Source organism: Mesorhizobium sp. WSM4850, from assembly GCF_055811735.1.
Map to the genome: position 1 here is coordinate 1 of NZ_JBVVPV010000009.1, position 51,601 is coordinate 51,601.

Consider the following 51,601-nt stretch of genomic DNA (forward strand, 5'->3'; position numbering starts at 1 on the left):
GGATTTTTCCAATGTTTTCCCCGGTGTGGGAATTCCCACAGCCGAGCCTGGTTCGACTGTCATATCCTTGTTGCAACGTCAGGCCCGCCGGCTCGTGCGCAAGCCGGCGAAAGGAAAGGGAACAGTCATGAAATTCTTGGCTCCCGTCACAAAACTTGCTGCGGGGTTTCGCAAATTCGTCGCGCCGCGCTACCGCCCGGAGCTTTATTACATGCGTGGCCCGGGGCCAGCCACCGCCCGCCGTATGGGCACGCGGCGGCAAAACCAATCCATCGACCACTACGCCTAACTTGCCTCGCGGACGGCTGACGCTCTCGCCCGGAGTGCCGTTCGCGCCGTTCCGTACCGGTCAATTCAGATCAATGAAGGTACGATCTGATCATGGTTATAATTCATGCTGCCGCCATTGGTCCATTTCGCAGGTGGTTACGCCTCCGCGCCGAGGGAAAAGCTCTCTTGTCGGCAACGGACCAGTTGAGCCGTTTACCCGATGACGTTCTTGGCGACATCGGCATCTCACGTGACGAAATCATTTGCGCCTTGCGAAGCCGCGCCATCCGTCATGCGGAGGCAGGCGCGGCCGGCACGACGATCGAGCGCACCAGGATCGCTTCGGCCTCGATCCCGAAACGGTTGGCCGCCGGCAGTAGCTACGCCTCGGCCGAGATCCCCTTTGGCTGGTCCACGAGCGCGCGATCGAGCCTTACATCGCGGCTTCGACAAGCAGCGGCGCGCGGACGGGACCTTCGAACGGCACTACACCTGCGACCCCAAGGACTGAATGTTGACCGACGGGAACTGGGGAGGATCTCAAAATGATCATGTCAGTTGTTAAGTCCCTCGCGCTCGCTCACGCTGACATGCCAATCAAACAGCTGAAAGACGTCTATTTGGATTGCGAACGGGGAGGCCGCCGTTGGGGACGGAAGACGTGATGTACTGTTCGATGCGCGAGTTCCGACTAGGCGCGCGATAGCAGTTTGCGCATAATCACCGATGCATGGCCTTCTGCACCGTGCAACGCGGCCACTTCGAACCATGTTTGCGGTAAAAGGCCATTGCCCGGTCGTTTCCCTCGAGCACTTCGAGTGCGATGCTCAGGATGCCGGAATGGGCGGCAAAGACAGCGTGCAATATATTAGCGGCTAGCCCGGTGCCGTACTCGCTTTGATCGATGTGGAGCCGGTCAAGCATGACGTCGCCGGCTTCATTCATCTTGGCCATCGCGTAGCCGGCAATCGAGCCGTCTGGCCGTTCTGCCACGAACGACATTTTGTTGGTGTCTGTCAAGTTCCGCCGCAATCCGCTGCCGTGTGATCTTCATCCGAAATCAGGGCCGCGGTCTCGGCACCCATGATTGGCGAGTACGTCCTGCGCCAAGACTCTCCAATGAGCAGCGATACCGACGGCACGTCCTGCTCAGTCATGGCTCTGATTTGCGTCATCGATAACGTCCCCTGCCGGTCAATTATAGCGTTGCCGGACGGGCCGCTCAAATTCGGAGCGGCGGCCTACCGCCGCTTCATCGCATGGGGGTCACGCCGTTCCCTACATCTACCATCAGGCATGGTCCGCAGGTCGACTCCTACCGATGAGCTAACGTCCGCTCTGGAGAAGCACCGCGAATGTCTGAACATGGCGCAACCAGGACCAATAGCTTCGCGCTGCCGATGTCCCCTTTCGAGTAACAGCGAAATTGCTTCGAATGACCAAGATAGGCGCTAAGCCGACCTTCGAACGGCACGATTGAACACGCGTCCTGCTACCGTCATCTCTAAGCGCTTACCGGGTCGCCCGGCGCCGTCCCTCCACGGCGTCAAGCCGCTCCTGCAGGTGCCCATTGAGCACGATCATCTCCTTGAGTGCCTTCACCGCGTCGCCCTTGTGCTGGGCGATGAACTTTTGGGCGATCGCCTGAAGGGCGGCCTCCTGGCGTCTGTCCAGCGTCACGATGTGGTCCATGGCGATGCCTCCGACAGTTTCTGTTTAAATTGAACAAAACGGGAACAAAAATGTTAAGTGTGAATTGACTTGGCGAGGAATACATTCCTATTTGTCGGTGGTGGGGCGGTTGCTCACAAAGTGGGGAGAGCCGCGATGGGCAGACGAAAAAGCCGGTTTGACAGGCTGTCGGCGAGGCATGCCGAGGCGATCATCAGCGACGCTCTCAGCCTGCGCAGGACGGTGCTTTCGTCGCAACTGCATCTGAAGGCGCATGGCGAGCTGTTTTGGCAGCTTTGCGGGCTTGTCGAAAAATTGCATGAGGTGATGGCCAGCGTAGCGGAGAAGGAGCCCGATTTCCAGATGCCGGATCTTGGCCTGCTTCCGCTTCCCGAGGGCTATTTGACTCGGAAATGAGGCCATGGCCGGGCCGATGGACAGCGTTGGACGTGCCGCGAAGGCCAACATGCTGCTGATCGTCGAGTGCGGCCACTGCTACCATGTCGGGCGTTTTCGGGCCAACGACGTGGCCAAGGTGGTGGGCTGGAACAAGCCGCTGGAGACCATCCGATTCAGATGCAAGCGGTGCAACCGAACGGACACGACGGTGAAGACCCAGTTCGTCGACCAGGACCATCCGCCGAAGGGCTACATCTGGGTGCTGCAACAATTCAAGCTTTAGAACAGCGAACCCTATACCGGCGCCTGTGGGGCCTGCGGCGGAAATTTTATCTGTGTCGCCGGCTTGTCGACGATCACCAGCGCGTCGTCGGGTGCCGTGCGCTGCAGGTGCCTGGCCTGCGACCACGGTGCGGTCAGCCAGGTCTCGGTTTCCTCCTGCGTGGTTAGGATCACGGGCATCGCCTTCTCGTGGATCGGCGCGATCAGGGCGTTGGGCCTGGTGGTCAGAAAACCGTAGAGCTCGAACTCGCCGGGGCCATCCTTGACCTTGCGCACGCCTTGCCAGGGCGTCCACAGGCCGGCGAAGAAGAACAGCGGCCGCGCCTCGTTCAGCGCGAACCAGTAGTTTTTCTGGATACCGGTATCCGGGTCCTTGTCGCCCGGCGTTGGGCTCGGTTCGGCAAAACTGGTCAGCGGCACCACGCAGCGGTTCTCGACGCCGAGATATTGCTGCCAGTGGCCGTATTGCGGGTTGCGGATGTTGGTGGTGCCGTAGTCGGCCTTGCCCTTCACGCGCTCGACCGGCGTCGGCATGCCCCACAGCAGGTTGGCCAGTTCCCGCTCACCGTCCGGCGCGTTGCGCACTACCGGGCCGGGCTGGTTGGGGTAGATGTCGATGGAGGGCTCGAGATTGCCGAGACTGTCGCGCAAGGCGCGGGTCCACTGGCGGATCGCCTCCTGGCTGGTGGTGATGTTGTAGAGGTTGCACATGTCGAGCCCAGGGATGTTCAGGCATCTTGCGGGAAAGGGCAGGTAATTTCCAGCGCTCTCCGGCCGGCTGCTGACACGCTACCCCAGCCCACAGCGCCACGATCACCGCCGCCATCCCGGCGATCGACCGCGGCAGAAGGATACCGCCGCGCGCAGCACGGCGAACCGCGGGCTCCGCCTACGCAACGCACACCGCTCGCGCGCGTTCTACCCATTAGGAGGAGCATGGCGATGTGACAGCTGGTCTCATGCGCTCACAATTGGAGGCTAACCACCATGTCTAAGTTCAAAGATGCCCTTGACCGCGGCAAGGAAGCTCGCCGTGAGCAAGAGGAGAAGGTCGGCAATGAGAAGGCCGAGGGGGTGGACTTCGGCGCGCAAGCAAGGGCCTGGCTAAACGACGTCGTGGTTGCGTCGCTGGAAACGGCCAGGGCTGACGTAGCAGGCGAGGTGGCCGTCGAGATGGACACCGCGCCACGCCGCCAAGCCAAAGCATCAACACCATCTATTCGGTTCAGAATCTACAGGAAGCGGGGAACGGAAAAGGAGGTGGTCGGAAGAACGTTCACGGTCAACGTTCAGCTGAGTGGACAAGTGTCGGTCTCTTCGCCGGGGATTGTGGCAAGAGAAGTGGGAAACATCGGGGATAGGGCTGACGAGCGGTTCTCTAGCTTGCTGGCGGAACTGATCGAGGACGCAGCGAAGGGCACTTAGCCAGCAAGGTGTCGAGGAGGGGCCGGCGATTTCCAGCGTTGTCTGCGGCTGCTGACACGCCGAGCCTGTCAGTAACAGCTTTCCGGACGCCGCAAACAGCCCTCCGTTAACCTTTCGTTAACCATGGCTGGCTAGCGTTTACCTATCAGTAAGGAATCGCTGTCCGTGACCTTCGCCGCCCCCGTCGAGACCAAATCCATTCGCTTTCGCGCCCGCTCCTTCGTCGCCTTCACGCTCACCCCGGAGACGCCGCTTTCGGAGTGGCTGGAAAGCCTCGACCGCTGGATCGGCAATTCTCCCGGCTATTTTGCCGGCCGCCCGGTGGTGCTCAACCTCAACACGTTGAAGCCCGCGGTCAGCCAGATCGAAGCGCTGGTTGCCGAGCTTGGCCTGCGCGGCATCCGCATCTATGCCATCGAGCTCGAAGGCAACACGGTGCTTGAGCCCAGTCTGCCGCCTTTGCTGATCGGCGCCAAAGAGGCCACAGCCGGGCTGCTCATGCAGGCCGACCAAAAGGCTGCCGGCGGGCCGGAAGAGGCGGGCAGGGCGGAAGAAGGCAGGGCGGAACCGGGCAAGCAGTCAGAAGACAGGCAACCAGAAGACAGGCTGCCGGACGCGCCGGCCACGCTGATGGTCAAGACGCCGATTCGCTCGGGCCAGTCGATCTTCCACGCGCATGGCGATGTCATCGTGCTGGGCTCGGTCGCCTCCGGTTCCGAGATCGTCGCTGCCGGCTCGATCCACGTCTACGGCACGTTGCGCGGGCGGGCGTCGGCCGGTGTGCTCGGCCATTCGGCGGCGCGCATCTTCTGCCGCAAAAACGAGGCCGAACTGCTGTCGGTCGACGGCTGGTATTGCACCGCCGAGGAGATGGAGCCGGCCTTGCGTGGAAAAGCGGTGCAGGCGTTTCTGGAAAAAGACACGCTGCGCATCGCGCCGTTCAGCTAATGCAGTCGCCCGAAAGTATGCAGCAGTTTTAGAATTAAAACAAAGACTTAAGCGCATCGCATGAATCAAACGCTTAACAATACAAACAACAATAAGGAGGCATAGATGGGCAAAGTTGTGGTGGTCACCTCGGGCAAGGGGGGCGTCGGCAAGACGACCTCGACGGCCGCCCTTGGCGCCGCCGTCGCGAGAACCGGCAAGAGGGTGGCGCTGGTCGACTTCGACGTGGGTTTGAGGAATCTCGACCTGATCATGGGCGCCGAGCGGCGGGTGGTGTTCGACCTGGTCAACGTCATCCAGGGAACGGCCAAGCTGTCGCAGGCGCTGATCCGCGACAAGCGGGTCGAGACACTGTTCCTGCTGCCGGCCTCGCAGACGCGCGACAAGGATGCGCTGACCGAGGAGGGCGTCGGCGAGGTGATCGAAAAGCTGAGCTCGGTGTTCGACTACGTCTTCTGCGACAGCCCGGCCGGCATCGAGCGCGGCGCGCAGCTTGCCATGCGCTTTGCCGACGAGGCGGTCATCGTCACCAACCCGGAAGTCAGCTCGGTGCGCGATTCCGATCGCATCATCGGCCTGCTCGACGCCAGGACCGTCAAGGCCGAGCGGGGCGAGCAGATCGCCAAGCATGTGCTGGTGACGCGGTACGATGCGGCGCGCGCGGCGCGCGGCGAAATGCTCTCGATCGACGATGTGCTCGAGATACTGTCGACGCCGCTGCTGGGCATCATTCCCGAGAGCCAGGACGTGCTCAAGGCCTCCAACCTCGGGTCGCCGGTGACACTCAGCGATCCGACCAACTCCGCCGCCCGCGCCTATATCGAGGCGGCCAAACGGCTCGAGGGCGAGGACCTGCCGGTCGTCGTGCCGTTCGAGCGCAAGGGCTTTCTCGATCGGCTTTTTGGAAGGAGGGCAGCATGAGCCTGTTAGACCTCTTCAAGCGGCGCGGCAGCGCGCCGGTGGCGCGCGAGCGGCTGCAGGTGCTGCTCGCCTATGAGCGCCGCAACCGCAGCCAGCCCGATCTCGTCTCGGTGTTGCGCGAGGAGATCATGGCCGTCATCGCCAGGCATGTGCAGATCGACCAGGATTATCTGCAGGTCTCGATGGATCGCGGCGAGACGATGTCGACGCTGGAGATCGACATCCAGATCCCCAACAAGAGCGCTAGGCCGCTGGCCATGTCGGCCTGAGCGTTGCGCCTGTAGTAGTTTTTGACGCCGGCGGGACAGCGCCCCCCCTCTGGCCTACCGGCCATCACCCCAATGCCCGGCAGGACAGAGGGGGGGTACTGTCCCGCCGACATCTTCTTATTTATATCAACCATAGGTTGCATTAAATACTTCCCATCCATTTGCCACTTGCGCAACCAACAAAAGGGTGAAAACCTTGGTCCGGGGTAAATGGGCAAGGGTGGTCGTCGCGGCTGTTAGAAGCTCCGGGGCGGTCTTGAAGAGCGATGAATTTTCCACAGTTCCTGGTGGGGATGACCGCCGCGGCATTCGTCGTGGCGCTCTCGACTTTTTTGGCAACGGGTTCAATCTGGAAGGCGCTCGGCTGGACGGTCCTCACCTTGATCGTTCTGCAGCTTGGATATTTTTTGTCCGTCGTCCGGCTGATCTATAGGGCCGAACGAAAGACACACAGTGACCGCGACCCGCGAGTACTGGACCGTCGAGACTGCATGCGGTTTCGAGATTCAGGTCGGCCACCACAAATATAAACATGCCTAGACCATGATGTTCATCAGATAGACAGTATGGTCTAAACCGCTTGAAAGCGGACATGTTCGGTTCTGGGAATGTGCCTTGGACGTTCCGTTACTTTAGTCAACCAGTATATATCTCCGGGTGCATATGCCCGATACTGCGCAGCGCGTCATCCGCTCCAGCTCCGTCGCTCCGATCATTCCGCCGCCAGCTTGTCCTGCGTCCTGGTGTCGAAGTCGCTGGCGTCGTGGCGCTCGTGCAGTTGCATCGCCGGCTCGCCGAAGGCGCGGTTGACCATGCGGCCGCGCTGCACCGCCGGCCGCGCGTCGATCGCGTCGGCCCAGCGCTGCACGTGCTTGTATTCCTGCACCGACAGGAACGCGCCGGCGTCGTTGTACATGCGGCCCTTGGCCAGCCCGCCATACCAGGGCCACACGGCGATGTCGGCAATCGTGTAGGCGTCGCCGCCGAGATATTCGCTTTCAGCCAGCCGCCGGTCGAGCACGTCCATCTGGCGCTTCACCTCCATGGCGAAGCGGTCGATGGCATATTCGAACTTTTCCGGTGCATAGGCGTAGAAATGGCCGAAGCCGCCGCCGAGATAGGGCGCCGAGCCCATTTGCCAAAACAGCCACGACAGGGTTTCTGCGCGCGCCGGCTGCTCGATCGGCAGGAACTCGCCGAACTTCTCGGCCAGATGCAGCAGGATCGAGCCGGATTCGAAGACGCGGATCGGCTTTGGCCCGCTGCGGTCCATCAGCGCCGGGATCTTGGAGTTGGGATTGACCTCGACGAAGCCGCTGCCGAACTGGTCGCCGTCGTTGATCCTGATCAGCCAGGCGTCATATTCGGCGCCTTTGTGGCCGCGCGCCAACAACTCCTCCAGCATGATCGTCACCTTCACGCCGTTTGGTGTCGCCTGCGAGTAAAGCTGCAGCGGATGCTTGCCGACCGGCAACTGCTTGTCATGCGTCGGGCCGGCGATCGGCCGGTTGATGCTGGCGAAGGCGCCGCCATTCTCCTTGTTCCAGGTCCATACTTTCGGCGGTGTGTATTGGTTCATTTCGGAGGCCTTTGATGTGAGCGGAGAGGGTCTTGGGGAGGATCAGCTTGCATAGATACAGGTAGTGCGGGCTCACGGAAGTTCAACTTGTGTTGAACTATTGTCGATATCGGCAGCGCAAGCCTGCGCGATTGCATCCGGCCCTTGCGCCTCGTCACATGCGCCATAGCTATAGAAGATGCCGGCCCTCTGAACGGTCGTCGTGAATATGGCCAGGATTGAGAGCATGACCATCGATACGATTTTGCGGTCCATCGTGACGGTGCGGGCTTCGATCCCGGATGATGCCTTCACCGCGAATGCGCTAGGCACCAGCCGGGAAGGCAGCGGCGTGGTCATTCGCGACAACGGCCTGGTGCTCACCATCGGCTATCTGATCACCGAGGCGGAAGAAGTCTGGCTGACCGACCACAGCGGGCGCGTGATTCCCGCGCACGCGCTCGCCTACGACCAGGAAACGGGCTTCGGCCTGGTGCAGGCGCTGGCCCCGCTCTCCCTGCCCGCAGTGGCTTTCGGCGACGCGGCCAGGGCGATGGCCGGCGACCCGGTGGTGCTCGCCGACGGCATCGGCCAGGCGGTAAGCGCGTACATCGTCACCAAGCAGGAATTCGCCGGCTATTGGGAATATCTGCTGGACGAGGCGATCTTCACCGCGCCGGCTCATCCGTCATGGGGAGGTGCGGCCCTCATCGGGCAGGACGGCAGGCTGCTCGGCATCGGTTCGCTGCGCCTGCAGATGAGCCGCGCCGGCGAGATCGCCGATATCAACATGGTGGTGCCGATCGACCTGCTGCCGCCCATCCTCGACGATCTGCTGACACGCGGCCAGGTTGCCAAGCCACCGCGCCCATGGCTCGGCGCCTTCTCCGCCGAAAGCAATGGCGAGGTCGTGGTGATGAGCGTCGCCGAAGGCAGCCCGGCCGCCGAAGCCGGCCTGCGCCAGGGCGACATCATCTCGGATGTGCGCGACGGCGAAGTCGACGGGCTCGCCGATTTCTACCGCAAGTTGTGGCAGAACCAGGCGGGGGCGGAGATCCCGTTGCGGGTTGTGCGCGACGGCCGCGAAACCTGGCTGCGCGTCAAGTCGGCCGACCGCAACAGCTTTCTCAAGAAACCGCAGCTGCAGTGAAGCTCCTTTCCTTCCCCCCTTGTGGGCCTTGTGGGAGAAGGTGGATCGGCGCGCAGCGCCGAGCCGGAAGGCCGCAGGTTATTACATCACGATTTGAAGGACCGCCATGGGCGCCGGCCTTGCAACAAGGCCACTGTTGCTCCATTCGATCGGAGCCAAGCAGCGACAAAGGAGAACCGATGACGACCACAGAAAGGCAGACCCGCTGATGGCGCCAGTCGAGGTCGACCCCGCCAAGGTCCGCGAATTCAGCGATGCCGAGAGCTTCTACACCTGGCTCGGCAAGCATCACGACACCGAGACAGAAATCTGGATCAAGATCCACAAGGTCGGTTCGGGACTGCCTTCGATCACGCCCAAGGAGGCCATCGACGTCGTGCTGTGCTGGGGCTGGATCGATGCCGTGCGCAAGGGGCTCGACGACAAGAGCTATTTGCAGCGCTACACACCGCGCGGCAGGAAGAGCATCTGGAGCCAGATCAACGTCGACAACGTCGCCCGGCTGATCGAGGCGGGCCGGATGACCGAGCATGGGCTCAAACAGGTCGAGGCGGCGAAGGCCGACGGGCGCTGGGCGCGCGCCTATGCAAGCGGCAAGGACATGAAAATCCCCGCGGATCTGCGGGCCGCAATAGACGCCGAGCCCGAGGCAAAGGCGATGCTGGCAAGGCTCAGCGCGCAGAACCGCTTCGCGCTCGCCTTCCGCATCCACAACATGAAGACCGAGGCTGGCCGCGAGAAGAAGATCGCCGCCTTCGTCGAGATGCTGAAGCGCGGTGAGGCGATCTACCCGCAAGGGAAGAAGTGAGGCTGGCGCCGTCGCGGCTGTGGCTGCCATTGCGGCAAAGTTCCCGCCTCGTGGGTGTCAGGGTGAGAGAAATTGGCCGTCCACCCCAGCCGCTGCGCAGTAACGGATTCTTCTTTGCTTTTGCCTCATAATAGCGGCGACGAGGCAGGCGAAGTCCAGAGCATGGCCGAAAAGAAAAATCGCGACGGAGAGTTCTGGGAGCTGGCGCTCGAACGCGCGCATCTTGGCGTCTGGGATTGGGATCTCAGGAGCGGCGACTGTTTCTACTCGGCGATGTGGTTGCAGATGCTCGGCTATGGCGAGGGTGAGCTTGCCGAGACAAGCGATCTCTGGCTGCAGCTGACGCATCCCGACGATCGCGAGCGGGCGTTGGCCAGCGGCGAACGCCACATTGCCGGCCTGACCGATTCGATCGAGACCGAGCTCAGGCTGAAGCACAAATCCGGTCACTGGGTATGGGTTCTCGATCGCGGCGGAGTGGTCGAACGCGACGCCGAAGGCCGGCCGGTCAGACTGATGGGCGTCCAGACCGACATCACCAAGCAGAAGCAGGCGGAAGCAGAGCTTGAACAGGTCAACGTCCGCTTTCGCCTGGCATTGGCGGCCAGCGGCACCGGCATCTGGCACCACGATCTCGCCACACGCAAAAGCTACTGGGACAAGCGGACGCGGGACATCTACGGGCTTGTCGCCGACACCGACGAAGTGTCGCAAGACCTCTGGCACAGCTATCTGCATCCGGACGACCGGGCCGACGCCGAGCGGGCCCATTTGGCGCCGCTGCAAACGCAAAAGGTCGTCGCCGTGCAATACCGCATCATCAAGCGGGACGGCGAAATCCGACATCTCGAATCGCTGATACGGTTCGCCGACGCCCAGTCGTCGGGCCAGATCCTGGGCACGGTGCGCGACATCACCGAGGCGAAGCAACGCGAGCAGGAACTTGCCCATGCGGCCCGCCATGACGCGCTGACCGGCCTTTTGAACCGCGCCGCTTTCGACCGGCTGCTGGCCAAGCACATCGCAACGGCGCGCCGGCTCGCGGTGTTCTACGTGGATCTCGACTACTTCAAGGCACTGAACGACTTCGCCGGCCACGCCGCCGGCGACCTTGCCCTGAAGAGCGTCGCCGAGCGCATTCTGGGCTGTCTGCCGCCGTCGGTGCACGCCGCGCGCCTCGGCGGCGACGAGTTCGCGCTGCTGGTGCCTGATTGCGACGCAGCGCAAGCCGAGCGTCTCGCCGGCGCCGTTCTCGCGGCGGTTCGCGATGCCGATCTCGGCTTGACGGCGACGTCGCGCAAGCTCGCGGCCAGCATCGGCATCGCCTTTGTCGCCGATGCGAATACCGCAGTGGCCGACGCGCTCGCCTGCGCCGACGACGCCTGCTATGCGGCCAAGGCTGCCGGGCGCAATCGCTTCGCGGTGTTCTCGCCCGAGACGACGTCCGGTTCCAGCGGGCTCAATGCGGCGCGGCTGGCGGCCGACACCGTCGACGCCATGGCGGACGGAAGGCTGAAACTGTTCGGCCAGGAAATCCACCAGCTCGGAAAACCCTGGCAAGAAAGCCGCCATGTCGAGGTCCTGGCGCGGCTCGCCGGCCGCAACGGGCGGCTGATCCCGCCGGGCGAGTTCATCCCGGCGGCGGAGCGGTTCGGCGTCGCCTCGCGGCTCGACCGCTGGATCATCAGGACGGCGCTGTCGCTTCATGGTCCGGCGCTGAAGTCAGGGGCGCTCACGCTCGGCTTCAACCTGTCGGCGCAGACGCTCAGCGACCCGCAGCTTTGGGATTTCGTCGACGCCATCATCGCCGAGACCGGGGCGCCGCATTCCGGCATCGGCTTCGAGATCACCGAAACCGCCGCGGTCACCAATTTCGCAGCTGCCGAGCAGTTCGTCGGCAAGGCGCGCGAGCGGCGCTGCCGCGTCAGCCTCGACGATTTCGGGGCGGGCATGAGCTCGTTCGAATATCTCCGGCGCTTTCCCGTCGACACGATCAAGATCGACGGCTCGTTCATCGAGCATATTGCCGATAGCCGCTTCGACCGCGAGATCGTCTCGGCGATATCCGGCATCGCCAGGAGCCTCGGCTGCTCCGTGGTGGCGGAGAAGATCGAAGCGCAGGATGCGCTCGACATCCTCGCGGATATGGGCATTGCCTTCGGCCAGGGATTTCTGCTGCACCGGCCGGAACCGCTGCAGGCGATCGTGGCGCGGGCGTGCGCGGCCCGGGCGAGCGCGACACAAGCGAGCGTGGCACGGGCGAGCAAGACACGGGCGAGCGCGCCGGCACCAGCCGGACGGCGAGCCTAGCCCGGATCTCTCCGGGCTAACCGGGCGAAAAGTCCGCGAAACCGGTCCGGCGCCGTGATGCGCGACTGGTCAGGACTTTCCCGGCGGGCGATAGCGGACCGACTTCGCCTTGCCAAGCGCTTGCATCGTCTCTTCGACGCTCAGGAGAACGGTGGTCTCGTACGAACTGAGCGCTCCTCCCGCACCAATGGCAAGCATGACCGATGCCATCGAAACGTTGTCGGGCGCTTCCCACAGGTTCCAGCCATCGTGCTCTCCGAAGCCGTACCAGAACCCGTGCAGCTTTCCGCCTACCGATTCGATGTAGGTGCGGGCTGCCTCGCGTCTATCCTCGGGGTTTTCGATCAGGCGCGCCCAGGTCTCGGGCGTATAGCTGAATCGTGAGAGATACATGGGCATGGTTCGCCTCCAGGGCCGCCGATCCCCCAGCGGCTCGGCGTCGAGGGGATCGAGGGAGGGGCTGGCGCCGAGCCTGACCGGCTTGGTTGGTTCACCGGCTGACAAAATATGCGCTCAGGCTAATATAATCGCAACACCTATCCTGCAGGCCGCCGCCGATGCGGGTCAGGCGTTGCGGCTCGCCATATGCGCGTCGAGCTTCTTTCTCGAAGGCCCGTACCGCTTGATGATGGTCGCGGCCTCGCTCGGCGGTATACCATATTTTTTCGCAAACGCCGCTACGTCGTAAGGCTTCTCGCCGGCGGCCGGTTTGCGGTCCTGCTTGCTCCTGGATTTGTCGTCGGCCATGTCGTCCTCCATCATATCTGGTGGTTATAGGGTTCCTTGGTCGGCCCGACCATCCATGCCAGTTTGGAAAGGGGAGGCACGCCGGTCTGACCGGTTGCCCGGCGGGGCGATGCTGGTTCCCGCTCATGGGCTCGAACCACGATTCACGCCTTCAAAGGGCGCTGTCCTACCATTAGACGAAGCGGGAATAGAGGAAGTGACGCTATCTAGCACTTTCTCATCCGCGCATGAAGCTGCTTCATGTCATCATCGGCTCGAGCATGAGACACGCCCTTTCGGCGGGGCCTTGCAGGGACGGGAGCAATCGCCGTGACTAGAACCGACCTCTCCGACATCTACCGAGACTACATTGCCTGCCTGAACAAGCAGGACTGGCCGAAGCTGGGGCAGTTCGTTGATGATGAAGTGGTCCACAACGGTCGGCGGCTCGGTCTATCAGATTATCGCAAAATGCTGGAGAGAGACTTTGCTGAAATTCCGGACCTTTATTTCAACGTCCAGATGCTGATTTCCGATCCGCCCTACATAGCGAGCCGGCTCGGGTTCGACTGCGCGCCGAAAGAAAGCTTCCTCGGCCTCCCTGTAAATGGGAGGAGAGTTTCCTTTGCCGAGAATGTTATCTATGAATTTGGGGACAAAAAGATTGTAGAAGTATGGTCTGTCATAGACAAGGCTGCCATCGAAGCTCAGCTTTAGCGCAGGAATGCTCGGCCGTCGTTCCACGTTCCGATATGAACCACGATATGAACAATGGCAACTGCCTGTCTACCGCCTGTCAAGGACCCGGCCTTGACGCCTGAACACGCTGCCCCAGATTACGCGGCGGAGTTTTCAGATATGCGATACGACTGGCAGGGGCGCAAATTCCTGGAACGGCATTTCGGCATTGTTATCGCAATTGGCCTGGCTGCAGGGCTGTCGGCCCTGGCAGCGCTGGGCTACACGCCTTAAGTCGCGGATACCGCGCCCAAACCCCTAAGGTAAGCGAAAAATAGCGGTGCGACGCGACCAGACCGGGGCAAGACCGTTGCCGGCCCGCTATGCTATCGATTCTGCTGGGCATGCCCCACGGCATTGGCGAAAGAAATGTCATCCTTGATCTCGCGCATCGCCATCGAGGTGATCGTGCGGCGCACGCCCGGCAGGCGGCTGAGCTCGACGCGCAGCATCCTGTCCAGCGCCATCATGTCGACGGCCACGATCTGCAGGAGATAGTCGGCCTCGCCTGTCGTGGCGTGGCAGCGCCGGATCAGCGGATGCGCCTGGACGGCGGCCTCGAAGGCTTCGGAGAGTTCGAAATCGATCGACACCTGGATGAAAGCTTCGATGCCGAAGCCGAGCTTGGCCGGGTCGACCCGCGTCGAGTAGCCGCGGATGATGCCGGCGTCCTCCAGCGCCTTGACCCGCTTCCAGCACGGCGTCTTGCTTAAGCCGACCTCGTCGGCGAGCACTGCGAAGGAGGTGCGCGCATCGCGTTCCAGCGCCGCGACGATCTTCCGGTCGACCGCATCCAGCATCACACGTTCTCCAAACCTTCGCGATGCACGAACATTCGTCCTCCATTTTCTGGCATTTGGATAACACAAAGGAACAATGTTCAAGTGAAAAGCGACTAAACTGCGGGCTCGGACCGAACAGGGAGCCCTATGGGCCGGGCAAAGGAGCAGCTGCCATGCACAAGCCGGATTATTACGCCCGTATCGAAGCGCCCGAGATGCGCGACTATGGGGTCTACCTCAGCTGCGACAAGCTACTCGCCTGCCAGAAGCCGCTGGCCGAGATGGTCAATGCCGACGAGCTGCAGTTCCAGATCGTCCACCAGGTCGAGGAGCTGTGGATGAAGCTCATCGCCTACACGCTGGTCGATGTCGTCGACTTCCTCGAGCAGCAGAACACCCATCGCATCGTCACGCTGATGGGGCGGGTGCATCGGCTGATGCGCCTGATGACGGCGCAGCTCGACCTGCTCGAAACCATGTCGCCCAAGGAATACCAGGAGATTCGGCTGCAGCTCGGCAACGGCAGCGGCCAGGAATCGCCGGGCTTCAGGCTCTTGCTGCGCATGCCGCCGGACCTGTGGCGGGCGTTCAAGGCGTCCTATCTCGATGGTCGCGGGCTCTCGGTCGAGGATGTCTACGATGTCAGCTATGATCACGGCGACAGCTATGTCGTCGCCGAGGCGCTGATCGAATTCGACGAGCTGTTCCAGAAATTCCGCGCCAATCATCTTTATCTCATCCACCGCTCGATCGGGCTCGGCTCGAAATCGCTCAAGGGCCGGCCGGTCGAACTGCTGCAGGCCGGCGCCCTGCATCGCTTCTTCCCGGAGCTGTGGGACATACGCTGCGACATGACCGACCGCTGGAGCGGCCAGTATGGGACTGTGCGGGCACCGATCAGCCACCACGCGGCCGAGTAGATCCAGGCTTGGGTTCCTCGCCCCGCGCGAAGCGGGGGGAGAGGTGGCCGCGAAGCGGCCGGAGAGGGGCCTTTTCTTTGCAGGCGCTGTCCCCCTCTCCGTCGCGGCTTCGCCGCGCCACCTCTCCCCCACTTCGGTGGGGGAGAGGAACCCAGTCCTGCAGCGGCCTGGCTGCTTGCGCTGTCTCAGCCAGTATTCTCGGGGGATGATGTCGGGTTTGCGGCTGGTGCAACGTCCTTGGGGCGAAATCGGTCGCAACCCTGGAGGACGGCATGTCATCGGAAACCACCCAATCACCGGCTCAACCACCGTGGCAGACCGCGGCAATCCTGACTGGCCGCTTGATCTTCGCAGCCGTCTTCCTCATGGCGGTGACCTTCAAATTCATCGACATGGGCGCCACCGCGGGCTACATCGCCGCCGCCGGATTTCCGTTCCCGCTGTTTCTGGCCTGGTGCGCGGCCGTGCTCGAAGTCGTCCTCGTGCTGTGCTTCCTGACCGGCGCCTTGTTCTCGCAGGCCGCTCTTGTCGCCGGAGCCTATGTGCTGTTCCTCGCCTTTGCCTTCCACGGGCCGTCGCACTGGGCCGGAAACCAGGCCGAGTTCGGCTTTTTCGTCGATCATTTTACTTTCCTGGCCGGGCTGCTGTTTGCCGCCGTGCATGGGCCGGGCCGTGTGCTGACCTGGAAGCCTGCATCGGCCAGCTGATCGTAGCTCGGCTGGCAAGCGGCGGTCCGACCGGACGGGGGCGATCGCGACGTCACATCTGGTCGTTGTAGGGTTCCTTCATCTGGCCGACCATGCGCGCCAGTTTGGAGAAGGACGGCATGTCCGCCTCCGGCTGACACTGGTTCGCCAGTTCCAGCAGCCGGATCGGGAAGTTGACGGCATCGCGGCTCGAGGCCGACATGCCTTCTGAGCGCTCCTCGCTGGTCTCGCTGGCTTCGGCCTTGCGCAAGGCGATGTCTATCTCTTCGACCGTCAGCACGCCCTTGCGGACAAGGACCTGATTGATCGATGCGACGGCCATCAGCAGGCCCTCGAGTTGCAGATTGGCGACATTCATGGCTTTGCTCCCATTGGCAAATTGCAAACGCGCGAGCGCCGGTTCCGATCCGGACAGCTGCAGCATAGCGCGGCGCGCAGCCGAATTTTAGGCCGGCCCGCGAGATTTCGCTTGCTTTGTGACGGCAGCTATGCTAGGAATATAGTCATGGTGCTGATTTGCGCCAACGACCCGCCCACCGAGGCGGGTTTTTTTAATTCAAGCCTTCTCACAAGTTCGTGCCTGTGTTGCCGATATCAAATGTCGGCGGGACAGCGCCCCCCTCTGTCCTGCCGGACATCTCCCCCACTTGGGGGCGATCGGATGTCACCTCGGCTTTCGCCAATCACCAGCATCGCGGTAGGCCATGGCCGAGAATCCTTTCGACGACGAACCGGCTGATGTGGCCGAACCCAAGCCTTCCGGCCGGCTGAAGCGAGCGAAAAAAACGCTGGCCGATGGTTTTCTGGAAACCATCCGCGCCGATTTCCGGGCGCATGGCGCCGGTGTCATCGCCGAGGTTCGTACCGAAAAGCCCGATCAGTATCTGAAGATCGTGCTGTCGGTGCTGCCCAAGGATCTGCATCTCAACATCAACAGTCTGGAAGCACTGAGCGATGACGAAATCAGGCAGCGCATCCGCGGCCTCGAAGCCGTCCTGCGGCCGTTTCTCGAAAAGTCCGGCGTCGCAGGACCGTGCCTCGCAAAGCCGGGCTGCGACGGCGAAGACCGAGTATCTGAGCCTGCTCAGGGAATTGGACCGGAGGCGGCGCACTAACCAGCTTGCCGCCTACCGGCCTTATCCGCGACAGGCCGAGTTCCATGCGGCCGGTGCTGCCAACCGAGAACGCCTGTTCATGGCCGGCAACCAGCTCGGCAAGACAAGGGCCGGCGGCGCCGAATGGGCGATGCATCTCACCGGCCGCTATCCCGAGTGGTGGCAAGGCAAGGTTTTTGACACGGCCGTGCGGCTGTGGGCGGCGGGCGTCACCGCCGAGGGCACGCGCGACAACCCGCAGCGCATTTTGATCGGCCCGCCGCAGCAGCCGGCGGCGTGGGGCACCGGCATGATCCCGGCCGACGCCATTGTCAGCACCATCATGGGGCGCGGCGCGCCGCATGGGCTGGACAGCGTCGTCGTGCGCCATGGCGGCGGCGGTGATGTGCAGGCCGATGAATCGGTGCTGTCGTTCAAGAGTTTTGAGAAGGGCCGCGAGAAGTGGCAGGGCGAAACGCTGCACGGCGTCTGGTTCGACGAGGAACCACCGCTCGACATCTATTCCGAAGGCCTGACCCGCACCAACGCCACAGGCGGCATCACCATAGTCACCTTCACGCCGTTGCTCGGCATGTCGGAAGTGGTGCTGTTGTTTCTGTCGGCGGAAGAGGTGGAGGGGATGGGGTGAGGGGGCGGCGGCCTTGCCTTCTCCCCTTGTGGGCGAAGGTGGATCGGCGCGCAGCGCCGAGACGGAAGAGGGGTGCTGGACGGAGTGCGGTTTTTGCCAAGCTTTAACACCCCTCATCCGACCTCGCGGAGCCTGTCCTCGGGCTTGCCGGAGGCAAGACCCGTGGGCGAGGCCACCTTCTCCCACAACAAGGGGAGAAGGGAGAGCGGCCGCCTTGGCCAGAAAAATCTTGGCCAAACAACACCATACGGCCGGCGCCTGCCAACATGATTCAAGTGCGAGGGCGAAGAAATGACCCGCCACGTCACCTTCATGACCATCGATGATGCCGAGCATTACACGCCGCAGCAGCGCGCCGCGATCGTATCGGCCTATCCGGCGCATGAGCGCGAGGCGCGGGCGAGGGGCATTCCGGTGCTGGGCTCCGGCCGCATCTTTCCGGTGGCGGAGGAACTGATTGCCTGCGAGCCGTTCCGGCTGCCGCGCTACTGGCCGCGGCTCGGGGCGCTGGATTTCGGCTGGGATCACCCTTCCGCTGCTGTCGATCTCGCCTGGGACACGGAGGCCGACGTCGTCTATGTCGCAAAAGCCTGCCGCGCCTCGCAGCAAACGCCGGCCATGCAGGCGCTGACCCTGCAACCGTGGGGCGAATGGCTGCCCTGGGCGTGGCCGCGCGACGGCCGCCGCGAGACGCTGGAAGGTGCGGGCGTGGCACTTGCCCGGCAATATGGCGCGCATGGTCTGAACATGCTTTCCAGCCATGCGCAGTTCGCCGACGGTTCGGTGTCGGTCGAGGCCGGGCTGATCGAGATGCTCGACCGCATGCAGAGCGGCCGCTTCAAGGTGTTCTCGACGCTTCTGCCCTGGTTCGAGGAGCTTCGGCTCTACCATCGCAAAGACGGCCAGGTGGTGAAGCTGCGCGACGACCTGATGGCGGCGACACGCTATGGTGTGATGATGCTGAGGGAAGCGGTGGTCGACGCGGCGGAGTTCAAGACGGCACGGCGAAAGCCAGGGCAGAGCGATCCGCTGGGGGCGTTCCGGTGAGGGGACCCCGCCGATGACCGTCGCATTGTCAGCGCTACGCTGCGCGACCTCTCCTACATCGCCGCCAACCTGCGGCCCGAGGACCGGACGGAGATCGACTGCCAGTTCGACGAATGGTCGCCGGCGCTGCTGGCGCTGACGGCGCTGCAGGGTTTGGCTATGTCGCCGAGCTGAACGGCAATCCGGAGGCCGGCTTTGGCGCCGCCGAGCAGCGCGGCGGCCTATGGATCGCCTGGAGCTGGGGCACGCGCCGCATGAGGCGCTGCGTGCCTGGGATCACGACGTTCTTTCACGCGGTGGTGGGTCCGCAGGTTGCCGCGCACGGCGCCTGGCGGGTCGAGGCCCGGGCGCTGGCCACCAATGAACTGGCGCTGCGCTGGCTGGCCCGGCTGGGCGCCACGCAACGCTGCCGCCTGCCGGGCTATGGCAAGAACGGCGAAGATTTTTTGCTCTACGACTGGACAAGGTCGTCTGACTTTGGGTCGTCTGACTTTGGAGAAAGCTGGAACCATGTGCCTTTTTCAAAAGCCGCCGGCGCTGAAGCCGTTGCCACCGGCACCGACCATTGCCGACAAGGACGTGCAGGCGCGCGAAGCAGCGCTCCGGGCTGAGCTCGAGCAGCGCGAGGGAACCGCCGGCACGGTCAAGACCGATTTGTCGCCGAGCGAACTCAGCGGCCAGCGCCGCGTGCTGCTGGGGATTTGATGTGGGGAGGAGGGTAGCGTCTAGCAGCACCCCCCTCTGTCCTGCCGGACATCTCCCCCTCAAGGGAGGAGATTGGATGTCACCTCAGCTTTCGCCAACCACCAACGCTGGAAGGCTGGCGAAACGCCGAAGCTGCCAATCTCCCCCCATGAGGGGGAGATGGCCGGCAGGCCAGAGGGGGGTGTTCAAGCACCGACGTCGAACTCTGCGCGCTCTCACCCTGGCTTGCGCGCGAAGGCCCAGACCATCAGCGGATATTCCTCGTCGTTGCTGAGGTCGCGCCATAGGCCGTAGGCGCGCACCGGCCCGCCGATATGGGCTTTTGCGCAGGCTTTGTTGCCCCAGCTGAACACTTCAATGTTTGCCTGGGGGAAGCCGCCCTCGACCAGGATCTGCTTGAGGCCGGCGGCGGTCCAGCGGTTGTAGTCGTGCGGCCTGGCATGCACCCTGAACAGGAACGGCGTCGCCACCATCGCCCAGCCGCCCGGCCGGGTCATGGCGTGGATATTCTGTGCCGCGGCAAACGGGCGCTGCACATGCTCCAGCACCTGGTCGGCGATGACGACGGAATATTGCCGGTCGGTGCGGTCCTTGCAGATGTCGAAATCAGGGAAATCGACCGATGTATAGTTGGAGCAAATCGTCTTCCAGTGGCGGTTCCAGCCGGGCGAGATCTCGATCACGTCTGAGGATTTGCGGCCGTCGGCCTCAAGAAACGCGGTGAACGCCTCGATCTGCCTGATGCGCAGCCAGTTGCGGGAATCGTAGCCGATCAGCCGCTTTGCAACCTGCTTGCTTCGCCGCTTCAGGGCGCCGGGTAGGCTTTCCGTCATTGTCAAATCGATCTCCTTGAGTCGCCGCCCCGCGCCCCTTGAACATCGCAAAAGCGAACAAAATTCGACCTGGCCTTGGCAATATCTGGGCTTCGAACAAGCTGATACATCAGAACAAGGAAATGCCATGGCGAGCGCTTCCCGTGCCCACGATATCCTGTCGCGCCAGGCGGAACTGGAGAGCGAGCGCAGCCCGTATGAGGCTGTCTGGGAGGCGGTGTCGGAATTCTGCGACCCCGACGCGCCCGATGTCTGGAGTGGGCGCCGGGGCGCGGAACCGCAGGCCGAGCGGCAGCAGCGGCGCGGCGCCCGAGTCTACGCCAACACCATCAACTCGGCCGCCAACCGGCTGGCTGCGGGGCTGGAAAGCCTGGTGATTCCGCAGTCGGAGAAATGGCACGGGCTGTCGACCGCCGCCGTGAATGACGAGGAGAGCGAGGAGGAGAAGGAATGGGCGGAGGCGCTTCGCGATTTCCTGTTTGCGCTGCGCTATTCCGCCAATTCGAATTTCGTGCCGGCGACGCAGGCCTGCCTGCGCAACGTCGTGCGCTATGGCCCGGCCTATCTCTACGCCGAGGAGGGCTTTGGCGGCACGCTGATCCGCTATGCCTCGATCCCGGTGGTCGAGGGCTATCTCTGCCGCAACCGCTGGGGCCAGGTCGACATTTTCCACCGCCGCTATGAGCGCACGGCACGGCAGGCGGCGCAGCTGCTCGGTTATGACAAGCTGCCGGCGCGGATCAAGATGCTGGTCGACGACCCGGCCAAATGCGAGACCAGGATCTCGCTGATCCAGTGCATCCAGCCGCGCGACGAGCGCAAGATGTACCAGCTCTCCGGCACCCACCAGTATCTCGACACGGCCTTCGCCTCCTATCACGTCGTCGAGGACGAGGAGGTCATCGTCAGGGAGAGCGGTTTCCGCTCTTTCCCGGTCTCCTGCTTCAACTGGCGCCGCCATGAGGGCGACCCCTATGGCATCTCGCCGACCATCGAGGCGCTGACCACGGTGCGCGAGGAAAATGCCGTGCGCCGCTCGGGCCTCAGGGCGCTGCAGCAGATCACCGATCCGGCGACCGCGTCGAAGGCGCGGCTCGACTATGTGCCGGTGCTCAATCCCGGCGAGAATTATCCCGGCCTCATCGACGACAATGGCCGGCCGCTGATTGCGCCGATCGCTGTGGGCCAGAACCCGACCCATGCATTCGACTACGCGGAAAGCCGGGCCGAGGAGATCCGCGACATGATGTTCGTCAACCTGTTCCAGACGCTTGTGCAGAACCCGCAGATGACGGCCACCGAAGCCTTGATCCGGCAGGAGGAGAAGGGCGCGCTGCTCCGGCCCTCCGGCTCGATCATCCAGGCCGGCTTTGCCTCGAATCTCGACCGCGAGCTCGGTATCCTCGACGACAAGGGATTGTATGAGGAAGACAGCCGGTTCCTGCCGCCGGCGAGGCTCGCCGGCAAGGCGGTGCGGCCGACCTTCACCGGTCCGCTCGACGTGCTGCGCCGCTCGGCCGAGGCGCGCGACACCATCCAGGTGGTGACCACGGCCATGCAGATGGCGCAGTTCGACCCCGGCGTCATGGACAATATCGACGGCGACGAGGCGCTGAAGATCGTGCAGAGCGCCGGCCGCAGCCCGCAGCGCATCTTTCGCCGCCAGGACGAGGTGGCTGATATTCGCGATGCCCGAGCCAGGGCGCAACAAGCGCAGGCCGGCATGGCGGCGATCTCCGCCGCCGGCAAGTTTGCCAGGGATGCCGTGCCGGCGGCGGTCCAGGCGCGCGACAGCGGCCTGCTCGACAGTCTCAGCGGGCTGATGCCGCAGGGCGGCGAGAGCGGCGCATGAGCGGCAAGCGCTTCGCCCATTCGCGCCAGGCCGGCGGCCCGGCCAGGGCGCAGGATGCGCTGACCAGGGCCTATCTCAGGGTGTTCTCGGGCCAGGACGGCGAGATGGTGCTGGCCGACCTGACGGCGGCGACCGGCTATTACCGCCGCCCGTCCTACGGCGAGTGGCTGGCCAAGACCAGGACGCCGAACGGCTTCGAGCTGCACAGCGCGCTGAGCAACGCGCGCGCCGAAGTGGTGCAGCACATCGTGGGGTTTTTGACACTGGACGAAGCGCAACTGGCGGCGCTGGAGAAGGCGGCGCGGCTGGAGGGGAGGTAGGGGTAAGGGGTGAGGTGTCGGCGAAGCTGCCAATCTCCCCCTGTGTGGGGGAGATGTCCGGCAGGACAGAGGGGGCGCTGTCCGGGCGCTGTCCCTCGGCGATCAAAGGTACTGCACCGCAGCAACGCTTCAAGGTAACGGAACGGATCCCAGGGTCTGCGCTGCGTCGCTTCGCTCCTTGCTCCGCACTGGGATGACGAAGGCGCGGGGGTTCGGCCATCGCCGAGGTGCCATGGACCGCGCGTCCCGCGCCCGCTGAAATCACTTTCAAGCCTCGCTTCGCGGGGCTTTTTCATGGAGCTAAGCCTGATGGCCCGACCCGCAACTGCCGCCGTTCGACTTCCGACCGGCGAACGCGAACCCGTGCGCCTGGCGACCACGGCCAGCATCCTGCTGCATCGCCTGCAGACCATCGACGGCGTGCCGGCCGAGGTCGGCGACCGCGTGCTGGTCAAGGACCAGGCCGACCCGACGCAGAACGGCATCTACACGGTGAGCGAAGGCGAATGGTTCCGCGCCGCCGACGCCCGCACCGCCCGCACCCTGCAGAAGGGAACGACGGTCCACACCCAGGTTGGGACAATCAATGCCGGCTGGGTGTTTGAATTCAGCGCTGACGAGCCTGTGGTGGGCAGCGATGCCATCGCCATTGCGCCGTTCGTGCCGCCCGACATTGCGGAGGTGGTCGGTGCGGTGGTGACGCTGCGCGATGGAACGCAGGCGCTGAAGCATGCCACCGAGGCCAGCGCCGGCCAAGCCGCCGCCAGCGCGTCCACGTCCGCTGCCAATACCGGACAGACCGCCGCCGATGTCGCTCCACGGCGGCCAACCTGGACGGCGCCCAGGCGGCACGCACGCGTCGCTGTATGGCAAGGGCATCTTCCCGACGACGGCCGCCGCAGTCGGCTTTGGCGTGGCTGGCTTTAGTACCCTGGTCGGCGGCGCCGGCGGCATGGACGGCACTTTCGATCTGGCGTTTGCCGGCGGCGCCGGTTCTGGCGCAGCAGGCCGCTTCGTGGTCGCTGGCGGTGCTGTGACGATGATCCTGATCACGGCACCCGGTTCCTACACGGCGGCGCCAGCTTTCCGCTTCGCGGCCTCTGCTGGGCTTGCTGGCGCAAGTGCGGCGGCGGTTTTGGGCCGGAATGTCGAGGTTGGTGAGTATTTTTGGACCGAGGTTTCAGCCGGCGTTCTGGGCCTCTACAATGTGACGTTGGGGCCGGCGGCGACCGACACGGCGTTCGGGCGGCAACTTCCTCGCTGTTGTCTGACGTGGACCGTATCCTCATGATCGAGGGTGCCAGTGTCCCAACTGCAAAGCTCATTGAGGCAGCCGGGGCGGGCATCAACCCGTCCCTCTACAGAGCCGCCGTCCCATATGTCAGAGGCGATACTCTTGAGCACATTGTTGAAGCTGAGGCGGATGAACGCGGGACTGTCCAGCTTATCAGCACCTCAGTGGGGGCGGCGTACAATGCTACGCTCAATCTATTGGAAGGGACCATCATTGCTTCTGGTGGGGCTAATCTAATCAGCGCCGTCGCGACGGCCTTGGGCGTCGGGTGGTATAAGTTCAAGGTGACTGCCCAGATAACCGCAACTGGGCCGGGCAATGCACAGTGCCGCATATCTCCCACCGCCTATACAGGCGATTGCGTGTTCGGGATATACGTCCGGAAGCATGTCATGCAGAAGCAGGGAACGACCGTCAACCTGTTCCCGAGCAGCGACCCGACGAGCCTGACGTTCACTCGGCAGAACCTTGCTGACGTGATCAATACGGCCACGCCGGAGGCGCTTGTTGTCCCGGCACTTGAAGATGCCGTGAACCGGCTGGACGTACTAATCAACGGCAGGCTTACGGCCACCAAGCTAGTGGAACCAGTGGGTTCGGGAAGCCCGGCCTTCTGGCAACCCCGTACCGGACTTGTTATCGGCGATGACGTCGAGATCGAGGTTATCGCGAAGCGTGATGAACGCCTCCGGCTCAACCTGTTCTCCAACTCAGGCGCTCGCTACGACGTTACGGCCAATATCGAAGTGGGGTCCGTCGCAATCAACTCGACGTTTCCGTTTCCGGCTACGGCCTCGATCGCTCCGCTAGGTGGCGGCTGGTACAAGATCAAGATAAATCAAGAGGCAGATGTTGCGGGCGGATGAACCCGCAGCACCGGATATTCTCTCCCACAGGGGCCCACCCCTACGTTGGTGACGGGGTGTCCGGCCTGCACGTGCAGTCCTCGACTATAAGGATCAACGACGGCCCGAACCTCAATTTATTTTCGGAAGATCTTTCGGTTTTGCCGTGGGCGCACAGCGCAGGCGCAACTGCTATCCGTAGTGACGGCCTATACTTGGGTGTCCTGTCCGACCCGACCAGCCTCGGCGGGGCCCCGTATGATGACGGCTCGGCTGCTCTTGTCGACAAAAAATGGGCAGCGCTTGGCTCAAGCATCACGATCGGCGCCTACTATGCGCCTTTACTCGCCGGACAGACGGGGATGATACTTACCAATCTTGGCGTCAGCGGCTCTGCGCTGGGGCTGAGCACGACTGGTTACCCGAGCTACGGAATGTCCAACAGAATCGTCGAAATTCCGGCCGATACGGAGATCGTCACTCTGGAGCCCGGCCCGAACGCCTTCGGCGCGCAAGAGACGCCTCTGGGTGCCTTCGGCGACACGACCTATGCCACTCACTATGGGTCGCTGTGGGCGGCCGGCGTCGCTATCCGCTTGCAGGCACCGAGCGCTAAAATCGTCATGATCGGAACGTACAGCGGCGGTCCCAGCCACGCGACCCACCGAATCGGACGTGTCAACGGTCAGGGCAACACGATCGATCAGTTCTTCGAGGCGGAGCGCTATGTGGCACATGCGCTCGGAATCCCGTTCATCGACATTTCCCAGAGCGGCATGGGCTACCTCACGTCGACACTACACATGTCGGACGAGCTGCATCCGAATGCAGCCGGCAGCCTGCGCCATGCCACCTATGACGCCGAATGCCTGCGTCAAATGGTGCGTCGGGGTCTCTTCGATGCCTAGACTGAAATGGTGGCGTGTGGCAGATGTTCGCAAATGCGTATCTTCTCCACTATTCTCGCTGTTCGCCGCCGGTTTCTGTCATGGATCGCCACAGGCGCCGCAAGGGAGAATGCCGTCATCGGGCCGCGCACGAAGTTCGGTGCCGGGGCGGAGATCTTCAATATTCATGGCGACAGGTCCCGGGTCTCAATCGGCGCGGACTGCCATCTGGACGGACATCTGCAGGTCTTTGCCCATGAGGGTCGGATCAATATCGATGACTGGTTCTACCTTGGTCCAGGCTCGACGATTTGGTCATCGAATCCGGTGGGGATCAAGATCGGCAAACATGTCCACGTCTCGTGGGGGGTGGCGATCCACGATACCAACTCGCATCCCATGGACCCGCAGAAGCGTTTTGCGCAGATGCAGGCCATCTTTCGCGAAGGCCATCCGCGCGTCGACCCAGGCATCCGCTCAGCACCGATCACAATCGGAGATGATGTCTGGATCGGCAACAGTGCCATGATAATGAAGGGTGTCACCATCGGCGACCGGGCGATAATTTCAGCCGGCTCAATCGTACGGTCGGATGTTCCGGCCGACGCTTTGGTGCGGCCGGACCGCGACCTGGTGAAATGAAATGATGCCTTCGCTCATCAATGAGCGTCGTCCCATCATAGAGCGCCAACCATTCGCTTGCGCCAAGGCGCGGGCGAATGGCAACGGGCTAATGACGGCTGTCTTGCGGCTTGTTGTGCGGCTGGCTGTTCGACCACCAGACAAAATACAGCGAACCCACCTTCATGACCGGCACACGACGCTCGCGTTCGCGCCCCCGCAATTCGCGATAGACTTTTACCTTCAAGGTGCCGCCCGGCAGTTTGATGCGCACGGCCATCGGTTCAACTCCGCTGTGCAATTCAATGATGATGTGCGATGCAGCAATTAGAGAACTTCCCCAGCCGAAGAGTCAACCGCCGATGCGCGCGTTTGCTGGCTTGACCGGAAGGGTTCAAGCGCAGCCGCCCGAGGACGGCTTTTTTCGGGCCGTCAAGGCGCTGCCTGAGATCGGTTTGGATCGTCGTCGGGCTGGTCGTTCAACGGACGCGGCCGGTTCGACCACCAGCTGAAATACAGCGAGCCCAGCTTCAGAATCGGGATGCGGCGGGCGCGCTCACGCTCGCGCAACTCCCGATACACCTTCATCTTCAAGGTGCCGCCGGCAATCTGATACGCACTGCCATTGCTCCCAACCCCCGTTGTGCAATGCAGCGACCTAGAGAGCTTCCGTGGCGGAAGAGTCAAGGGCTGATCGTTGATTCTTTCTGCGGCTGTTTTCCGGGACCGGTTCCAGAACGGTCCGGGCGGGTGAATGGTGAATGGTGAATGGTAGTAGTGAGTAGTGAGCGGTGAGCGGTGAGTGGTGAGTGGTGAGTGGTGAGTAGAGTGAGAGCACCTTCTTCACTATTCACTATTCACCCACTCCCTTTGGCGGGCGTCCGGACGGACGATCCGAAATGCTGCTCGGCCACCAGACGATGAAATAGTCTCCAAGCCGCCAGACCGGGACTTGGCGCTTCTGCTCGCGGCGGCGCAGCTCGTCCTTTTTCTTGATCTTCAGTGTCCCGCCCGGAAGCCTGATCCTGATTGTCACGCGCCCTCCCGCACCTGTTCCCATGGGGTATGAACGGTTCATGGGAGCAGTTTATTCCGGCTAAGCGGTTTCCTATCCCGATGGCAAGACGGAACGAGCTGTTCTCAACTGGTCAACGCCGTCAGTTGAAGAAATTCGCCATGCCCTGGAAGGCCAGGAACGCATAGACGATCGGCCCGGCAATCAGCCCGCAATAGAGGCACAGGATCACCGCCAGCGCGACAAGCAGCGGCTTGTCGCGGCCGACCGCGCAGAGCTCGGCCTTCACCGTCCAGCGCGCCGTTCCTTCGTCTTGCGACATCGGCAAATCCCCACAGTTTGGGGCCATTTCACACAATCGCCTGCAAAGATCAACCGGGCGCCTGCAAACATCAACCGGGCGCCTGCAAACATCAAGCTGGCGCCTGCAAACATCAAGCTGGCGCCTGCAAACATCAACCTGGGAAAGGACCAAGACCATGGATATGACGTTCAAGGGCGCCGCCAGGCGCCTCGACGATCTCGATCTGCCAAGACTTGGCGCCAGCATCGGCGTCGGCGAAGACGAGATCCACGCCTTTCTCGATGTCGAAACCAGCGGGCATGGCTTCGACGCCCAGGGCCGGCCGGTCATCCTGTTCGAGCCGCATGTGTTTTACCGCAATCTGGCGGGCGCGGCTCGGGCAAGGGCGGTAGCGGCCGGCCTTGCCTATGCCAAATGGGGCGAAAAGCCTTATCCCCGCGACAGCTATCCGCGCCTGAAAGCCGCCTGCGCCATCGACGAGACGGCGGCGCTCAGATCGGCGTCATGGGGGCTCGGCCAGGTGCTCGGCGAGAATTTCAGGGCGGCCGGCTTCCCCACCGTGCAGGCCATGGTCGAAGCCATGATGGCGGACGAGGCGCTGCAGCTGGCGGCGGCGGTCAATTTCATCGCCGCCAACCGGCTCGACGGCAAATTGCGCAAGCATGACTGGGCCGGCTTCGCCAAGGGCTACAATGGCGCATCCTATGCGAAGAACGCCTACGATATCCGGCTTGCCGAGGCATTCCGCAAATGGTCCGGGATCAGGGACACGCCGCCCCCTCCGGCGCCGGTTCCGATCCCGCAGTCGCCGCAACCGAACGGTTTCACGCCCGTCAAGGCAGAGCCGGGCAAAGCCGGAGTGCGGCGCGGACCGTTTTCCGGACCGTTGTCCGGATTACGGGCCGCAGTGCTGGCTCCGTTGGTCGCCGCAATCCTCTCCCTGTTTCGAAAGGCCCCCTCCTGGTTTCGAAAGGCAAAGCCATGAACTGGTTCAATACCAACGCCGCGCACAATCTGATCAATGTGCTGATCCTGCTGCTCACCGGTCTGGTCGGCTTCGACTGGACGCTGTTCGGCATCGACGCCGCCCTGGCGCTAAAAATCACCGGGGTGCTGGCCCTGCTCAAGATCCTGATCAATGTCGTGCGCGACGGCGTCGCCGGCCTCGTCAGAAACCAGCCTGCCGTGGAGGGCAATTGAGATGTGGGTACTTTCCATGCTGGGCGCGCTCGCCGGCAACACGACGATCTTGGCGTTTTTTGCCGCGCTCGCCGGCGGCATCGGCCTGTTTGTCGCCGGCGGTCGGGCCAACAAGGATGCGGCCAGGCGAGCGGCAGAAAAACTCGTTGCCGTCGAGGAGCGCCTCGAAATGGACCGCGAGGCGACCGATGCCGAACGCCTGGCGCGCGACCTGCCGGACGAAGCCGCACGGCGGGAGGCGATGCGATGGTCAAAGCGCTGATGCTGCTGCTCGGGTGCCTGCTGCCCAAGTGCCCGCTGTTTGGCGGCCTGCTGCTCGCCGGGTGCGCAACGCCGGTTTCGCCGGCGCGCCAGGTTTGGTGCGACCACAACCAGCCGCGTCGTGCGTCCGCCGTCGTCGTCGCCGCCATGACGCGGTCCGAGCTCGACGAGATGAATGCCTACAACGGCAAGGGCGCCAGATGGTGCGGGTGGAAGCCATGATACAGGAACTTCTCGACGCGCTCGGCATCAAGGCGCCGGTGGTGGTCGCCGGCCTTTCCGGCGGGATTTTGCGAGCCCTGTCGCGCCACCGCTACAAGGTTCGCGAGATGGTGGCGTCGCCGATCTGCGGCGCGCTGGCGGCGGCCTACCTGACCTTGCCGGTGGTGCATTATTTCCGCGCCACCGGCTTGGCGATTCCAGCCAACGACGACACCACGACGCTGGCCGCGGCGTTCCTCATCGGCGTCTCGGCGATGTGGATCTCGGACATCGTCTTCGAAGTGGTGGTCAGGCGGTTCAAGTCCGAGAAGGAGGAGTGAGATCGCGGCTGTCTTAAAGCGCGTCGCGTTTGACCGGCCGCATGCGACGCGCTTTAGGTTGTTGTTTTATGCATGTCGTTATCGCAAAACCGCTGCACACCCTCGGTTCAGGCCCGAGGGCATGCTTTTGCGCGACATGCATTATTGCGCCGCAGCAACAGCCTCTTGCGGGAGACCCGGGTGAAGGTGCGGAACCACGGGCAAAGGTGCGCGTTGGGCACGACCCTTGAGAGGATCTACCATGCCAGCTCGCCCAATCGTCTCGACAGCCGCAGCGATCCTGTTCGCCGCCACAAGCATGGCTTACGGCCGGCCGGATGCGCGCACCATGACATGTGAACAGACGCAGCAGCTGATCCAGAGCCGGCGCGCCGTCGTCCTGTCCACCGGCCGCAACACCTATGATCGATATGTCCGCCCATACGGCAATGAATGCGACTGGCCCGAAGCGCCCGTCACCTCCTACATCAGGACGCTTGACGGTCAATGTCGGGTCCATCGATGCGAGGAACCGGTTCTCGGATTGCGATGATGCGCTATTAAAGTCCGGGATCAAACACCTAGGGTCTGCGCCGCGTCGCTTCGCTCCTTGCTTCGCCCCAGGATGACGAAGGTGTAGTAGTGTATGGTTAATCGCCAGCGTTGGAGATTGGTGCTAGAAGCAGCCGACGCCTGATCCAAGGTCTCTTCCCGCGACGTCTCTTCGTGCGACCACCAAGGTGGGCCGATGCGCTAAAAGCCGAAGGTTGCGGAACCACGGGCGAAGGTGCGCGTTGGGCACGACCCTTGAGAGGATCTACCATGCCAGCTCGCCCAATCGTCTCGACAGCCGCAGGGATCCTGCTCGCCGCCACAAGCATGGCTTACGGCCGGCCGGATGCGCGCACCATGACATGCGACGAGGCGCAGCAGCTGATCCAGAGCCGGCGCGCGATCGTCCTGACCACCGGCCGCAACACCTATGATCGATATGTCCGCCAATACGGCAATGAATGCGACTGGCCCGAAGTGCCTGTCGCCGCCTATGTCAGGACGCTTGACGGTCAATGCCGGGTCCATCGATGCGAGGAACCGGTGTTCGATTTCCCGGACTAGTGGCCGAAGCTGCTGATCTCCAAGTTTTGGTAAAGAGGGCAGGCCAGAGGGGGTCGCCTCGCGTCGAGAGCCATCCTCCACTGCCGCAAGAGAAGAGGCCGCGCCCAGTCGAACCGACCCCCCCCTGCCCTGCCGGGCATCTCCCCCTCAAGGGGGGAGATCAGCAGCTTCGGCCTCCGCACTCATTCCTGCAACGTTGGTGATTGGTGAAGGCGCCGATCACAGCCAATCTCCCCCCTTGAGGGGGAGATGTCCGGCAGGACAGAGGGGGGCGCCGTGGAGCACGGACATCAAAGGCTCTGCACCGGGGCCGACGCTCTAGAAGCCGAAGAACTGCCAGCCGACCAGGTAGCCAAGCGCGACGACTGCCAGGGGAAACAAGGCTGGCGCCAGCCGGCTTAGAGCGGAGCTCCTTGCCGGCTCCCTTGGGGAACTTCTTTCGGCGTTTCCGAGGTTCTTGGTCATTCCGCTATAGTAGCAATCGCTGATTAACGATTCCCCAACATGCCGCGCCGGCGCGATTGAGCCGGGCGGCTTGCTGCAGGCGGGAACCAATCGCCGCCAACCGGCTTTGGCAAGGAGGCGATCGTTCGCGCGGAGGCGTTCGACATGAAATCTTTCGCATTCCTGCCAATCACGCTGCTCGGGGCACTGGCGTTGGGGGCACCGGTTGCCGCCCAGACGGATGACGAGACACAAGACCAGGCGCCTGCCGGCCACTGCCAGGCGCAGCCGCAGAACGGTCAGCAGCAGCCGCCCGTCAACAACGGTGACAGCAACAGCCTGACCGACACGCTTGACCCCTGCAACGGCGTGCTGCTGCCGCCGCCGACCGGCGATCAGGGCATGGCCGCACCGCCGCCAGACCAGGGCAGGACACCGGTGCTCAAGCCCGGCGAGGTCCCGGCGCAGCCGCCGAAACCATAGATTGGGGGCATTTGCCGTTTTCGCGCCTGACGTGCCGGCGCCGGCAGGGATTTTTACCGTAGGGCGGAACATTAGTTATCGCTAAATGTTCTTCTCGAAGCAGTCGATATCACCCCCCCTCCGGTATCGCTGCTGATCGGGCAAAACCGATCGGCCCGCGCGCTTGGGCGACCAAGATCGCGGGCCACTGCCAGCCAAGGCGGCGATCAATTAGTCGCCGCTCACGGAACAAGACGGTTTCGTCAAACGTTGGCTTTTGGGCTGAGTCGTCCCGACTGTGGACAGCAGAGCCCGCAAACCAGACAGGAGAAGACGATGAAAATCCACCTTGTTCCTGCCGCCGCCGGGCTGACTTTGCTGGCCGGTGTCGGCGTCGCCACCGCAGACCAGGTGATTATCACGCCCGAGCAGCAGACGGTCGTCCGCCAATATGTGGAGAGGCACCCGCTGGCGTCGATCAGCCTCCTGGGCGTGGAACTCAACGTCGGTTCCACGTTGCCCGACACGGTTGAACTTCACGAGGTTCCCGACGTCGAATACAGATACGTAGTCGTCGACGATCGCACCGTGCTGGTCGATCCCGGCACCCGCAGGATCGTGCAGGTCATCGACTGACCTTCACCCGCCGCTCTCCCGGGAAGACGCGGGAAGAGCGGCGGCTCGCCGGCAGGCAGCCGGCTGTCGATCGTCTTCGTGGCGGGACGGAAGGAGCCATTTCCATGTTGCCGCATGTCGAATCACGCGATGTGGCCGCATCCGTCGACAAGCTGCTTGCCGAACGGGGCTCTGCCCTGTTGTCGATGAAGGCGTTGATTGCAGCCGTGCGTGAGCAAACCGGAACGGAGCGCTCGGACGCGGATCTGGCAGGGCTGATCACCAAAAAGGCGGCACTCCTCGGGGTCGTGGTCCTGTCCGATTTAGGCGGGCCAGACTCAGGCCGTCCAGACTCAGGCCGACCCGACTCTGGCCGACCCGATCTGGGCCGAAGCCCCCAAGACGCCGGTCGAAAATTCAGCTAGAAGTTGTCGCTCACCGATTTGAGCCGAGGAGGCAACAGTGACGGACGACAGGCAGGAACGCATTCGCCGGCGGGCTCACGCGATCTGGGAGCAGGCCGGCCGGCCCGACGGCGCGCATCAGCAGCACTGGAACCAGGCCGCCGCCGAGATCGACGGTGAGGAAAGCGGACCCAAAACCAAGACTGCTCGGCCAAAGGCGCCGGCTCGGCCGAAGGAGCCGGCGGCCGGCAAGGTGACCAGTTCAAAGACTGCCCGGCCGCGCAAGTGCTAGCCGCCATCTGATGTAGTGCTCTACGGCGCCCCCCTCTGCCGCCGGACATCTCCCCCACGTGGGGGAGATTGGCAGCTTCGACGACGGCACTCTTCTTGCGACTTTTGTGATGGGCGAAATCAGTGATGACAGCCAATCTCCCCCACGTGGGGGAGATGTCCGGCAGGACAGAGGGGCGCGCCTCGCTCTGCCATCAAAGGTTTCGCACATAACGCTTCGGCCGCGGGACGAAGCACTGTCCCGCGGCCGAAGCGCTGGTCCCGAAATCGATCTCGGCTACTGGCCGCAGTGCCTGTCGTTGACGGTGGGTGAAACCGTGCCGGGAGCCTTGTGCGTGGCATCAGGCATGGCGCCCTGCGGGCTTGGCGGGCAGTTCCGATCGGCATTGGAATTCGTGCCGTCGGGGCCGGCAATGATGCTGCCGGTAATCCCGGTATCGACCGTATCCGGCTCAGCCAGGGTCGGATCGACCGGGGCCGGGTCGATGACGACGCTCCTGCCGCTGCCGGGAGCCATGCCAGCCTCTGTGTCGGCTGGGTCGGCTGTGCTCTGGGCCATCGCAGACGTGGCCAGACCAGCGCCGAGCACGGACGCCGCGAGTAACTTCGTAAGCATGATTTGCCTCCATTTGTCTCCATTTTTTCGGTCGTCGCCGCATCGCTACTACAGAAAAAACCGCTCGGGGGTGGTGGAGGTTCCCATAAAATTGCAGCCTGCGACCAACCGTCGTGACCAGGAGGGGCCGTCGTGATCGGGAGGGGCCGTCGTGATCAGCAGGGCAATCTTGCCCGGCATGCCGGGAACCCAAAAACGTGCCGGCCGCGAGCCGTTGACATGGCTTGCCTATCCCGTTATTGAACAGGATTATACAGGTTTACTGAACAGGTATTCCATGGCGCGTCGCACGACCCTGTCGTCTCCCGGAACCGGCAAGCCGGAACGGATCGCCACCGTCCTCGAGCACGAGATTCGCTCCGGCGTGCTCGGCTTCGGCGACCGCCTGCAGAGCGAGAACGAGCTTGTCCAGCGCTTCTCCGTCAGCCGCAACACCATCCGCAAGGGTCTCGAGGAACTGTCGAGCCGCGGGCTGATCACCACCAAGGTCGGCATCGGCTCGTTCGTCACCTTCGACGGCCTGCCGGTCGACGACGCCGTCGGCTGGTCGCGGGCGCTGGCCAATGCCGGCGCCAATGCCGAGACGCGCACGCTCAGGCTCGAAGTCATGCAGGATACCGAGCTCGCCGCCACACTCGGCGTCGAAAGCCCGTTCTTCATCGCCGTCGACCGGGTGCGCTCAAACGCCGATGACGGCCACGCCATCTCGATCGAGCGCAGCCGCCTGCCGCTGTCGCCCGAACTGGAGGACGTGCCGCTGCGCGGCCTGCGCGAGGGCTCGCTGCACCAGACGCTGCGCGCGGCGGGGCTTGTCCCCGATCACGGCGAGGAGTGGGTCGATATCGAGATGCTGAGCGCCGAGGACGCGGCCATTCTCGACTGCGCGCCGGACGCGCCGTTCCTGCGCACGCGGCGCCTGACGCGCGCCGCCGACGGCCGCGCCATCGAATATGTCACCAGCCTGCTCAATCCGGCGCATTTCGCGCTTCACCTGGAGTTCTGAGCATGGAGATGGCCGCGGCGATCGACCGGGCGATGGGTGCGCTTGTCGGCGGGGCGCTGGGCGATGCGCTCGGCATGCCGACGCAGCTTTTGTCGCCGGCCCGCATCGTCGAGCTCTACGGTCCTGTCGAGGGTTTCGTCGCGCCCGCCGCCGACCATCCGGTGTCGAAGGGCCTGTCCGCCGGCACCGTCACCGACGACACCGAACAGGCGCTGCTGCTCGGCCGCATCCTGGTCGCTTCAGGCGACGGCTTCGACCACACGCGCTGGGTCAAGGCGCTGCTCGACTGGGAGCGCGAGGTCAAGGCGCGCGGCAGCTACGATCTGCTCGGACCTTCGACCAAGCGCGCCATCGACGCCATCAATGACGGCGTGCCGGCCGAGGAGGCAGGGCGCAGCGGCGACACCAATGGCGCGGCGATGCGCATCGCGCCGGTCGGCATCATGATGCCGCCGGAGCCGCTCGGCGCGCTAGTCGCCAAGGTTGCGGAAACCTGCCGCGCCACGCACAACACCTCGATCGCCATTGCCGCGGCGGCTGCCGTTGCCGCCGCCGTCAGCTGTGGCGTTGCCGGCGGCGATTGGCGCGCCGCCTTGGATCGCGCGGTCGTGGCGGCCAGGCAGGGCGCAGAACACGGTCACTGGACCAGCGGCGGCGATATCGCCGCGCGCATCGACTGGGCGAGGGGCCTGGTTCGCGGCAAGGCCGTCTCCGCCGGCATCCGGCTGATCGTCGACCTGGTCGGCACCGGCGTCGCCAGCCAGGAATCGGTTCCGGCGGCCTTCGCCGTGCTGGAAATCGCCGGCGGCGATCCCTGGCGGGCGGCCGTCATCAGCGCCAATCTCGGCGGCGACACCGACACGATCGGCGCCATCGCCGCCGGCATGGCAGGCGCCTGCGTCGGCTTTTGCCGATTGCCAAGGGAATACATCGCCCGGCTCAGAGGCCTCGACATGGCGCAGGTGCACGCGCTCGCCGCCGACCTGGTCGCGGCGCGGATGGCGAAAAGCAGCGCGGCCAAGGATGCGGCGGCATGAGCGGAGCTCAGCCTGACATGAGCGGGCGTCTCGTCCATGTCGGCAGCGCGGTGGTCGACTATGTCTACCGCATCGACGCCTTGCCGGCGCCCGGCACCGAAAAGACCGCATCGAGCTTTGCCCAGGTCGCCGGCGGCGGCTTCAACATGATGGTTGCGGCCAGTCGCACCGGCATGAAGGTCGTCTTCGGCGGCCAGCTCGGCAGCGGACCGAATGGCGATTTCCTGCGTGCCGCTTTTGCCGCCGAGGGCATCGCAACGCTGACGCACCCATGGCCTTTGATGGACAGCGGCAATTGCGTCGCCATGATCAGCGGCGACGCCGAGCGCACCTTCGTGTCATGGCCTGGCGCCGAGAGCGTGCTCAGCCTCGGCATGATGGCGGCCGTCCGGGTTGCGCCTGATGATTGGGTGTTCGCCTCCGGCTATACGCTGAGCTATGTCGGGAGCCGCGACGCGCTGGCCGACTGGATCGAGGCGCTGCCGGCGGAAATTCCCTTCGTCTTCGATCCGACGCCTGTCATATCGGAGATTCCGCGCGCTATTCTCGACCGGGTGCTGGCGCGCACGAACTGGCTGAGCTGCAACACAACGGAAGCGGGCGAGATCGTCGGCCCCGGCGCTGTCGAGGCCATTGCCGCCCGGCTTCTTTCCAATCACTGCCCGACCGCCGAGGCGGTCATCATCCGCGCCGGGGCGGAAGGCTGCTTCGTGCGACTGGCTGACGGCACCGCGCAGGCCGTGCCCGGTTTCAAGGTCGCCGCCGTCGATACCAACGGCGCCGGCGACACCCATATCGGCGCCTTCGTCAGCGCGCTGTCGCGCGGCGTGCCGCCCTTCGAAGCGGCAAGTTACGCCAATGCGGCGGCGGCGCTCTCGGTCACCCGCCATGGCGGATCGTCGGCGCCGACCGACGAGGAGATCCAGACATTCCTCAGCCATGACGATCGATCCGTGCACGGCCGGAAGCAAAAGGCCCATTTATGACAGCCTAAATGACGCAACAAGCCCCAACCGGGCAAACAATGAGAGGAACGAACATGCGCATGCCCAAACTGACTGCTTTTCTGACGGCAACCGCCGTCTTCGCTTCCGCACTGGTCGCCAGCGCCGACGAGGTGCATGTGCTCAACTGGAAGGGCTACGGCGCCGACGAGCCCTGGGCAATCGCCGCTTTCGAGAAGGCGACCGGCAACAAGGTCGTCAACGATTTTTTCAATTCCGAACAGGAAATGCTGACCAAGCTGAGGACCAATCCCGGCCTCTACGACGTCGTCATGATCAACGCCGCCTTCAACGACCAGGCGATGGCGGAAAAGCTGATCCAGCCGATCGACGTCTCGAAAATCCCCAACTATGCCGACATCAGCGCGGACAAGGCAGGCTCGCTGATGCTCGCCCGCGATGGCAAGGTCTATGGCGTGCCATGGGTGTGGGGCTTGACCGCGCTCGCCATCAACGAGAAAGCCTTCGAGACGCCGCCGACCAGCATCGCCGAGATGTGGAACGAGGCGCATAAGGGCCGCGTCACCATCCGCGATGACGCGGTCGAGGCGGTCCAGTTCGGCGCCATCGCCACCGGCCAGAACATCAACGACATCAAGGATATGGAGGCGGTCAAGGCGAAGCTGGCCTCGCTGATGCCGCAGATCGAGACGTTCTGGAGCTCGGAAAACGACTGGAACCAGATGGTCGCCTCCAATCAGATCGACATCGGCACTTATTGGAGCGGCTCGGCCGACCGCGCCAAGACGCATTTCAAGCTGCCGGTCTCGCTGGTCATCCCCAGGGAAGGCGCCGTCGCCTGGCTCGACGCCTTCTCCATCCCGGTCGGTTCCAAAAACGTCGCCGGCGCCGAGGCCTTCATCAACTACATGATAGACCCGAAATTCTACGTCGAATGGGTCACCAAGGTCGGCGCGCCGGTGTCGGCCAATGCCAAGGCGGTCGCCGCCCTTCCCGAAGACGCCTTCAACCGCAAGGTGATGGGCGACCCCGACGTCGCCAAGCGCATCCAGTTCCAGGCGCCGATCAGCGACGCGCAGCGCGAGGCTTATCTGGCGCTGTGGCAGGAGCTGAAGGTCAATGTGAAGTAACGGGCGGGGTGAAGTAACGGCAAGCTTTCGGGAGGAACATATGGCTGGACAGGTCGCAACCGGTTCGAGGAGCGGATTGCGATCGGCTTTGCCGCTGCTTGTGCCGGCCTATCTCTGGCTGACGGTGGCGATCTTCTTGCCGCTGTCGGCCATGGTGTTTTTCTCCTTCATGACCGAGCTGCCGCTGTCGGGAAAGGCGTGGTCGTTCACGCTGGACAATTATGCCACCTTCTTTGCGCAAGGCCTCTACCGGACGCTGCTGCTGGCCTCGCTCAGGCTCGGGCTCGAGGTGACGCTGTGGTGCGTCGTCATCGGCTATCCCGCGGCCTATGTGCTGGCCAAGGTGTTTAGGGGACGCAGCCGCGAGGCGATCTTCCTGCTCGTCATCCTGCCGTTCTGGTCGAACGGCCTGGTGCGCATCTTCTCCTGGGCGATGGTGCTGCGCGAGGGCGGCATTCTCGACACCGCACTCAACGCCGTGCTGCCGTTCAAGATCAACATCGACCTGATGTATTCCTATCCGGCCGTCATCATCGGCCTGGTCCACTCCTACGTGCCCTACATAGTGCTGACCTGTTACCTGACGCTGCAGGCCATCGACGATTCGCTGATCGAGGCAGGGCGCTCGCTCGGCGCCTCGCGGCTGCAAATGCTGAAACGGGTGATCATTCCGCTGTCGATGCCGGGGCTGGTCGCCGGTGCGGCGCTGATCTTCGTTCCCGTCGTCGGCTCCTTCATGGAACCGCGTATTCTCGGTGGCCGCACCGGCACTTTCTACGGCACGGTCATCGAGGACCAGTTCGTCGCCGTGTTCAACTGGCCGCTGGGTGCGGCGCTGTCCTTTATCCTGCTGGCCGTCGTGCTGGTCATCCTGGCATTGGCGTCGCCGGTGTTGAAGAGGGCCGCGTGATGGCGACGACGCGTATCCTGGAATGGTGTGGGCGCCTCTACATCTGGCTGCTGCTCGCCTTTCTCTACCTCCCGATCATCATCATGGCGCTGATGTCGTTCAACGTCTCGCCCTTCTACCAGTTGCCGTTCGAATGGACGACCGAGTGGTACGCGTCGTTGTGGCAGAACGACCAGCTGATCTCGGCCACCTGGAACAGCGTGGAGATCGCCATCATCACCACCATCATCTCCACGGTGCTCGGCTCGGCGGCATCGCTGGCGCTCTATCGCCATGAATTTCGCGGCAAGAAAGTCCTGCAAGCGCTGCTGTTTCCACCGATCGCCATTCCGTGGCTGATCACCGGCACGGCGATGCTGATCTTCTTCTTCGGCGTCGGCATCGGCCGTGGGCTGTTCGCGATCCTGCTCGGCCATGTGGCGCTGGCGCTGCCCTATGTCATCGTCGTCGTCTCAGCCCGGCTGCAGACCTTTGCGCCGGAGCTGGAAGAGGCGGCGCGATCGCTCGGCGCCAACCAGTGGCAGGTGACTTCGCGGGTCACGCTGCCCTGGATCATGCCGGGCGTCATCGCCGGCGGGCTGTTCGCCTTCGCCGTGTCGTTCGACCAGTTCGTGGTCTCGTACTTCCTGTCGACGCCGGGCCAGACGACCTTGCCGGTCGAGATCTACGCCGCGATCCGCAAGGGTTTCACGCCGGAGATCAATGCCGTCTCGACGATCATCATCGTCGTCTCGATGGCGCTGATGCTGCTCACGGCAAAATTCTTCAAATTCGGCGGAGAGAAATAATGGCCGGCGTGCAGGTAGCGAATTTGTCGCGCAGTTTTGGCGCGCACAAGGCGCTGGACGATGTCTCGATCGATTTCGCCGACGGCGGTTTCTACGCGCTGCTCGGGCCGTCGGGCAGCGGCAAGACCACGCTCCTGCGCCAGATCGCCGGCTTCGATTTCCCCGACTCCGGCCGCATCGCCATCGGCGGCGAGAGCGTCGAGCGGGTGCCGGTCGAGAAGCGGCGCATCGGCATGGTGTTCCAGAACTATGCGCTGTTTCCCAATATGAGCGTCGCCGACAATGTCGCCTTCGGCCTGTCGGTGCGCGGGCAAGCCAAGGCAACGATAGCCAGCGAGGTGCAGCGCGCGCTCGACCTGGTGCAGCTCGGCAAGCTCGGCGGCCGCCGCCCACACCAGCTGTCGGGCGGCCAGCGCCAGCGCGTCGCACTGGCCCGCGCCATCGTCACCAAGCCGCGCGTGCTTCTGCTCGACGAGCCGCTGGGGGCGCTCGACAAGGCGCTGCGCGTCGACATGCAGACCGAGCTGAAGCGCATCCAGCGCGAGATCGGCATCACCACCATCTTCGTCACCCACGACCAGGAAGAAGCGCTGACGATGAGCGACCGCATCGGCATCCTGCGTGACGGCAGGCTGGTGCAGGAGGGGCCGCCCGAGGAGATCTACGACAGGCCGAAGAGCGAGTTCGCCGCCACCTTCCTCGGCGACGCCAACATTTTTCGCGGCGAGAGCACCGGCGCCGGCATCCGGCTGCAGGACGGCACGGCGATTGCCGCCGGGGCAGGCGCGACGCTTGCCGCCGGCGCCAAGGCCAGCTGCGCGGTGCGGCCCGAACGCATCCGCATCGCCACCGATTCGGGGACGTCCGATCCGAACGCCAATATGCTCCGCGGCCAGGTATCCAAGCGCATCTTCGCCGGCAACAACAGCACCTATTTCGTCGATCGCGACGGGCAAACGCTCAAGGTCATCGTGCAGAACACCGGCGTTGAAAGGTTGGCGGAGGGGCAAAAAGTGGTGCTGCGCTGGTCGCCGGAGAGCACGGTGCTGATCGCGGCAAACTGATCTTGCCAGGCGGGCCGCAATCAGTGAGAGCATGGTCGGGCATAGTGCGGGAAAGCGGAACACCCGATGACGCTTGAACTCAGTGCGGGCGACCAGTCGATGCTCGGCGGCGAGCACGGCCGGGCCGTGGCCGCAGCGATGAAGATACTGGTCGCCTTTTCCAACGCCGTCGGCGCGCGCAAATTGTTGGACATTGCCGGCGCGCATATCGACGGCTGCCTCTATCACGGCCAGGCCAGCCTCGATTTCGTCGAAAGGCTGGTCGAGGGCGGCGGCCGCGTCCGCGTGCCAACAACACTCAATGTCGGTTCCTTCGACCTCATCCATCCCGGGCTGGTGAAGATGCCGGCCGCGCAAGAGGTGCCGGCGCGGCGGCTGATGAAGACGCATCTAAAACTCGGCTGCCAGGCGACCTTCACCTGCGCGCCCTATCAGACGCGGTTCCGGCCGGGCTTTGGCGAGCAGATCGCCTGGGGCGAGTCCAACGCAATCGTCTTTGCCAATTCGGTGATCGGTGCGCGGACCAACCGCTATGGCGATTTCATCGATCTGTGCTGCGCGATGACCGGGCGCGCGCCGGCCTGGGGACTGCATTTGACCGATAATCGGCGCGGCCAGATCCTGTTCGAGCTGACCGGTTCTTTCGAACCTGCCGATGCCCTGTTCGTCGGCGTCGGGCTGGTCATCGGGCAAGCGAGTGGCGACCGCATTCCTGTGATATCGGGCCTGCCGCAGCCGCGCGACGAGGATCAGCTGAAGGCGCTTGGCGCGGCGGCGGCAACGACGGGTGCGGTGGCGCTGTTTCATGCGGTCGGCATCACGCCGGAAGCAAGGACGCTCGACGAGGCATTTCGCGGCGTGGCGCCGGAGGCGACGATCCGGATCTGTCGCGCCGACATCGACCAGGCGCTGGCAAAACTGTCGAGCGTCCCCGACGGCGCGCCGCTTGCGGCCGTATCGCTCGGCACGCCGCATTTTTCGCACGAGGAGTGGAAGCGCCTGCTGGCAATGCTGCGCGAGGTGGCGCCGGGCAGGGGCATTCCGATCTACGTCAACACCGGGCGCGCCACTTTCAAGAGATTGCAGGACGAGGGCGAACTTGCCGGCATGGATGCGTTCGGCCTCATTCCGGTTACGGATACCTGCACCTATGTCACCTCGGTGCTCGAGCGTCTCGACGGCGTGGTGATGACCAATTCCGGCAAATGGGCGCATTATGCGCCCGGCAATATCGGCGTGTCGGTGGTCTTCGGCGACCTGGCAGACTGCGTTCGCTCGGCCGCTGCCGGCCGCGTCGTGCGAGGCGCGCGATGAGCCAACAGGACAGTCGAGCGCAGAACAGAGTTGGCACGTTCCAGCTTGCCGGCGAGGCGCAGGGATCGGCGCTGGTGCTGTCGCATGCGCTCAGCTTCTGGGGCGGCGTCGATGCCGAAACGGGCGACATCATCGACCGTTCGCACCCGGGCGGCAACCTCGCCGGCAAGATCCTGGTGATGGCATCCGGGCGGGGATCGTCGTCCTCGTCTTCGGTCCTGGCCGAGGCGATCCGCCGGGGCACGGCGCCGGCCGGCATCATCCTGCAGCGGCCCGATCCGATCCTGGCCGTCGGCGCCATCGTCGCCGAGTTCCTCTACGAAATCAGCATGCCGCTGGTCGTCTGCGACATATCGGGCATTGTCTCCGGCGACCGGATCGCGATCGGCCTCGGCGAGGATGACCGGGCGATCGTCAATATTGGGCAATGATCTAAAGTGAGTGATTGGGAATTGTCGCGTCGAGTCGCGGCTAGCCCCTTCTCCCCGTTTTCCACGGGGAGAAGATGCCGGCAGGCAGATGAGGGGCAGCACCAGCGTCGGAATTTCTACTCAACGTTCGCGCTGCCCCTCACCCTTACCCTCTCCCCGTGAAGAACGGGGAGAGGGGGATCGCCTGCGTTGCATTCGCCATCAAAACAGTCTTTTTCAGCCGGCCATCAGTCCTGCCGTGCCACGTCGCCAGTGGGCCGCCGCCAGCGTCTCGTCGCGGCCAAGCCCGAGCGTGCCGCGCCAGTGTTCGCGAACGATCCTGGCGGCAGCTGCTTCCGCCGCGAACCAGCCGAACGCTGAGCCGGTCGGCCATGCGGAGGCGATCCCGGTCGTCGTCGTCCCGAAGACAACAGTCCGCACGCATTGAGCTCAAGATTACCTTGATCGCCGCAGCGCCACAGCCTGCACCTGCTGGCTCTCTTTCCCGGGTAATCCCGGGACCCTTCCGTTCAGATCTCCGGGATGCTTTCCCTGAAGATCACCTGCAGCCTCGGCTGGTGCAACTCGTAGGGCAAGCCCCTGATCGCGTGGGTCAAGGTGTTGAGCGCTTCGCGGGCCTCGACGCGCGGGTTCTGGTCGATCACTGCATCGAGCGTGCCGTCGAGCAAAAGCTCCTTGGTGCCTTCGGTCACTTCATGGCCGAGAAACACGGTCGACAACGCCCGCACTCGCTCCTTGAGCGCGCGGGCGATGCCGGTGTTGCCGGCGCCGACATTGTAGATCGCGGCCAGGTCCGGATGCCGGTCCAGCAGGGCGGAGGCCTCCGCATAGGCCTTTTCCCGGTCGTCGAGCATCTCGCGCATCTCGACGATCTGCAGATTGGGCGATTCTTCCGTCAATATGTGGCGGAACCCCATCTCGCGTTCCTCATGGCCGCGATAGGAGAGCGAGCCGGCGAACAGCGCGACCTTGCCCGGACGACCGGCGCCCATGAAGCGGTTGAGCAGATAGCCGGCGAGCCGGCCGGCGGCGCGGTTGTCGATGCCGATATAGGCGACCCTCGGCACGTGCAGGATGTCGGACGCTATGGTGACGACCTTGACGCCGCTGGCCGACAGCGAACGGATCGCCTCGCGGACCGTCGGGTGATCGAGCGCGATGACGCCGACGCCCTGCGTCTGGCCGCGCAATTCCTGCAGCAGGCGGGCAAGCCGGTCGGGATTGAAGCCTTCGATCGTGGCGACGCGAACATCGAGGTCTGGCCGCGATTGCGCCTGCGCCTCGATGTGCCGGTGCAGCATCTTGATGAAGGAATTGGTGCCGGCGGGCAGGGCGAAGTCGAGCCGTATCACATCACCGGACAGCGCGTGGCGCGTGGTCGGGCTGTTCGAATTCTCAGCGATGTAGCCCAGCCGCTGCGCCGTTTCCAGCACGACCTCGCGGGTGCGCGCCCTGACCCCGGCGCGGTTGTTGAGCACACGATCGACCGTCGCGGCTGAAACGCCGGCTTCCCGGGCTATGTCTGTCAGGGTGGACCGCACAGTCGATCACCTCACTGCTTGCGCGCTACGCGCATCAAAATCGCGCGCTCAATGGTTCGAATGCCGGACGACGGCTTCATGCCATCCGCGATTCTGATGGGAAATGATGTATCCGGCCTGAGCCGATGCGCAAGCCGGCGCGCTACACCAAATTCGTCGAGCCGGGCCGAAAAGGATCGGCGCGGCACTCGCTCCCTCAAATTCAAGCACTAGGTGCCGTTGGCTGACCTCGCTGGACTGCATCCTCTCCCCTCAATTGCGATGTTATGACGTGTTTTGATTATTTATGATGTTGACAGCCTTCCCATACTGCCGTCAATATCCATCATGAGGGCCGTGGAGGAACAAGGCCCTCGAGGGAGGACTTCCAATGTCTGATATGATCCGCATGTCGCGGCGCCGTCTGCTGGCGTCCGGTGGAAAGGCGGCCGTGCTTGTTGCCGCCGCAGGTATCGCACCGAAATTCATCCGCCCCAGCCGCGCCTACGCGGCCGATGCGCTGGCGCCGGGCATGATCGGCGGCCCGACCGGCTTCGACGGCTCGGAGCGCTATCAATATGGGCCCGACACGCCGGAAGGCCGCGCCATCGAGGCGGCCAAGGCGATGAAGGGGGCCGGCAAGGCCCCGGCCAAGATCGTGCTTGGCCTGTCCGACGGCTCGATCGGCCAACTGACGCAGCAATTTCCCGCCGGCGCGCCCTCGATCAAGGATCTGTGGGAGAAGGAAACCGGCATTCCGATCGAGATCGTCGGCGTGCCGAACGGCCAGGAATTCACCAAGACGATGCAGGACATCTCCACCAAGGGTGGCGCCTATGACATCTACGCGGTGGAATGGAACCGTCTCGGCGACCTCGCCGAAACCGGCGGCATCCTGAAGCTCGACGACTTCGTCGCCCAGTACAAGCCGGAATGGGACGACCCCGAGCGCGGCTATGTCGACGGCGCCAAGGGCGTCTCGCTGCTCAACCAGTATCGCGGCTCGACCTATGGCGTGTCGCTGGACGGCGATTTCCAGACTTGGGTCTATCGCACCGATCTGTTCGGCGACGCGGCCGAGAAGAAAGCCTTCTCCGACAAGCATGGCTATGAACTGGCGCCGCCGAAGACCTGGAAGCAGCATGACGAGATCGCCGCCTTCTTCCATCGCCCGGACAAGGGCCTGTTCGGTTCGACCGATCTGCGCAACCAGGGCTGGGGCTACACCAACTGGTATCAGCGTTATGTTTCAATGGCTTCGCCAAATCAGTTCCTGTTCGACGATACCGGCAAGCCGCTGATCAATTCGCAGCAAGGCATTGCCGCTGTTAACGAGTACATCGCCTCGCTGGCCCACCATTCGCCGGATGCGATCTCTTGGGGCTGGCCGGAGCAGTACGGAAATTTTGCCAAGGGCGGCGCCGCGATGACCTGCGCCTTCTCCAACCTGCCAATTTTTGGACAATGCCGGCAACAAGGATTCAGCCGTCACCGGCAAGATCGGCTCGATGCTGCCGCCCGGCCGCGAGATCGACGGCAAGCTGATCAGCCGCTCGGTGCTGTGGCTCAATCTGTCGGCCTCGGTCTCGTCGCAGGCCAAGAATCCGGAGGCCTGCTACCTGTTCCTGCAGTGGCTCGGTTCGAGCCGCATCTATGCCTGGATGACCGCCAATCCGGGCGGCTATTTCGATCCGTTCCGGTTGTCGGATTTCTCCGACCCGCTGGTCCGCCAGACCTATCACGCCTACCACATGGATGTGGTGCGCGAGACGGTCGCCCGCACCGTGCCGACCATCAACTATCCCGGCGCCACCGCCTTCCACAATGCGCTGGACGAGAACCTCGTTGCCGCGCTGACCAAGGCCAAGACCCCCGAGCAGGCGATGGTCGACACCGAGGCCGAATGGAAGAAGATCGCCCGCCGCACCGGCGAGGAGAAGCTTCTCGAAGCCATCAAGACCAACAAGGAGGCCTGGCCCACCGTTCTCGATCCGATCAGCTGATCTTCCTCCCAGCATACGAATGGAGGGGAGGAGTTTGCTCTTCCCCTCCGCAAACGATGGTACCAGCAAAGCTGCAAAATGAAGCGTTCCGTTCCTTTCGAAATATTCCGCTATGCAGCGATCCTTGCTGCTATGGCGGTGACGCTGGTGCCGATCCTGTGGATGGTCTCGATGGCCTTCAAGCCGATCGCCGAATGGTCGGCGACCGGCGCCGACCTAACCTGGTGGCCGAAGAACCCGACGCTCAGCAATTTCCGCTTCGTCTTCGGTGAATCGACTAACAACCTGATCGTCGCGCTCGACCGTACCGCCCTAAAACCGATCCTGTCATCGCTGCTGTCGGCGGTGTTCGGAACGGCGATCGCCATGTCGGCGGGCACCGCGGCGGCCTACGGGCTGTCGCGCTTCGGCTCGGGCCAGAACCTGCCGCTGGCGCTGATCCAGCTCCGCCTGTTTCCGCCGATGGCGGTGATGACCCCGGTGATGATCATGTGGGCCTTTCTCAACTTTACCGACAGCTGGTGGGGGCTGTCGCTGATCTACGGCATCGTCACGCTGCCCTTTGCGTTCTGGCTGATGAAGACGTTCTTCGACGACATGCCGCGCGAGATCGAGGAAGCGGCGCTGGTCGAGGGCTGCTCGCGATTGCGCGTCTTCACCCGCATCACGCTGCCGATGATGCGCGCGCCGCTGGCCAGTGCCGCGCTGTTCGTCTTCATCCTCAACTGGTCGGACTATCTGATCGCGCTGCTTTTGACGACACGCGAATGGGTGACGGTGCCGGTCTACATGGCCTCGCTGTCGTCTTCGATGACCGGCCAGCTCTACGGTGCCAAGGCGGCACTCGGCCTGATCGCGGCGGTGCCGCCTGTCATCATGGGCATCGCGATCCAGCGCCATTTGGTGCGCGGGCTGACCTTCGGGGCGCTCAAGCAATGAGCGCCGTCACCGCCACGATTCCGGAGGACGTGATGAAAACCGTCCAGGCAAAGCCGACCCTTCGGGACGAAGGGGTAAAGCTCGGTTTCCGGCTGACACTGCCGGCGCAGATCCTGGTGCTGTTCATCGCGGTGTTTCCGCTGTTGATGCAGCTCTATATCAGCCTGACCGACTGGTCGCCGCTGTCCGGCCTCGGCTGGTGGAGCGCCTGGTCGCTGTGGAACAACTTCGCCAACTACACCGACCTTGCCGCCGACGCGCGCTTCTGGAGCGCGCTCAAGAGAACGGCCATCGTCATGATCGTCTGCGTGCCGGCGGAATTCCTGCTCGGCTTGGCACTCGCCACGCTGTTTGCCGACGAGTTCCCGGGCAAGCGGATCTTCTATTCGATCCTGCTGATGCCGATGATGGTGGTGCCGGCGGTGGCCGGCTACATGTTCTTCATGCTGTTCCAGTCGGGCGGACCGGTCAACGACATCCTGTCGGCGCTATCAGGCTTTCCCGTCACCATCGCCTGGCTGTCGGACCCGACGCTAGCGCTCATCGCCGTCATGCTCGCCGACATCTGGCAATGGACGCCGCTGATGTTCCTCATCCTGCTTGCCGGCCTGGTCGGCGTGCCCGAGGACCAGATCAAAGCGGCCACGCTGCTTGGCGCCAATCCCTGGCAGCGCTTCGTCACCATCGTGCTGCCGAAGATGAAGACGATCATCATCATCGCACTGGCAATCAGGGTCATCGAGAACTTCAAGATCTTCGACACGCTCTACATCATGACGGGCGGCGGTCCCGGCGTCGCCACCGAGACCATTTCCGTCTACATCTACAAGCTCACCACCCAGGACCTGATCTGGGGCTATGTCGCGGCGATCGCGCTGGCCATCCTGATCGTGCTGTCCATCGCCGCGGTGTTTGCCATGAAGCGCATGGCCCGCGCGCGGGAGGTACCGGCATGAGTGCGATCCATCTGCAGAACCTGGTCAAGAAGTTCGGCGACTTTACCGCCTTGAAGACGATGGATCTTGCCATCGCCGACGGCGAGTTCATGGCGCTGCTTGGGCCGTCGGGCTGCGGCAAGTCGACGACGATGAACATGATCGCCGGCATGGAAGAGCCGACCAGCGGCAAGATCGTGTTCGGCGAGCGCGACATGGCCGGCGTGCCGATGCCGCGGCGCGGCGTCGGCTTCGTCTTCCAGAACTATGCGATCTTCACCCATATGAGCGTGCGGCAGAACCTCGCCTACGGCCCAAAAATGCGCGGCGCGCCGAGGGCAGAGATCGACCGCCGCGTGGGCGCGATCGCCGAGATGCTTCAACTGACTTCGCTGCTCGACCGCAAGGCCGGCAGGCTGTCGGTCAACATATTGCAGCGCGTGGCGATCGGCCGTTCGGCGATCATGGAGCCGGCGATTTTCCTGCTGGACGAGCCGCTGTCCAATGTCGACGCCGCCTTCCGGGCTGTCATGCGGACCGAATTGAAACAGCTGCAGCGTCAGTTCCGGCAGACCATGGTCTATGTCACCCACGACCAGCTCGAAGCGATGACCATGGCTGATCGCATCGCGGTGATGGACCATGGCGTGCTGCAGCAGGTCGGCACGCCGCTCGAGGTCTACAACGATCCGGCCAGTGTCTTTGTCGCCCGCTTCATCGGTGCGCCGGGCATGAACCTGCTCAAGGGCAGGCCGGCGGAAAGCGGCCGTGGCCTGGTCATCGATCTCGGGCCGATCGGTGTCACGCCGCCGCTGCCGGACAATCTCGCCCCGGCGGTGAGGGCCGCGCGCGAAGATGTGCTCTACGGCTTTCGGCCTGAGCAGGTGATTCTCTCAGACCGCGGCCTGTCGATGCCGGTAACATTCGTCGAGCGCATCGGCGCGCGCACCATCGTCCATTTCGGCCAGGGCGAGAGCACGGTGAAGGCGGTGTTCGACAATGACGTCGGGCTGGCGATCGGGCAGACAGCGGTTGTCGCGCCGGCCCAGGCGTCCGTGCGTGTGTTCGACGCCGCCACCGGCCTTGCCATGAAGGCGGGCTGAGACCATGGCCGATATCGTCTTCCGCAATGTGACGAAACGCTATGGCGACACGCTCGCCGTCGACGACGCCTCGTTCACTGTCAACGACAATGAGTTCTTCTGCTTCTTCGGCCCGCCGCTATCGGGCAAGTCGACGGTGCTGCGTCTGGTGCTCGGGCTGGAGACGCCGGACGCCGGCGAAATCCTGATCGGCGGCAGGCCGGTCAACACGGTGTCGCCGGCCGAACGCAATGTCGCCATGGTGTTCCAGAACCTGGCGCTGTTTCCGCATATGAGCGCGCGCGACAATGTCCGCTTTCCCCTGGTCGAACGCCGGGTCGCCGAGGCCGAAATCGAAAAGCGTGTCGCAGACGTCGCGGCCAAGCTGCATATCGGCCACATCCTGCATAAGCCGCCGGCGCAGCTTTCGGGCGGCGAGCGGCAGCGCGTGGCGATCGCTCGGGCGCTGGTGCGCGACCCCAATGCCTATCTGATGGACGATCCGATCTCGGCGCTCGACGCCAGGCTTCGCGAGGAGACTCGCGTCGAGCTGAAGCGCATCCAGCGCGAGCTCGGCAAGACGCTGATTTATGTCACGCACGACCAGGAAGAGGCGATGTCTGTCGCCGACCGTATCGCCATTCTGGAAAACGGCAGGATCAGGCAGACCGGCGCGCCGGCCGAGATCTATGATCGGCCGGCCAGCACCTATGTCGCGCGGCTGCTCGGTTCGCCGATGATGAACATCTTGAAGTCGGTGCGCGGCGCGGAAGGCATGGAAGCGGCCGAAGGCACGATCCGCATCGCGGACAAGGCCGCGCCGGCCGATGCCGTCGAGATCGGGCTCAGGCCGGAAGACATCAAGGTCCGGCCCTGGCAGGATGGGGAAATATCGGATGATGGAATGTCGGTTGGGCGCGCGGGCCGCCCGGCGCGAGTGTTCGAGGTCGAGCCGCTCGGCGGCTACACCGTGGTGACACTCGCCGCCGGGCAGGCGCGTCTGCGGGCACTGCTGCGCGGCCAGCCCGATATCAGGCCGGACGCGATGGTGGCGATATCCTGCGAGCCGGGCAGGGTGCATTATTTCGGGCAAAGCGGGGCAGCGTTGGCACGATGACAGCGGTTCTAAGAAACGAGCTTCGGGAGGATCAGATGGCTGGCGAAGGAATAGCGGGCAAGGACTTCGAGCCGGACGTTAAAGTCCGCACCAGGGAATACAGGATCGGCTGCGTCGGCGCCGGCATGATCATGGCCGAATGTCACCTTGCGGCCTACCAGGAAGCTGGTTTTCCCGTGGTGTCGATCGCCTCCAGGACCAAGGCCAGCGCCGAGAAGGTCGCCAGGCGCTGGGAGATACCGACCGTCCACGACACGCCGGAACAATTGATCGAGGACAAAAATGTCGAGATCATCGACCTTGCGTTTCCGCCGGACCAGCAGCCGGCACTGATCCGCCATGCGCTGAAGCAGCAGCATATCAAGGCGATCCTGGCGCAAAAGCCGCTGGCGCTGTCGCTCGATGAAGCGGTCAAACTGCGTGACGAGGCGGCCAGGGCCGGCAAGATCCTCTCGGTCAACCAGAACATGCGCTACGACCAGTCGATGCGGGTGCTGAAGCAGATCATCGACAGCGGCGCGCTCGGCGACATCGTCTTCGCCCAGATCGACATGCATGCGATCCCGCACTGGCAGACGTTTCTCGAGGACTACAACCGGCTGACGCTCGCCAATATGAGTGTCCACCATCTCGATGTGCTGCGTTTTCTGTTCGGCGATCCCGACGAGATCACCACGCTGACCCGCAAGGATCCGCGCACGCGCTTCGACCATTCTGACGGCATCACAGTTTCGACGCTGCGGTTTCCGTCCGGCGTGCTCGCTGTGTCGCTGGAGGATGTCTGGTCCGGCCCGCGCCAGGACGGCTACAAGGACGACCAGCACATCAACTGGCGCGTCGACGGCACCAAGGGCGTCGCCAAGGGCACGATCGGCTGGCCGACGGGTTCGGCCTCGACGCTGACCTATGCCTCGACCGAGATCACCGACGGTGAATGGGTCACCCCCAGCTGGAGCACGATGTGGTTCCCGCACGCCTTCATCGGCGTGATGGAGCAACTCCAGCATGCGGTCAAGACGGGTGAGCCGCCGGCACTTTCCGTCGCCGACAACGTCAAGACCATGGCGCTGATCGAAGCCGGCTATCGCTCGATCGACGAGCGCCGCACGGTCAAGCTGTCCGAAATCTCGATAAACCCAATCAACTGAATCGCTTACAGGGAGAATTTCATATCATGATGCAGGCAGGTATCTTCACGGGCTATTTCCCGTACGGCCTCAAGGAAACCGCGCAGAAGATCCGCGCGCTCGATTTCAACACGGTGCAGCTCGACCTGCATTTCAGGGATATCGACCTGTCGGTCGGGCAGATCACCAAGGAAAAGGCCAGGACAGTTCGCGACACGTTTCGCGACCATAACCTGCCGGTGTGCTGCGTGTCGGGCTACACCAACATCATTCATCCGGACATGGGCGAGCGCGAGAGGCGCGTCGGCTATCTCAAGGAGATCATCCGCAATGCGCGCGAATTCGGCACGCCTTACGTGATCTCGGAAACCGGCACCTACAACACCGAATCCGACTGGGTGCACCATCCCAAGAACAAGACCGAGGAAGGTTTTGAGGAATGCCGCAAGGTCATCGCCGACCTTGCCCAGACCGCCTACGACCACGGCGCGGTGTTCCTGCTCGAAACCTATGTCAACAATGTCGTCGGCTCGGTCGAGGAGACGGTGAAGATGTTCGCGCAGGTCGACCATCCCGGCCTCGGCCTGTTGATGGATCCGACCAACTATTTCGAGACCCATAACATCGACAGGATGGACCAGATCCTGAACCAGGTATTCGACACCCTGACCGACAAGATCAAAATAGCCCACGCCAAGGACGTCAAGCGCTCGGGCGGCGACAAGTCGGAGAAGCACGCCGATATCGGCGACGAGGACGCGCTGGAAAGCCACACTTTTCGCGGTGTCGGCGAGATCGAGCTGCCGGCGCCCGGCCTCGGTTCGCTGAACTACGACCTCTATCTCAAGCGTTTGGCCGATAAGCACCCGAACATCCCGGTCATCATCGAGCACCTTTCGGAGGACGACGTGCCGCGCGCCAAGAAATTCCTCGACGAGAAATTCCGCGCCAACGGA

69 protein-coding genes, 1 tRNA gene and 1 pseudogene (1 of these 71 cut by a window edge) are annotated in these 51,601 nt (G+C 63.6%); 53 read left to right on the forward strand and 18 right to left on the reverse strand.

Translation table 11 applies throughout. The annotated features are described in order from the left end of the window. On the forward strand, nucleotides 1-289 hold a 289-nt coding region (locus AC0L2Z_RS11705), incomplete at its 5' end, for a hypothetical protein (protein ID WP_473628147.1). 701 nt (nucleotides 290-990) lie between these two features. On the opposite strand, the gene AC0L2Z_RS11710 is transcribed toward AC0L2Z_RS11705, so the two are convergent. Next, nucleotides 991-1,272, reverse strand: coding sequence for a GNAT family N-acetyltransferase (locus AC0L2Z_RS11710; RefSeq protein ID WP_473628062.1), 282 nt, complete (start codon nucleotides 1,270-1,272; stop codon nucleotides 991-993). Nucleotides 1,273-1,782: 510 nt separating this feature from the next. Continuing rightward, on the reverse strand, nucleotides 1,783-1,962 hold the full coding sequence (locus tag AC0L2Z_RS11715) for a hypothetical protein (RefSeq protein ID WP_128247673.1): 180 nt from the start codon (nucleotides 1,960-1,962) through the stop codon (nucleotides 1,783-1,785). A 135-nt stretch (nucleotides 1,963-2,097) separates the two neighbouring features. Between AC0L2Z_RS11715 and AC0L2Z_RS11720 the strand changes: the two genes are divergently transcribed. Both AC0L2Z_RS11720 and AC0L2Z_RS11725 read left to right on the forward strand, forming a co-directional pair. After that, nucleotides 2,098-2,358 (forward strand): hypothetical protein, encoded by a 261-nt coding sequence (locus AC0L2Z_RS11720; protein ID WP_023803861.1) that lies wholly within the window; start codon nucleotides 2,098-2,100, stop codon nucleotides 2,356-2,358. A 4-nt stretch (nucleotides 2,359-2,362) separates the two neighbouring features. Beyond that, nucleotides 2,363-2,623: a hypothetical protein gene (locus AC0L2Z_RS11725; RefSeq protein ID WP_473628064.1), complete on the forward strand. Its 261-nt coding sequence runs from the start codon at nucleotides 2,363-2,365 to the stop codon at nucleotides 2,621-2,623. A gap of 11 nt (nucleotides 2,624-2,634) precedes the next feature. Here the strand turns inward: AC0L2Z_RS11725 and AC0L2Z_RS11730 are convergent, their stop codons facing one another. Next, nucleotides 2,635-3,333: an SOS response-associated peptidase gene (locus AC0L2Z_RS11730; RefSeq protein ID WP_473628066.1), complete on the reverse strand. Its 699-nt coding sequence runs from the start codon at nucleotides 3,331-3,333 to the stop codon at nucleotides 2,635-2,637. 276 nt (nucleotides 3,334-3,609) lie between these two features. Here AC0L2Z_RS11730 and AC0L2Z_RS11735 point away from each other — a divergent pair, with 276 nt between their 5' ends. The 4 genes from AC0L2Z_RS11735 (at nucleotide 3,610) to minE (ending at nucleotide 6,185) form a co-directional block, all read left to right on the forward strand. Then, nucleotides 3,610-4,047 (forward strand): hypothetical protein, encoded by a 438-nt coding sequence (locus AC0L2Z_RS11735; protein ID WP_128170524.1) that lies wholly within the window; start codon nucleotides 3,610-3,612, stop codon nucleotides 4,045-4,047. Nucleotides 4,048-4,212: 165 nt separating this feature from the next. Continuing rightward, the gene (minC, locus tag AC0L2Z_RS11740; RefSeq protein WP_023803857.1) at nucleotides 4,213-4,995 is read left to right on the forward strand and encodes a septum site-determining protein MinC; all 783 of its coding nucleotides are present in this window, start codon (nucleotides 4,213-4,215) and stop codon (nucleotides 4,993-4,995) included. Between the two features lie 105 nt (nucleotides 4,996-5,100). Continuing rightward, nucleotides 5,101-5,916 carry a septum site-determining protein MinD gene (gene minD, locus AC0L2Z_RS11745; RefSeq protein WP_023803856.1) on the forward strand — a complete coding sequence of 272 codons (816 nt, stop codon included), beginning with the start codon at nucleotides 5,101-5,103 and terminating at the stop codon, nucleotides 5,914-5,916. Beyond that, nucleotides 5,913-6,185, forward strand: a complete 273-nt coding sequence (gene minE, locus AC0L2Z_RS11750) for a cell division topological specificity factor MinE (RefSeq protein ID WP_023803855.1) — start codon at nucleotides 5,913-5,915, stop codon at nucleotides 6,183-6,185. The genes minD and minE overlap by 4 nt, the downstream gene beginning before the upstream one ends. A 712-nt stretch (nucleotides 6,186-6,897) precedes the next feature. On the opposite strand, the gene yghU is transcribed toward minE, so the two are convergent. Both yghU and AC0L2Z_RS11760 read right to left on the reverse strand, forming a co-directional pair. After that, nucleotides 6,898-7,764: a glutathione-dependent disulfide-bond oxidoreductase gene (yghU, locus tag AC0L2Z_RS11755; RefSeq protein WP_287259922.1), complete on the reverse strand. Its 867-nt coding sequence runs from the start codon at nucleotides 7,762-7,764 to the stop codon at nucleotides 6,898-6,900. 72 nt (nucleotides 7,765-7,836) lie between these two features. After that, entirely contained in the window at nucleotides 7,837-8,103 is a 267-nt protein-coding gene (locus AC0L2Z_RS11760; protein WP_473628148.1) for a hypothetical protein, read from the reverse strand. On the opposite strand from AC0L2Z_RS11760, the gene AC0L2Z_RS11765 reads away from it, so the two are divergent. From AC0L2Z_RS11765 to AC0L2Z_RS11775, 3 genes are all read left to right on the forward strand, one after another. Further along, the gene (locus AC0L2Z_RS11765) at nucleotides 7,991-8,893 is read left to right on the forward strand and encodes a S1C family serine protease (RefSeq protein ID WP_023803851.1); all 903 of its coding nucleotides are present in this window, start codon (nucleotides 7,991-7,993) and stop codon (nucleotides 8,891-8,893) included. The genes AC0L2Z_RS11760 and AC0L2Z_RS11765 overlap by 113 nt on opposite strands. Before the next feature lie 208 nt (nucleotides 8,894-9,101). After that, nucleotides 9,102-9,701 (forward strand): YdeI/OmpD-associated family protein, encoded by a 600-nt coding sequence (locus AC0L2Z_RS11770; protein ID WP_473520153.1) that lies wholly within the window; start codon nucleotides 9,102-9,104, stop codon nucleotides 9,699-9,701. A gap of 162 nt (nucleotides 9,702-9,863) precedes the next feature. After that, nucleotides 9,864-12,011: an EAL domain-containing protein gene (locus AC0L2Z_RS11775; RefSeq protein ID WP_473628067.1), complete on the forward strand. Its 2,148-nt coding sequence runs from the start codon at nucleotides 9,864-9,866 to the stop codon at nucleotides 12,009-12,011. 69 nt (nucleotides 12,012-12,080) lie between these two features. Here the strand turns inward: AC0L2Z_RS11775 and AC0L2Z_RS11780 are convergent, their stop codons facing one another. The 3 genes from AC0L2Z_RS11780 to AC0L2Z_RS11790 all read right to left on the reverse strand — a co-directional run bounded on the left by AC0L2Z_RS11780 (nucleotide 12,081) and on the right by AC0L2Z_RS11790 (nucleotide 12,945). After that, nucleotides 12,081-12,410 carry a GYD domain-containing protein gene (locus AC0L2Z_RS11780; protein WP_027155386.1) on the reverse strand — a complete coding sequence of 110 codons (330 nt, stop codon included), beginning with the start codon at nucleotides 12,408-12,410 and terminating at the stop codon, nucleotides 12,081-12,083. Between the two features lie 165 nt (nucleotides 12,411-12,575). Then, entirely contained in the window at nucleotides 12,576-12,758 is a 183-nt protein-coding gene (locus AC0L2Z_RS11785; protein WP_473628069.1) for a DUF3606 domain-containing protein, read from the reverse strand. 113 nt (nucleotides 12,759-12,871) lie between these two features. Beyond that, nucleotides 12,872-12,945, reverse strand: a tRNA-Gln gene (locus AC0L2Z_RS11790). A 122-nt stretch (nucleotides 12,946-13,067) separates the two neighbouring features. On the opposite strand from AC0L2Z_RS11790, the gene AC0L2Z_RS11795 reads away from it, so the two are divergent. Both AC0L2Z_RS11795 and AC0L2Z_RS11800 read left to right on the forward strand, forming a co-directional pair. After that, complete coding sequence (locus AC0L2Z_RS11795) at nucleotides 13,068-13,454, forward strand: ester cyclase (RefSeq protein WP_287176245.1); 387 nt, start codon at nucleotides 13,068-13,070, stop codon at nucleotides 13,452-13,454. Nucleotides 13,455-13,547: 93 nt separating this feature from the next. Further along, nucleotides 13,548-13,709 (forward strand): hypothetical protein, encoded by a 162-nt coding sequence (locus tag AC0L2Z_RS11800; RefSeq protein ID WP_156941651.1) that lies wholly within the window; start codon nucleotides 13,548-13,550, stop codon nucleotides 13,707-13,709. Nucleotides 13,710-13,801: 92 nt separating this feature from the next. Here AC0L2Z_RS11800 and AC0L2Z_RS11805 read toward each other — a convergent pair whose 3' ends face one another. Next, a complete protein-coding gene (locus AC0L2Z_RS11805) occupies nucleotides 13,802-14,275 on the reverse strand; it encodes an Lrp/AsnC family transcriptional regulator (RefSeq protein ID WP_473628070.1) in 474 nt (157 codons plus the stop codon). A gap of 155 nt (nucleotides 14,276-14,430) precedes the next feature. On the opposite strand from AC0L2Z_RS11805, the gene AC0L2Z_RS11810 reads away from it, so the two are divergent. Next, nucleotides 14,431-15,177 (forward strand): tryptophan 2,3-dioxygenase family protein, encoded by a 747-nt coding sequence (locus tag AC0L2Z_RS11810; protein WP_128170516.1) that lies wholly within the window; start codon nucleotides 14,431-14,433, stop codon nucleotides 15,175-15,177. 272 nt (nucleotides 15,178-15,449) lie between these two features. Beyond that, nucleotides 15,450-15,884, forward strand: a complete 435-nt coding sequence (locus AC0L2Z_RS11815; RefSeq protein ID WP_128174995.1) for a DoxX family protein — start codon at nucleotides 15,450-15,452, stop codon at nucleotides 15,882-15,884. Between the two features lie 52 nt (nucleotides 15,885-15,936). Here AC0L2Z_RS11815 and AC0L2Z_RS11820 read toward each other — a convergent pair whose 3' ends face one another. Beyond that, on the reverse strand, nucleotides 15,937-16,242 hold the full coding sequence (locus AC0L2Z_RS11820) for a hypothetical protein (protein WP_023803842.1): 306 nt from the start codon (nucleotides 16,240-16,242) through the stop codon (nucleotides 15,937-15,939). A gap of 346 nt (nucleotides 16,243-16,588) precedes the next feature. Between AC0L2Z_RS11820 and AC0L2Z_RS11825 the strand changes: the two genes are divergently transcribed. The 4 genes from AC0L2Z_RS11825 to AC0L2Z_RS11840 all read left to right on the forward strand — a co-directional run bounded on the left by AC0L2Z_RS11825 (nucleotide 16,589) and on the right by AC0L2Z_RS11840 (nucleotide 19,285). Beyond that, nucleotides 16,589-16,999, forward strand: a complete 411-nt coding sequence (locus AC0L2Z_RS11825) for a hypothetical protein (protein ID WP_473628071.1) — start codon at nucleotides 16,589-16,591, stop codon at nucleotides 16,997-16,999. Nucleotides 17,000-17,078: 79 nt separating this feature from the next. After that, nucleotides 17,079-17,627 (forward strand): terminase large subunit domain-containing protein, encoded by a 549-nt coding sequence (locus AC0L2Z_RS11830; protein ID WP_287052791.1) that lies wholly within the window; start codon nucleotides 17,079-17,081, stop codon nucleotides 17,625-17,627. A 291-nt stretch (nucleotides 17,628-17,918) separates the two neighbouring features. Next, on the forward strand, nucleotides 17,919-18,674 hold the full coding sequence (locus tag AC0L2Z_RS11835; RefSeq protein WP_473628072.1) for a phage terminase large subunit family protein: 756 nt from the start codon (nucleotides 17,919-17,921) through the stop codon (nucleotides 18,672-18,674). A gap of 113 nt (nucleotides 18,675-18,787) precedes the next feature. Continuing rightward, nucleotides 18,788-19,285: a hypothetical protein gene (locus AC0L2Z_RS11840; protein WP_473628074.1), complete on the forward strand. Its 498-nt coding sequence runs from the start codon at nucleotides 18,788-18,790 to the stop codon at nucleotides 19,283-19,285. 309 nt (nucleotides 19,286-19,594) lie between these two features. On the opposite strand, the gene AC0L2Z_RS11845 is transcribed toward AC0L2Z_RS11840, so the two are convergent. Beyond that, nucleotides 19,595-20,212 (reverse strand): methyltransferase domain-containing protein, encoded by a 618-nt coding sequence (locus AC0L2Z_RS11845; RefSeq protein WP_473628076.1) that lies wholly within the window; start codon nucleotides 20,210-20,212, stop codon nucleotides 19,595-19,597. 127 nt (nucleotides 20,213-20,339) lie between these two features. Between AC0L2Z_RS11845 and AC0L2Z_RS11850 the strand changes: the two genes are divergently transcribed. From AC0L2Z_RS11850 to AC0L2Z_RS11880, 7 genes are all read left to right on the forward strand, one after another. Beyond that, a complete protein-coding gene (locus AC0L2Z_RS11850; RefSeq protein ID WP_473628077.1) occupies nucleotides 20,340-22,064 on the forward strand; it encodes a portal protein in 1,725 nt (574 codons plus the stop codon). Then, nucleotides 22,061-22,384, forward strand: a complete 324-nt coding sequence (locus AC0L2Z_RS11855; RefSeq protein WP_473628078.1) for a Bbp19 family protein — start codon at nucleotides 22,061-22,063, stop codon at nucleotides 22,382-22,384. The genes AC0L2Z_RS11850 and AC0L2Z_RS11855 overlap by 4 nt, the downstream gene beginning before the upstream one ends. 309 nt (nucleotides 22,385-22,693) lie before the next feature. Next, entirely contained in the window at nucleotides 22,694-23,311 is a 618-nt protein-coding gene (locus AC0L2Z_RS11860) for a hypothetical protein (RefSeq protein ID WP_473628080.1), read from the forward strand. Then, entirely contained in the window at nucleotides 23,298-23,675 is a 378-nt protein-coding gene (locus AC0L2Z_RS11865; protein ID WP_473628081.1) for a hypothetical protein, read from the forward strand. The genes AC0L2Z_RS11860 and AC0L2Z_RS11865 overlap by 14 nt, the downstream gene beginning before the upstream one ends. Next, nucleotides 23,672-24,544, forward strand: a complete 873-nt coding sequence (locus AC0L2Z_RS11870) for a hypothetical protein (protein ID WP_473628083.1) — start codon at nucleotides 23,672-23,674, stop codon at nucleotides 24,542-24,544. The genes AC0L2Z_RS11865 and AC0L2Z_RS11870 overlap by 4 nt, the downstream gene beginning before the upstream one ends. Beyond that, nucleotides 24,541-25,431, forward strand: a complete 891-nt coding sequence (locus AC0L2Z_RS11875; RefSeq protein ID WP_473628085.1) for an SGNH/GDSL hydrolase family protein — start codon at nucleotides 24,541-24,543, stop codon at nucleotides 25,429-25,431. The genes AC0L2Z_RS11870 and AC0L2Z_RS11875 overlap by 4 nt, the downstream gene beginning before the upstream one ends. A 33-nt stretch (nucleotides 25,432-25,464) precedes the next feature. Next, the gene (locus AC0L2Z_RS11880; RefSeq protein WP_473628087.1) at nucleotides 25,465-26,052 is read left to right on the forward strand and encodes an acyltransferase; all 588 of its coding nucleotides are present in this window, start codon (nucleotides 25,465-25,467) and stop codon (nucleotides 26,050-26,052) included. 88 nt (nucleotides 26,053-26,140) lie between these two features. On the opposite strand, the gene AC0L2Z_RS11885 is transcribed toward AC0L2Z_RS11880, so the two are convergent. From AC0L2Z_RS11885 to AC0L2Z_RS11900, 4 genes are all read right to left on the reverse strand, one after another. Beyond that, a complete protein-coding gene (locus tag AC0L2Z_RS11885) occupies nucleotides 26,141-26,311 on the reverse strand; it encodes a hypothetical protein (protein ID WP_023798595.1) in 171 nt (56 codons plus the stop codon). A 152-nt stretch (nucleotides 26,312-26,463) separates the two neighbouring features. Continuing rightward, nucleotides 26,464-26,625, reverse strand: a complete 162-nt coding sequence (locus AC0L2Z_RS11890) for a hypothetical protein (RefSeq protein ID WP_473628089.1) — start codon at nucleotides 26,623-26,625, stop codon at nucleotides 26,464-26,466. Nucleotides 26,626-26,884: 259 nt separating this feature from the next. After that, the gene (locus tag AC0L2Z_RS11895) at nucleotides 26,885-27,067 is read right to left on the reverse strand and encodes a hypothetical protein (RefSeq protein WP_023798597.1); all 183 of its coding nucleotides are present in this window, start codon (nucleotides 27,065-27,067) and stop codon (nucleotides 26,885-26,887) included. 121 nt (nucleotides 27,068-27,188) lie between these two features. Beyond that, entirely contained in the window at nucleotides 27,189-27,368 is a 180-nt protein-coding gene (locus AC0L2Z_RS11900; RefSeq protein ID WP_091599061.1) for a hypothetical protein, read from the reverse strand. Nucleotides 27,369-27,525: 157 nt separating this feature from the next. Between AC0L2Z_RS11900 and AC0L2Z_RS11905 the strand changes: the two genes are divergently transcribed. From AC0L2Z_RS11905 to AC0L2Z_RS11955, 11 genes are all read left to right on the forward strand, one after another. Then, nucleotides 27,526-28,335 (forward strand): N-acetylmuramidase family protein, encoded by an 810-nt coding sequence (locus tag AC0L2Z_RS11905; RefSeq protein WP_473628091.1) that lies wholly within the window; start codon nucleotides 27,526-27,528, stop codon nucleotides 28,333-28,335. Further along, nucleotides 28,332-28,550: a hypothetical protein gene (locus AC0L2Z_RS11910; RefSeq protein ID WP_023798600.1), complete on the forward strand. Its 219-nt coding sequence runs from the start codon at nucleotides 28,332-28,334 to the stop codon at nucleotides 28,548-28,550. The genes AC0L2Z_RS11905 and AC0L2Z_RS11910 overlap by 4 nt, the downstream gene beginning before the upstream one ends. 1 nt (nucleotide 28,551) lies before the next feature. Then, a complete protein-coding gene (locus AC0L2Z_RS11915) occupies nucleotides 28,552-28,812 on the forward strand; it encodes a hypothetical protein (protein ID WP_473628092.1) in 261 nt (86 codons plus the stop codon). Continuing rightward, nucleotides 28,797-29,033 carry a hypothetical protein gene (locus AC0L2Z_RS11920; protein ID WP_473628094.1) on the forward strand — a complete coding sequence of 79 codons (237 nt, stop codon included), beginning with the start codon at nucleotides 28,797-28,799 and terminating at the stop codon, nucleotides 29,031-29,033. Before AC0L2Z_RS11915 ends, AC0L2Z_RS11920 begins: the two co-directional genes overlap by 16 nt. Continuing rightward, the gene (locus AC0L2Z_RS11925) at nucleotides 29,012-29,353 is read left to right on the forward strand and encodes a hypothetical protein (RefSeq protein WP_473628096.1); all 342 of its coding nucleotides are present in this window, start codon (nucleotides 29,012-29,014) and stop codon (nucleotides 29,351-29,353) included. Before AC0L2Z_RS11920 ends, AC0L2Z_RS11925 begins: the two co-directional genes overlap by 22 nt. A gap of 241 nt (nucleotides 29,354-29,594) precedes the next feature. Next, nucleotides 29,595-29,885: a hypothetical protein gene (locus AC0L2Z_RS11930; RefSeq protein WP_473628097.1), complete on the forward strand. Its 291-nt coding sequence runs from the start codon at nucleotides 29,595-29,597 to the stop codon at nucleotides 29,883-29,885. 269 nt (nucleotides 29,886-30,154) lie between these two features. Further along, complete coding sequence (locus AC0L2Z_RS11935; RefSeq protein WP_023798605.1) at nucleotides 30,155-30,448, forward strand: hypothetical protein; 294 nt, start codon at nucleotides 30,155-30,157, stop codon at nucleotides 30,446-30,448. A gap of 609 nt (nucleotides 30,449-31,057) precedes the next feature. Beyond that, entirely contained in the window at nucleotides 31,058-31,375 is a 318-nt protein-coding gene (locus AC0L2Z_RS11940) for a hypothetical protein (RefSeq protein WP_473628099.1), read from the forward strand. Nucleotides 31,376-31,690: 315 nt separating this feature from the next. Then, nucleotides 31,691-31,990 (forward strand): DUF1236 domain-containing protein, encoded by a 300-nt coding sequence (locus AC0L2Z_RS11945; RefSeq protein ID WP_473628101.1) that lies wholly within the window; start codon nucleotides 31,691-31,693, stop codon nucleotides 31,988-31,990. A gap of 104 nt (nucleotides 31,991-32,094) precedes the next feature. Then, nucleotides 32,095-32,394, forward strand: a complete 300-nt coding sequence (locus AC0L2Z_RS11950; RefSeq protein ID WP_287346591.1) for a hypothetical protein — start codon at nucleotides 32,095-32,097, stop codon at nucleotides 32,392-32,394. A gap of 37 nt (nucleotides 32,395-32,431) precedes the next feature. After that, complete coding sequence (locus AC0L2Z_RS11955; RefSeq protein WP_473628103.1) at nucleotides 32,432-32,665, forward strand: DUF2934 domain-containing protein; 234 nt, start codon at nucleotides 32,432-32,434, stop codon at nucleotides 32,663-32,665. 276 nt (nucleotides 32,666-32,941) lie between these two features. Here the strand turns inward: AC0L2Z_RS11955 and AC0L2Z_RS11960 are convergent, their stop codons facing one another. Continuing rightward, nucleotides 32,942-33,280, reverse strand: a complete 339-nt coding sequence (locus AC0L2Z_RS11960; protein ID WP_473628105.1) for a hypothetical protein — start codon at nucleotides 33,278-33,280, stop codon at nucleotides 32,942-32,944. 277 nt (nucleotides 33,281-33,557) lie between these two features. Between AC0L2Z_RS11960 and AC0L2Z_RS11965 the strand changes: the two genes are divergently transcribed. From AC0L2Z_RS11965 to AC0L2Z_RS12005, 9 genes are all read left to right on the forward strand, one after another. Beyond that, entirely contained in the window at nucleotides 33,558-34,283 is a 726-nt protein-coding gene (locus tag AC0L2Z_RS11965) for a GntR family transcriptional regulator (protein WP_473628141.1), read from the forward strand. Nucleotides 34,284-34,285: 2 nt separating this feature from the next. Next, entirely contained in the window at nucleotides 34,286-35,320 is a 1,035-nt protein-coding gene (locus tag AC0L2Z_RS11970; protein ID WP_473628106.1) for an ADP-ribosylglycohydrolase family protein, read from the forward strand. A gap of 17 nt (nucleotides 35,321-35,337) precedes the next feature. After that, nucleotides 35,338-36,306 carry a PfkB family carbohydrate kinase gene (locus AC0L2Z_RS11975; RefSeq protein ID WP_473628143.1) on the forward strand — a complete coding sequence of 323 codons (969 nt, stop codon included), beginning with the start codon at nucleotides 35,338-35,340 and terminating at the stop codon, nucleotides 36,304-36,306. 53 nt (nucleotides 36,307-36,359) lie between these two features. Next, a complete protein-coding gene (locus AC0L2Z_RS11980; protein WP_473628108.1) occupies nucleotides 36,360-37,415 on the forward strand; it encodes an ABC transporter substrate-binding protein in 1,056 nt (351 codons plus the stop codon). A gap of 40 nt (nucleotides 37,416-37,455) precedes the next feature. Next, the gene (locus AC0L2Z_RS11985) at nucleotides 37,456-38,325 is read left to right on the forward strand and encodes an ABC transporter permease (protein ID WP_023798616.1); all 870 of its coding nucleotides are present in this window, start codon (nucleotides 37,456-37,458) and stop codon (nucleotides 38,323-38,325) included. Continuing rightward, a complete protein-coding gene (locus tag AC0L2Z_RS11990) occupies nucleotides 38,325-39,113 on the forward strand; it encodes an ABC transporter permease (protein WP_023798617.1) in 789 nt (262 codons plus the stop codon). Before AC0L2Z_RS11985 ends, AC0L2Z_RS11990 begins: the two co-directional genes overlap by 1 nt. Then, on the forward strand, nucleotides 39,113-40,177 hold the full coding sequence (locus AC0L2Z_RS11995) for an ABC transporter ATP-binding protein (protein WP_473628110.1): 1,065 nt from the start codon (nucleotides 39,113-39,115) through the stop codon (nucleotides 40,175-40,177). Before AC0L2Z_RS11990 ends, AC0L2Z_RS11995 begins: the two co-directional genes overlap by 1 nt. Before the next feature lie 66 nt (nucleotides 40,178-40,243). Further along, entirely contained in the window at nucleotides 40,244-41,491 is a 1,248-nt protein-coding gene (locus AC0L2Z_RS12000; RefSeq protein ID WP_473628111.1) for an aconitase X, read from the forward strand. Beyond that, nucleotides 41,488-41,922, forward strand: a complete 435-nt coding sequence (locus AC0L2Z_RS12005) for an aconitase X swivel domain-containing protein (protein WP_473628112.1) — start codon at nucleotides 41,488-41,490, stop codon at nucleotides 41,920-41,922. The genes AC0L2Z_RS12000 and AC0L2Z_RS12005 overlap by 4 nt, the downstream gene beginning before the upstream one ends. Nucleotides 41,923-42,138: 216 nt before the next feature. Here the strand turns inward: AC0L2Z_RS12005 and AC0L2Z_RS12010 are convergent, their stop codons facing one another. Both AC0L2Z_RS12010 and AC0L2Z_RS12015 read right to left on the reverse strand, forming a co-directional pair. After that, nucleotides 42,139-42,342, reverse strand: coding sequence for an SIP domain-containing protein (locus tag AC0L2Z_RS12010; protein WP_473628114.1), 204 nt, complete (start codon nucleotides 42,340-42,342; stop codon nucleotides 42,139-42,141). Between the two features lie 89 nt (nucleotides 42,343-42,431). Next, complete coding sequence (locus tag AC0L2Z_RS12015) at nucleotides 42,432-43,463, reverse strand: LacI family DNA-binding transcriptional regulator (RefSeq protein ID WP_023798621.1); 1,032 nt, start codon at nucleotides 43,461-43,463, stop codon at nucleotides 42,432-42,434. A 604-nt stretch (nucleotides 43,464-44,067) separates the two neighbouring features. Here AC0L2Z_RS12015 and AC0L2Z_RS12020 point away from each other — a divergent pair. From AC0L2Z_RS12020 to AC0L2Z_RS12055, 8 genes and pseudogenes are all read left to right on the forward strand, one after another. Beyond that, nucleotides 44,068-44,814: pseudogene (locus tag AC0L2Z_RS12020) on the forward strand (ABC transporter substrate-binding protein); the annotation flags it as partial. 85 nt (nucleotides 44,815-44,899) lie between these two features. After that, nucleotides 44,900-45,445, forward strand: a complete 546-nt coding sequence (locus AC0L2Z_RS12025) for a hypothetical protein (protein WP_473628149.1) — start codon at nucleotides 44,900-44,902, stop codon at nucleotides 45,443-45,445. Between the two features lie 78 nt (nucleotides 45,446-45,523). Further along, a complete protein-coding gene (locus tag AC0L2Z_RS12030; RefSeq protein WP_123152066.1) occupies nucleotides 45,524-46,384 on the forward strand; it encodes a carbohydrate ABC transporter permease in 861 nt (286 codons plus the stop codon). Beyond that, nucleotides 46,381-47,340, forward strand: a complete 960-nt coding sequence (locus AC0L2Z_RS12035) for a carbohydrate ABC transporter permease (RefSeq protein ID WP_123152065.1) — start codon at nucleotides 46,381-46,383, stop codon at nucleotides 47,338-47,340. The genes AC0L2Z_RS12030 and AC0L2Z_RS12035 overlap by 4 nt, the downstream gene beginning before the upstream one ends. Further along, nucleotides 47,337-48,422 (forward strand): ABC transporter ATP-binding protein, encoded by a 1,086-nt coding sequence (locus tag AC0L2Z_RS12040; protein WP_473628115.1) that lies wholly within the window; start codon nucleotides 47,337-47,339, stop codon nucleotides 48,420-48,422. Before AC0L2Z_RS12035 ends, AC0L2Z_RS12040 begins: the two co-directional genes overlap by 4 nt. Before the next feature lie 4 nt (nucleotides 48,423-48,426). Further along, the gene (locus AC0L2Z_RS12045; protein ID WP_128247700.1) at nucleotides 48,427-49,518 is read left to right on the forward strand and encodes an ABC transporter ATP-binding protein; all 1,092 of its coding nucleotides are present in this window, start codon (nucleotides 48,427-48,429) and stop codon (nucleotides 49,516-49,518) included. A gap of 35 nt (nucleotides 49,519-49,553) precedes the next feature. Beyond that, nucleotides 49,554-50,666 carry a Gfo/Idh/MocA family protein gene (locus tag AC0L2Z_RS12050; protein ID WP_473628116.1) on the forward strand — a complete coding sequence of 371 codons (1,113 nt, stop codon included), beginning with the start codon at nucleotides 49,554-49,556 and terminating at the stop codon, nucleotides 50,664-50,666. A 26-nt stretch (nucleotides 50,667-50,692) separates the two neighbouring features. Continuing rightward, nucleotides 50,693-51,601, forward strand: partial view of a sugar phosphate isomerase/epimerase family protein gene (locus AC0L2Z_RS12055; RefSeq protein ID WP_473628117.1) — the 5' portion only. The gene runs 6 nt beyond the window's last position; the window shows 909 of its 915 coding nt (coding positions 1-909); the start codon lies at nucleotides 50,693-50,695; the stop codon falls past the right edge of the window.

Coding starts and splice junctions, on each gene's coding strand:
- AC0L2Z_RS11735 (WP_128170524.1), top strand. CDS start 3,610: ATGTCTAAGTTCAAAGATGCCCTTGACCGCGGCAAGGAAGCTCGCCGT.
- AC0L2Z_RS11815 (WP_128174995.1), top strand. CDS start 15,450: ATGTCATCGGAAACCACCCAATCACCGGCTCAACCACCGTGGCAGACC.
- AC0L2Z_RS11910 (WP_023798600.1), top strand. CDS start 28,332: ATGAACTGGTTCAATACCAACGCCGCGCACAATCTGATCAATGTGCTG.
- AC0L2Z_RS11710 (WP_473628062.1), bottom strand. CDS start 1,272: ATGTCGTTCGTGGCAGAACGGCCAGACGGCTCGATTGCCGGCTACGCG.
- AC0L2Z_RS11845 (WP_473628076.1), bottom strand. CDS start 20,212: ATGACGGAAAGCCTACCCGGCGCCCTGAAGCGGCGAAGCAAGCAGGTT.
- AC0L2Z_RS11975 (WP_473628143.1), top strand. CDS start 35,338: ATGAGCGGGCGTCTCGTCCATGTCGGCAGCGCGGTGGTCGACTATGTC.
- AC0L2Z_RS11860 (WP_473628080.1), top strand. CDS start 22,694: ATGGCCCGACCCGCAACTGCCGCCGTTCGACTTCCGACCGGCGAACGC.
- AC0L2Z_RS12040 (WP_473628115.1), top strand. CDS start 47,337: ATGAGTGCGATCCATCTGCAGAACCTGGTCAAGAAGTTCGGCGACTTT.
- AC0L2Z_RS11980 (WP_473628108.1), top strand. CDS start 36,360: ATGCGCATGCCCAAACTGACTGCTTTTCTGACGGCAACCGCCGTCTTC.
- AC0L2Z_RS11970 (WP_473628106.1), top strand. CDS start 34,286: ATGGAGATGGCCGCGGCGATCGACCGGGCGATGGGTGCGCTTGTCGGC.
- AC0L2Z_RS11935 (WP_023798605.1), top strand. CDS start 30,155: ATGCCAGCTCGCCCAATCGTCTCGACAGCCGCAGGGATCCTGCTCGCC.
- AC0L2Z_RS11945 (WP_473628101.1), top strand. CDS start 31,691: ATGAAAATCCACCTTGTTCCTGCCGCCGCCGGGCTGACTTTGCTGGCC.
- minD (WP_023803856.1), top strand. CDS start 5,101: ATGGGCAAAGTTGTGGTGGTCACCTCGGGCAAGGGGGGCGTCGGCAAG.
- AC0L2Z_RS11990 (WP_023798617.1), top strand. CDS start 38,325: ATGGCGACGACGCGTATCCTGGAATGGTGTGGGCGCCTCTACATCTGG.
- AC0L2Z_RS11900 (WP_091599061.1), bottom strand. CDS start 27,368: ATGTCGCAAGACGAAGGAACGGCGCGCTGGACGGTGAAGGCCGAGCTC.
- AC0L2Z_RS11915 (WP_473628092.1), top strand. CDS start 28,552: ATGTGGGTACTTTCCATGCTGGGCGCGCTCGCCGGCAACACGACGATC.
- AC0L2Z_RS11770 (WP_473520153.1), top strand. CDS start 9,102: ATGGCGCCAGTCGAGGTCGACCCCGCCAAGGTCCGCGAATTCAGCGAT.
- AC0L2Z_RS11760 (WP_473628148.1), bottom strand. CDS start 8,103: ATGACCACGCCGCTGCCTTCCCGGCTGGTGCCTAGCGCATTCGCGGTG.
- yghU (WP_287259922.1), bottom strand. CDS start 7,764: ATGAACCAATACACACCGCCGAAAGTATGGACCTGGAACAAGGAGAAT.
- AC0L2Z_RS11765 (WP_023803851.1), top strand. CDS start 7,991: ATGACCATCGATACGATTTTGCGGTCCATCGTGACGGTGCGGGCTTCG.
- AC0L2Z_RS11785 (WP_473628069.1), bottom strand. CDS start 12,758: ATGGCCGACGACAAATCCAGGAGCAAGCAGGACCGCAAACCGGCCGCC.
- AC0L2Z_RS12045 (WP_128247700.1), top strand. CDS start 48,427: ATGGCCGATATCGTCTTCCGCAATGTGACGAAACGCTATGGCGACACG.
- AC0L2Z_RS11825 (WP_473628071.1), top strand. CDS start 16,589: ATGGCCGAGAATCCTTTCGACGACGAACCGGCTGATGTGGCCGAACCC.
- minE (WP_023803855.1), top strand. CDS start 5,913: ATGAGCCTGTTAGACCTCTTCAAGCGGCGCGGCAGCGCGCCGGTGGCG.
- AC0L2Z_RS11880 (WP_473628087.1), top strand. CDS start 25,465: ATGCGTATCTTCTCCACTATTCTCGCTGTTCGCCGCCGGTTTCTGTCA.
- AC0L2Z_RS12005 (WP_473628112.1), top strand. CDS start 41,488: ATGAGCCAACAGGACAGTCGAGCGCAGAACAGAGTTGGCACGTTCCAG.
- AC0L2Z_RS11840 (WP_473628074.1), top strand. CDS start 18,788: ATGGTCGCCGGCGCTGCTGGCGCTGACGGCGCTGCAGGGTTTGGCTAT.
- AC0L2Z_RS12035 (WP_123152065.1), top strand. CDS start 46,381: ATGAGCGCCGTCACCGCCACGATTCCGGAGGACGTGATGAAAACCGTC.
- AC0L2Z_RS11855 (WP_473628078.1), top strand. CDS start 22,061: ATGAGCGGCAAGCGCTTCGCCCATTCGCGCCAGGCCGGCGGCCCGGCC.
- AC0L2Z_RS12000 (WP_473628111.1), top strand. CDS start 40,244: ATGACGCTTGAACTCAGTGCGGGCGACCAGTCGATGCTCGGCGGCGAG.
- AC0L2Z_RS11875 (WP_473628085.1), top strand. CDS start 24,541: ATGAACCCGCAGCACCGGATATTCTCTCCCACAGGGGCCCACCCCTAC.
- AC0L2Z_RS11930 (WP_473628097.1), top strand. CDS start 29,595: ATGCCAGCTCGCCCAATCGTCTCGACAGCCGCAGCGATCCTGTTCGCC.
- AC0L2Z_RS11720 (WP_023803861.1), top strand. CDS start 2,098: ATGGGCAGACGAAAAAGCCGGTTTGACAGGCTGTCGGCGAGGCATGCC.
- AC0L2Z_RS12050 (WP_473628116.1), top strand. CDS start 49,554: ATGGCTGGCGAAGGAATAGCGGGCAAGGACTTCGAGCCGGACGTTAAA.
- AC0L2Z_RS11820 (WP_023803842.1), bottom strand. CDS start 16,242: ATGAATGTCGCCAATCTGCAACTCGAGGGCCTGCTGATGGCCGTCGCA.
- AC0L2Z_RS11780 (WP_027155386.1), bottom strand. CDS start 12,410: ATGCCCATGTATCTCTCACGATTCAGCTATACGCCCGAGACCTGGGCG.
- AC0L2Z_RS11920 (WP_473628094.1), top strand. CDS start 28,797: ATGGTCAAAGCGCTGATGCTGCTGCTCGGGTGCCTGCTGCCCAAGTGC.
- AC0L2Z_RS12030 (WP_123152066.1), top strand. CDS start 45,524: ATGAAGCGTTCCGTTCCTTTCGAAATATTCCGCTATGCAGCGATCCTT.
- AC0L2Z_RS11775 (WP_473628067.1), top strand. CDS start 9,864: ATGGCCGAAAAGAAAAATCGCGACGGAGAGTTCTGGGAGCTGGCGCTC.
- AC0L2Z_RS11730 (WP_473628066.1), bottom strand. CDS start 3,333: ATGTGCAACCTCTACAACATCACCACCAGCCAGGAGGCGATCCGCCAG.
- AC0L2Z_RS11960 (WP_473628105.1), bottom strand. CDS start 33,280: ATGCTTACGAAGTTACTCGCGGCGTCCGTGCTCGGCGCTGGTCTGGCC.
- AC0L2Z_RS11985 (WP_023798616.1), top strand. CDS start 37,456: ATGGCTGGACAGGTCGCAACCGGTTCGAGGAGCGGATTGCGATCGGCT.
- AC0L2Z_RS11830 (WP_287052791.1), top strand. CDS start 17,079: ATGGCCGGCAACCAGCTCGGCAAGACAAGGGCCGGCGGCGCCGAATGG.
- AC0L2Z_RS11725 (WP_473628064.1), top strand. CDS start 2,363: ATGGCCGGGCCGATGGACAGCGTTGGACGTGCCGCGAAGGCCAACATG.
- AC0L2Z_RS11965 (WP_473628141.1), top strand. CDS start 33,558: ATGGCGCGTCGCACGACCCTGTCGTCTCCCGGAACCGGCAAGCCGGAA.
- AC0L2Z_RS11870 (WP_473628083.1), top strand. CDS start 23,672: ATGATCGAGGGTGCCAGTGTCCCAACTGCAAAGCTCATTGAGGCAGCC.
- AC0L2Z_RS11905 (WP_473628091.1), top strand. CDS start 27,526: ATGGATATGACGTTCAAGGGCGCCGCCAGGCGCCTCGACGATCTCGAT.
- AC0L2Z_RS11835 (WP_473628072.1), top strand. CDS start 17,919: ATGACCCGCCACGTCACCTTCATGACCATCGATGATGCCGAGCATTAC.
- AC0L2Z_RS11810 (WP_128170516.1), top strand. CDS start 14,431: ATGCACAAGCCGGATTATTACGCCCGTATCGAAGCGCCCGAGATGCGC.
- AC0L2Z_RS11715 (WP_128247673.1), bottom strand. CDS start 1,962: ATGGACCACATCGTGACGCTGGACAGACGCCAGGAGGCCGCCCTTCAG.
- AC0L2Z_RS11850 (WP_473628077.1), top strand. CDS start 20,340: ATGGCGAGCGCTTCCCGTGCCCACGATATCCTGTCGCGCCAGGCGGAA.
- AC0L2Z_RS11940 (WP_473628099.1), top strand. CDS start 31,058: ATGAAATCTTTCGCATTCCTGCCAATCACGCTGCTCGGGGCACTGGCG.
- AC0L2Z_RS11885 (WP_023798595.1), bottom strand. CDS start 26,311: ATGGCCGTGCGCATCAAACTGCCGGGCGGCACCTTGAAGGTAAAAGTC.
- AC0L2Z_RS11805 (WP_473628070.1), bottom strand. CDS start 14,275: ATGCTGGATGCGGTCGACCGGAAGATCGTCGCGGCGCTGGAACGCGAT.
- AC0L2Z_RS11925 (WP_473628096.1), top strand. CDS start 29,012: ATGGTGCGGGTGGAAGCCATGATACAGGAACTTCTCGACGCGCTCGGC.
- AC0L2Z_RS11950 (WP_287346591.1), top strand. CDS start 32,095: ATGTTGCCGCATGTCGAATCACGCGATGTGGCCGCATCCGTCGACAAG.
- AC0L2Z_RS11995 (WP_473628110.1), top strand. CDS start 39,113: ATGGCCGGCGTGCAGGTAGCGAATTTGTCGCGCAGTTTTGGCGCGCAC.